Origin of the sequence: Amycolatopsis sp. cmx-11-32 (assembly GCF_047608695.1) — a bacterium.
Classification (GTDB): Bacteria; Actinomycetota; Actinomycetes; order Mycobacteriales; family Pseudonocardiaceae; genus Amycolatopsis.
Genome location: NZ_JADNQN010000016.1, coordinates 1 through 57671 on the forward strand (window position 1 = coordinate 1; position 57671 = coordinate 57671).

The window sequence follows — 57671 nt, forward strand, 5'->3', positions numbered from 1 at the left end:
GTCGCGAAAGCCACTTTCGCGACGTCTGATGTCCCGAAAGTGGCTTTCGCGACACGGCCGCTGGGCATCACGGACCGGAACCGCGGTCAATCGCACCCAAATCCCAGTAGGTACCCGAGGCACCCCGCTTCACGCGAACTAAGACCACCGCAACCAGTCGACTACTCGCGTCTTGACACGGCCACTCAGCCCACTACAGTTCAACCAACACGTTGATCAACTCTCTGGTTGAATACCCTCACAACCTCGTCGCGGAAGAGAATCGATGACCGACCTGACGATCACGCGCCTCCTCGACGCGCCCCGCGAACTCGCCTTCCAGGTGTGGACCGATCCGGACCATCTCGCCCGCTGGTGGGGCCCGGCCGGGTTCACCACCAAGTCCTGCACGGTCAACCTCGCCGAGGGCGGCCGCTGGCGGATCTGCGTCAGCGACGGCGAAACCGACCTGTGGGCCTCGGGGGTCTACCACGAGATCGTCCCGCCGGAGCGGCTCGTCTTCAGTTTCGCCTGGGAGGAACCGGAAGGCGCGCGGGGGCACGACACTCTCGTCACGATCGGCTTCTCCGACCGCGACGGCAAAACCGAAATGACGTTCCACCAAGCCATTTTCGAGACCGTGGTGGAGCGCGACGAGCACGTCGACGGCTGGCAGTCCTGTTTCGGCTGCCTCTCCACCTATCTCGCGGAGCTGCGCTGACCCACGTCCCGCAGCACCTCTCGGGCCCGCGCCACCCCGTCCTCCGCACGCAGCCGCGCTGCGACGAACTGCGCCCCACGACGAAACAGGAGGTTGCCGGACAGCTCCAGCAGCCTAGCGGTCAAGGCGTCCGCGGTGATTTCCCGTAGCGGTAGCGGACGCGGGCCCGCGCCGAGACGGGAGACCCGGTCACCCCAGAAGGGCTGGTCGGAGAAGACCGGGCAGACCAGCGCCGGGACGCCCGCCCGCAACGCCGCCGCGGTCGTGCCCGCGCCGCCGTGATGCACCACCGCCGCGGTGCGCGGGAACAGCCACGCGTGCGGGACGTCCTGGACCGCCAGCAGATCGTCGTCGTCGAGCTCGATATCGGTACCGAGAAGACCGCGCAGCCCGACCCGGCGCAACGCCGTGCGGACAGCGGCGAAGGTCCGCTCAGCCTCCGACGGCCGCATGCTGCCGAAACCGACGTACACCGGCGGCGGCCCCGAAGCGAGGAAGTCGCGCAAGCGTGGGTCCGGCCTCCACGCGGCGGGAGTATCGAGGAACCAGTATCCGGTGACGTGGACCCTGGCGGGCCAATCCTTCGGCCGGGGCACGACGGCGTCGGAAAACCCGCACAGCACCGGGGTCTCCTTTCTCCGGGGTCCACGCACGCCGGCCGCGGGCAGTCCGAGCGAGTGCTCGCGCCAGCGGTCCACTTCGGGGCGCAGCACCTGCCAGGCGACGGTGTCGACGGCGTGGAAGCTCAGCCGCCGCCCACCCGGACCGAGCCTGGAAGACCACGGCAGCAACGGATGCGCGAAGGCTCGGGTCGGCACGCTGGGCTGGTAGTGCAGTTCTACATCGGGTACACCGAGCGAGGCACCCAGGTGCGCGCCGAGGAAACCCAGCGTCGGCGCGAGCACGAGATCCGCTCCGGACGATCCTTTGCGGACATCCGCGAGCAGGCGCTCCAGCACGGGAGCCAAAGCGCCCCGCAGCCCGCGCAGGAACGTCGCGGGATTACGCCCGCCCTCGGTCCATTCGCGTCCGCCGTCCGAACCGAGGACGTCACCGGGATCGGCCGAAAGCGGCGCGAAGTCCAGGCCGCGCTCGGTCACCAGCGCCCGGAACCGCTCCGCCGCCAGCACCCGCACACGATCGCCGTCGAGGGCGAGACCACACCCCAGGGCGATACACGGCTGGACATCGCCGCGCGAACCGGGAGCGACGACCACGACGAGCCGGCTCATCGCTTCGCCGCGGTCAGCCGGTAACGGAGCCGGAACGGCAGGTTCGCCAGTACCGCCGCGATCCGCGCGTCCCGGCCGACCAGATACCGCGGCGCCGGACGGCGAGCGGTCAGCGCGTGGACGACGACCCGAGCGGCCTGTTCCGGCGGTACACCGTTCTTCGCGGAACGTTCCGCGCTGCGCTCGGCCTCTGCCAGTTGCACCGCATACCTTTCCCGCGCTACTTCCGGCAAAGCGGCGCGCACCTCCTCGGCGGCGGCACGGGCGCGTGGCCAGATCGAAGTGGCCACCGCGCCGGGCTCGACGAGGATGACGCCGATCCCGGACGGCGCCAGTTCGGCGCGCAGACTGTCGGTCAACCCGACCAAGGCGAACTTCGACGTGTGATACGGCCCGACCATCGGCCCGGCGATGCGCCCGCCCATCGACCCGACCGTCACCACACGGGCGGCGGGCGCGGCGCGCAGCGCGGGCAACATCGCCTGCGTGACGGCGAGCTGACCGGTGACGTTGACCTCCAGCTGCTGCCGGAAATCCTCCAGCGGGACATGTTCCAGCGGTCCCGGACGGGCCATCCCGGCGTTGTTCACCAGTCCCCGCAACGGTCCCGCCGCCGCGACCTTCTCCCCGCACGCCGCGATCGACGCCGCGTCCCGGAGATCCATCCGCAGCACGGAGACCTCTTCGCCGTACACGCGGACGAGTTCGGTTTCGTCCGCGTCGGTGCGCACACTGGCCCAGACGTGGGCGCCCCGGCGGACGAGTTCGGTCACGCAGGCCCTGCCGATCCCGCTCGAAGCCCCGGTGACCACATAGGAAGGACGAGTCATGACGCCTCCCCCGTCTTCACCGGTGCCGACAGCGCGCGCAGCATCCGCGGCCAGGTCTTGTGCAACTGGTCCTGCCAGTACGCCCAGTGGTGCGTGCCCGGCCCGTAGAAGTCGGTCACGACCGGGACGCCGAGGCGGTTCAGCCGGTCGGCCATCGCGGTGGTCTGGCCGGAGCACAGGAACTCGAGCAGCATCGCTCCGGGCAGCACGTCGATCGGGAGCTTGCCGTCGAACGGTCCCGGCAGGCCGTTGCCCGTCGACAGGTACAGCTCGGTGCCGCGCAGGCGGTCGGCGTTCACCAGCGGATCGTGCGCTTCCCAGCGGGACGCCTGGCGTCGCCGGTCGCCCCAGAGCGCTTCGGGATCCTGCCGGGCCGAGGCGACGATCGCGCTGGTCAGCAACTCGCCGTACGGTCCGGTGGGGTTGAGGTTGCCGCTGAACGACCCGGCGAACCGGAACACCCCCGGCCGCCGGGCGGCGAGCTCCACCGCGCCGTATCCGCCGAGTGAGAGCCCCGCCGCCACCCGCCGCCCGTCGCCGCGAAAGCCACGATCGATCAGCTGCGGGATCTCGACCGCGGTGAACGTCTCCCATTGATTGAGGACGACGTCCTTGCCGTAATTCCACCAGTCGGAAAAGAACCCCGCGGAACCGGAACCCGGCATCACCACCAGCGCGCCGGAATCGTCGGCGAGCTTCCGGATGTCGGTGTTGGCCGTCCAGCCGCGATAGTCCTGCAAGCGCGTCTCCCCGGCGAGCAGGTACACCGCCGGCCACTTCCGGTCCGGTTCGGCGTCCCATCCCGACGGCAGGATCAACCGGACCATCGCGTAGCTCCCGACGCCGACCGAGCGCACGGTGAGGTCCAGCATCCGCGGATCGCCGTCCACAGTGGTCTGGGCGATAACGTGCGATCCGTCGTCGGCACGGGCGTCCGGGACACCGCTCTCGGCCAGCGCCGGGGCGGTGGCGATGCTCGGCAGCAAGCTCGTCACGGCCGCCAGCAGCGCGACGGCCCACAGCCGCCTCGAAGTATTGCGCATACGTAATCCTTTGTCCCGGTCGTTCGACAGAATTCGAAAATGTGACGGCGATTACTCGCTAAGAAATCCGAGGTGTCGACACGTTAAGCGGAAGAAGCCCCTCCGAGCAATTGTCCTGCCCACATTACGGGAGGACAATGTGAATGCCAGGGAAACAAGAAATGTGTCCACCTCCCCCATCCGGGTGACCCGTCGCTTACGGACGGTGAGCGACAGTGGCACGGTGGTACCAGACTGGCTCACGCACCAGGGAAAAGCCTGGAAGCCCCAGGTCACACCCTGTACACGAAAGACATTTACGTTCTCTTGATACCTTCCGGTATTCGATTTCCCGCCGTAGCCTTCGTCGTGCCGCCCAGGTTCGGCGTCCGCTGACGCGACCCTGGCGCTTGCGTCCCACCGAAGGGACCGCGACCCCATCAGGACCCTTCCGAAAGGGCTATTCATGGCTGCCCGAATTCGCGCGCTCGTCGTCTCCGCCGCCGCGGTGGCGACCATTTCCGGCACGCCCGGAGAATCGATTCAGGCGGTCGCGGCGCCGCCCCCTCCCGCCGTTCAGACCGCCGTTCCGCCCGCCGCCCTCCTCCCGCCGGACACCGTCCCGCACGCGTCCGCGCGCGACGGTTTCGACCTGGCCGCGGCACTGTCCACCTCGGACCGAGAGGAGAGCCGGATCGACATCGGCGGCTGCGAGGACGTCGTCCACGGCAGACTGGTCGGCTCCACCGCCACCGGCCAGGGTTTCCAGTCCGCGGTGCCCGGCGGGCAGGTTTCCGAACTCGTCGCGCGTACGACGAACCCGCCCGACCTGACGGCGTGGGCCGCGCAGGCCGCGCGGTGCTCGAAGGTGACGGTCGACGACGCGGCCGGTTCCGCGGTGTCGACCGTCACCGTCCAACCCCCGCCCGCCGTGACGGGCGCGAAAACCCTTTCGTACCAGCAACTCCTGACGCTACCCGGACAGCCCCCCGAGCTGCCGGGACTGCGCCTGCGCACTGTCGCCATCGCCGCCGACGACGTACTGGTCGTGCTTCGTGACGCCGGAACCACCGGCCTCGATCTCGACGCCCTCGCCGTCGCCGCCTGGCAGCACGCCGCCGGACCGCTCGGCCGCTGAACCCCGCACCACCCCGCCGAACCCCTGACCCGCCCGGCCGAAGGCCCCGCTATCGCGGTGGCAGGGCGCCCCGTCCGCAACCGCGACATAGCTGACCAAGCAGCGCCCTGCCGACGTCGATCGCGGTCGCGGTTTCACCACCAGACAATGAGGAGATGCCATGTCTCTGGCCCCCGAAAACCTGCCCGCCACGGCCGGCACCACCCTCCCCGCCTGCCTTCGGCATTGGGCGGACGTCGACGGCGACCGGCCGGCCCTGACCTTCGCCGACTTCGCGACCGATCGCGCCGGGCGACGGAAGACCCTGACCTGGGGGCAACTCCAGGAACGCGTCGACGCCGTCGCGAGCGCGCTCCCCGTCCGTCCCGGCGACCGGGTGGCCGTGCTGTGCCCGCAGAGCGCGGACTACGTCGTCGGTTTCCTCGGCGCGATCACCGCGGGCGCGGTCGCCGTGCCGCTGTTCGACCCCGGACTGCCGGGGCACGCCGGAAGGCTCGCCGCGGTGCTGACCGACTGCTCCCCCACCGCCGTGGTCACCACCGCCGCGTCCGAGGACGCGGTCCGCGAGTTCCTCGCCGGACTGCCCGGCGGCGAACGCGTCGCCGTCGTCGCGGTCGACCAGCCCATCGAAGGCCCGGCCCGCGCGTGGCCCGCCCCGGCCGCGGCACCGGACGACGTGGCGTACCTGCAGTACACCTCCGGTTCGACCCGTACCCCGGCGGGTGTGGTCCTGACCCACGAGAACGTGCTGGCCAACGTCAGCCAGGCCGTGCACGGCCTCGGCATCGCCCCGACGGGGACCACCGTGTCGTGGCTGCCGCTGTTCCACGACATGGGTCTCGTGCTCGGGCTGATCACGCCGCTGGCGATGGGCATGCGGTCGGTGCTGATGGATCCGCTGGCCTTCATCGAACGGCCGGTCCGCTGGCTGGAGTTGCTGAGCGACCACAAGGGAAGCTGGAGTGCCGCGCCGAACTTCGCCTTCCATTACAGCGCGACCCGGGTACGCGAGGAGGACCGCGCCCGGCTCCGCCTCGACCGCGTCGCCGCGATCGTCAACGGCGCCGAACCGATCAACCCCGGGGTACTGGACCGGTTCCACGCCGCGTTCGCCGATTCCGGCTACACGCCGGACAAGACCCGGCCCGCCTACGGCCTCGCCGAGGCGACCGTCTTCGTCACCACCGGGCCCGGTGTACCGCCTCGGGTCACCACCTTCGACCGCGCCGCCCTCGGATCGGGCATCGCGCGGCAGGCCGATGACGGCCTCAAGCTCGTCGCCTGCGGTGTCCCCGTCGGACAGCATGTGGCGCTCGTCGACCCGGAAACCGGGGTGGCGCTGGAAGACGGTTCGGTCGGTGAGATCTGGGTCCACGGCCCCAACGTCGGTACCGGCTACTGGCAGAAACCCCTGGAGAGCACCGAGACCTTCGGCGCCCGGCTGACCGGCGACCACCCGGGAATTCCCGAGTGGCCCTGGCTCCGCACCGGCGACCTCGGCGTCCGGTACGACGGCGAGATCTACATCGCCGGCCGCATCAAGGACCTGCTCATCATCGACGGCCGCAACCACTACCCGCAGGACGTCGAAGCGACGGCGGCCTCTGCCGACCGCGACATCCGCCCCGGCAGTGTCGCCTCGTTCGCTGTCGAGGGCACCGACACCGAAGCCGCGGTCATCGTCGCCGAACACCGTGGCCACAGTGAACTGACGACGGAGGACGAACGAGCCCTCACCGCCTCGATCCGGCGCCTCGTATCCGACGCGCACGGCCTTTCCTTGCGTGACGTCGTGCTCGTCCCGGCGGGCCTGGTCCCGCGCACCTCCAGCGGCAAGATCGCGCGTAGCGCCTGCCGCGACCGTTACCTCGCAGGCGACTACGGAAAGGCCCTGGTGCGATGAGAAACCCGACGCTCGACACCCCCGCACTGCGCCGCTGGCTGCTCGACACGGTCGCCGAGCACATCGGCGTGGACCCCACCCGGCTCGAACCCGACCGTCCGCTCAGCGACTACGGCCTGTCCTCCCGGCAGGCCGTCGGCATCGCCGCGGACCTCGAAGACCTGCTCGGCACCCCGCTCCCGGCAACCCTGCTGTGGGAAAGCCCGACCCTCGACCACCTTGCCCGCTCCCTCACCGGCGGCACCGAACCGGAACCGGAGGTGACCGGCACGGACCGTCGCCGGACCGATCCGATCGCCGTCGTCGGCCTCGGCTGCCGCTGGCCGGGAGCGAACGGTCTCGAAGAGTTCTGGGACCTGTTGAGCAGCGGGCGGGACGCCGTCCGGACCGCGCCGCCCGGACGGTGGACCGCGGACGCGGCACCGGTCGTCGGCGGGTTCCTCGACGACGTCGCCGGTTTCGACGCCGACCACTTCGGCATCACCCCGCGCGAGGCGTCCACCATGGACCCGCAGCAGCGGATGCTCCTGGAGGTCGCCTGGGCGGCACTGGAACACGCCGGGATCGCCCCGGTTTCCCTGCGCGGCAGCCGGACCGGCGTGTTCACCGGGATCTCCACCCACGACTACGGGCACCTCACGATGGCGGGCGGCGGGGTGGACCTGTGGACGGCCACCGGTGCGGCCGGGAGCATCTCGGCCAACCGGCTGTCCTACATCTACGACCTGCGCGGGCCGAGCATGGCGGTGGACACCGCCTGCTCCTCGTCACTGGTCGCGGTGCACCACGCGGTGCGGGCGCTGCGTGACGGCGAGGCCGATCTCGCACTGGCCGGTGGGGTGAACCTCATGCTGCTGCCCGGGCCGACGGCCGCGTTCGCGGCGGCGGGACTGCTCGCCGAGGACGGCCGCTGCAAGACGTTCGCCGCGGGCGCCGACGGCATCGCGCGCGCTGAGGGCTGCGGCGTCGTCGTGCTCAAACGGCTGGCGGACGCCGAGTACGACGGCGACCGGGTGCTCGCGGTGATCCGCTCCACCGCGGTCAACTCCGACGGCCGGTCCCAAGGCCTGGCGGCGCCGAATCCCGTCGCCCAGCAGGACATGCTGCGCACGGCCTACCACGGTGCCCGGCTCGATCCGTCCACTGTGGACTACGTCGAGGCGCACGGCACCGGCACCCTGCTCGGCGACCCGATCGAGGCCCGCTCGCTCGGCGCCGTGCTCGGCAAGGACCGTCCCGCCGACGCCCCGCTGCTGATCGGTTCGGTGAAGACGAACATCGCGCACGCGGAGGCGGCCGCCGGGATCGCCGGGCTGATCAAGGTCGTCCTCGCGATGACCCACGACGAGTTACCGCCCCAGTTGCATTTCTCCGCGCCCAACCCGCACATCCCGTTCGACGATTTGGGACTCCGGGTGGTGACCGAACCGACGCCTTGGCCGCGCCGGTCCGGCCGCGCCACGGCCGGAGTGTCCGCGTTCGGGTTCGGCGGGACCAACGCGCACGTCGTCCTCGAACAGGCCCCGGCACTGGAACCGGCGCCGGACCGCGCCGACGTCCGGATCGGGCTGCTGTCCGCCCGCACCCGCGACCGCCTCACCGAACGGGCGACGCAACTGGCGAACTGGCTGGAATCCTCGGCAACGCCGTCGAATTCCCTCGCCGACGTCACCCACACCCTGTTCCGGCGGGACAACGGCGGACCGCACCGCGCCGCCGTCGTCGCCGGGGACACCGCGGAACTGGCGGTGCTGCTGCGCGCCGTAGGCTCCGGTGCCGATCCGCTGCCCGCGGGCGCGGCCGTCGGTGCCACCCGGACCACCGACGGCCCGGTGTTCGTGTTCTCCGGCCACGGTTCCCAGTGGCCTGGCATGGGCCTCGGCTTGCTCGCGGCCGAGCCCGCCTTCGCCGCGCAGGTCGACAAACTCGGTGATCTGTTCATCGAGCACACCGGCCGATCGCTGCGTTCCCTGCTCACCACCGGGGAGCCGTTGCCGTTGCCCGAAACCCAGGCGGCGATCTTCGGGACGCAGATCGCGCTGGCCGCCCAATGGGAGGCGCTCGGGGTCCGGCCGTCGGCCGTCATCGGGCACTCGCTGGGCTCCGCGGCCGCCGCCGTGGTGAGCGGTGTGCTCACCCCCGACGAGGCCGTCCACCTGGTCGCGACCCGTGCCCGGCTCCTTGGCACGATCGGTCCGGGAGGAGCGATGGCGGCGGTGGAACTCGCGCCGGAGGAACTCGAGCTGTACCCGGACATCGAACTCGCCGTCGAATCCGCGCCGGGTCAGCTGACCGTTGCCGGGGATGCCACCGTCCTCGACCTGCTCGTCGCGGAACTCGAGGCCGCCGGGCTGACCGCGCGGCGGCTGCCGGTCGAGGTCGCCGGGCACTCCGCCCGCGTCGATCCGGTCCTGCCCGCACTCCGGGAGGCGCTCGCCGAACTGGGCGGACGACGTCCGACAGTGCCTTGGTACGACACGGTTTCGGCCGATCCGGCGGATCCGCCGGACTTCGACGCCGGGTACTGGGCCGCGCATCTGCGCCGTCCGGTGCGGTTCCGGCAGGCCGTGGCGGCCGCCGCCGCGGACGGGCACCGTGTCTTCGTCGAGGTGTCACCGCATCCGATCCTGCGGGGATCGGTGGCGCGGACGCTCGCTGCCGAAGGGATCCACGACGCCGTCGTCACCGGAACGCTGCGCCGTGGTCAGGACGAGGTCCGCGCGCTGGGCGCCGCGGCGGCCGAACTCTATTGCGCGGGAACGCGGATCACCCCCGCCGATCCGGACGACGGCGCCCGCCTCGTCGACGTCCCGCCGATGCCGTGGCGGCACGAGCGGCACTGGTACACCTCCGCCGAGGAACCGCCGTCTTTCGCGGCACGCACGACCGAACCCGAACCCGTGCGGAGCACCGGCGGGAACCGGCTGACCGAGATCGTCGCCGCCGTCATGGGGCTGCGGCCCGACCGCATCGACGCCGATGTCCCGCTCGTCGAACTCGGGCTGGATTCCCTGATGGCGAACCGGATCCGCGAAGCCGTCCGCCGGGAGTTCGGCACCGAACCCGACGCGGCCAGCGTGCTCCGGGGCGCCACCCTCGCCGACCTCAGCCGCGACCTCGCGCCGCGCGAAGACGAGGCTCCGCTTCCGGCCGGAGGCCGGGCCTGGGACGCGGCCGACCGGCTGGTGCTGCGCCTGTGGCAGGAGCACACCGGGACCGACGCGGGTGGCACGAACGTCCGGCTGACCGAGACCGGCACCCCGGATCGGCTGGCCGAACTACTAGCCGAGGGCCTCAGCACCGAACTCGCCACCCCGGTCGACGCCGCCGAACTCCGGCGGCACGACTCGCTCGCCGCCATCGCCGACGTCGCTCGCGCCGTCCTCGACACGCGGGAGGAACAGGGACCGGTGCACGTCCTGACGTCCGGTGAGGACGGGATCGCGCCGCTGCTGCTGTTCCACCCCGGCGGCAGCACGTGCACCGTCTACCGGCCGCTGCTGGACCGGCTGCCCACGTCGGTGCCGTGCATCGGCTTCGAACGTGTTCCCGGTGTCGGCATCGAGGAACGCGTCGAACAGCTGCTGCCACTGGTGCGGGCGCAGCGTCGCGACCGGCCGTACCGGCTGGCGGGCTGGTCGTTCGGCGGGGCGCTGGCCTACGGCGTCGCCGCACGGCTCGCGGAGGAAGGCGAGGAGGTCGAATTCGTCGCTCTGATCGACACCATGCTCCCGCTGCCGGAGCCGGACCTCGATCCGCGCGCCTCGTCCGCCCGGCGATTCCTGCGGTTCACCGGCTACGTCGAAGGGACCTATGGTCGCGAAGTCCGGCTCGGCCACGAGGAACTGGCACCGTTGCCCGAAGAGGAACAGATCGAGCTGACCATGCGGAGGGTCGCCGAAGCAGGCTTGCTCAGCCCCGGCGTGCTCCGGCACCAGCGTCAGTCCTTTTTGGACACACTGGCGGCCGAACGCGGGACGCCCCGCCGCTACGACGGCCGGGTTGTGCTCTACCGGGCTGTCGAGCAGTACGCGGCCGGGCTGGCGATGGAACCACGCTATTCCCGGACGGATCTCGCGGCGGGCTGGGCGGACCTGTGCCCCGGCCTGGAGATCGTGCCGGTCGAGGCCCATCACCTGTCGGTCGTCGACCCGCCTCACGTCGACGTCGTGGCGAGGCATCTGGCGGGGCTCCTGTGACCACGGCCCGGGCCGAGCGAGCGGTCATCCGCGCCTGGCCGCTGCTGGCGGTGCTCGGCGCCGGGCTCTTCCTCGTGGCGGTCGACGCGACCGTGCTGCACGTCGCGTTGCCCGACCTCGTCCGTGACCTGCGGCCCGGTGCGGTGGCACAGGTGTGGATCGTGGCGATCTACCCGCTGACCGCCGCACCGCTGCTGCTGCCGTTCGGCACCCTCGGCGACCGGTACGGGCGGCGACGCGTCCTGGTCACCGGGTACGTCGTGTTCGGGATCGCGTCACTCGGCTGCGCGTTCGCGCCGAATGTCCCGGTGTTGCTGGGCTTCCGCGCGGTGCTCGGGGCAGGCGGCGCGATGATCATGCCGGTGACGATGTCGCTGCTCCGGGAGCTCTTCCCGGAGCAGCGACACCGCCGCACGGCGATCGCGGTGTGCAGCGGGATCGCGGGCACCGGCTCGGTGTTCGGGCCGATCCTCGGCGGACTGCTCGTCGAAACGTGGGGCTGGCGCGCCACTTTCCTGCTGAATCCGCCGGTGATTTTGGCGGCCGTGGTGCTGGCGCTGCGGTGGCTGCCCCGCAATCCGCCGGGGCGGCGACCGTGGGACGCGCTCAGCGCCGCCCTCGCGGCGGGCGGTGTCCTCGGCATCGCGTTCGCCGTCGGCCAGCCGGGTTCCTGGCTCCCGGCCGTCGCTTCGGGCTCGGCCGGCTGTGTCCTCGTCGGACTGTTCCTGCGCCGCCAGCGCCGGACCGATCCGCCGTTGCTGGACCTCTCCCTGTTCCGGCTTCCCGGAGTGCGCGCCGCCGTCGGCGGGGTACTGCTGGTGATGAGCACACTGGTCGGACTCGGCCTGCTGTTCGCCCAATACCTGCAGGTGGTGCTCGGCCTCTCCCCGACAGCGGCCGCCGCCCGGCTGCTCTTGGTGCTCGGCGCGTCGGCCGTCGGCAGCGTCGTGACGCCTTCGCTGCTGGAGCGGTTCGGCAACGCTCGCGTCCGTACGGCCGGGTTCGCCGTCGCGGCGGTGTCACTGCTGGTCCCGGCGGCGGGCTCGGCCGCGCTGACGTCGCCAGTGCTCCTCGGTACCGGACTGGCGGGATTGGGGCTGGGGATGGCGCTCGCGCTCACTTCGAGCACCGACACCCTGCTTTCGGCGACGTCGGCGGATCAGGCCGGGGGCGCCGCGGCCGTGGAGAAAACGGGCTACGAACTGGGCGCGGGTTTCGGGACGACCGTGTTCGGTTCACTGGCGGCCGCGGTGTACGCGGGACACCTGGCCGTCCCGCCCGGCGTGCCCGAACCGGTGCGGCAGCTCGCCCTGTCCGGGCCGGCGCAAGCGGAAGCAGCCGCCTCGGGCCTCACGTCGCGTTCGGCCGACGAATTGCTCGAAGCCGCACGAGCCGCGTGCACCACCGGGCTCCAGATATCGGCGGCCGCAGCTTGCGGGTTGTTTGTGCTGGCTGTGCTCGTCAGCGCGTGGTCTGAGATTGCCCGAAGAAACCCTACTGGTGATATACGACCGTAGGGGAGGGAGTGGTGATGCTCGGCGCGACGGGCGGCTCACCGAATCGCCCGGACGCGGGTTCGATCCCAGCCCGTCGACCGGGAAGCCTGGTGAACCGACTGCCCCCGCGGCAACGTGACGTCATCGCTTGGGCACTCGAAGGGAGGCAACACCAGTGACTGACACCCGCGATCTGCCGAACTGGCTGCTCCAGGGCGACAATGCCTTCGACGACTCCCTCCGCAGCGGATCGGACCTCGACAAGACATTGGCGCGAGTCAAAAGCCGCGCGCTGACACGCCAGGTGATCGCCGCAGGCCAGACGACGCGCCGAGGCACCGATGGCTTGGATGAGCCGGTCGCCGCTGCTGTCGAGGGTGATCCTCAAGCGGTCGAGCGGTTGCTGGCGGCCATCCGTCCTTTGGTGGTGCGGTACTGCCGCGCTCGGGTTGGCAGGCAGGAGCGTTCGTTCGCTTCCGCGGACGACGTTGCTCAGGAGGTGTGTCTCGCGGTGCTCACGGCATTGCCTTCGTACCGTGATCAGGGCCGCCCGTTCCTGGCCTTCGTCTACGGGATCGCCCAGCACAAGGTGGCCGACGCGCATCGCGCCGCGGCCCGTAACCGTGCCGAACCGGTCGCCGAGGTCCCCGACGAGATCGAGGGTGACGTCGGCCCCGAGCAGCGCGCCCTGCAAGGCGAGCTGAACGAGCGCATGGCGCAACTCCTGCGTGTCCTTCCCGATAAACAGCGTGAGATCGTGGTCCTGCGTGTCGTCGTGGGATTGTCCGCCGAAGAAACGGCGGAGGCCGTGGGGTCCACCCCTGGCGCCGTCCGGGTGGCTCAGCATCGCGCCCTCGCGCGCCTACGAACGAGGTTGGCGGCGTCCCGGCTCGCCTAGGCGTGCTCGTCAGCGCGGGCGCGCCTCGTCGGTGAACTGCTCGGCGTACTCCCCGGTCGGCGGGATCTGCTGGATCACGTCGATCAGCACGCCGTTCGGGTCGGCGACGATGAAGTGCCGCTGCCCGAATTCCTCGCTACGCAGGGAAAGCGCCTCGGGCAGGCGCGCATCGACGACCAGCCGCCGGTGCTCGGCGTCGACGTCGTCGACCTCGAAGTTCAGCAACAACCCCTGCACCGGTTTGCCGAACCCGCCGGGGATGGTGCCGTGGCCGGGGGCCAGGATCGCGAGCTCCCACTCGCCACGCTTGAGGCTGACGTACCAGTCGGCCTCGAAGGTGGACTCGAAGCCGAAGTGGTCGCGGTAGAAGTCGCGCGTCTCGGCGAGCCGCTCGGTCATGAGGACGGGATAGAAGCTGGTCAGCCGCATGGAGCCGCCTAGTTTTCAGTAACAATACCGACCGTCGGTTTGCTTCTTCGAAATTAGCCAACCGACGGTCGGTATGTCAAGATTCCGGTATGGCCCGCACGAAGCAGCAGCAGCGCGAAGAAACGAGGGAGGCGTTGACCGCCACCGCACGCCGCCTGTTCGCCGAGCACGGCTACGGCAACGTCGGACTGGAGAGCATCGCCCAGACCGCGGGCGTGAGCAAAGGCGCGCTCTACCACCACTTCAGCAGCAAGGCGGACCTGTTCCGGCACGTCCTCGCCGTCGTGCAGCACTCCGTCGGCGAGCAGGTCGCGCTGGCCGCGGATGCCGCGCCGGACTCGTGGGCGGGACTGCTGGCCGGTTGCCGCGCCTTCCTCGCCGCGGCGACCGAGCCGGAGATCCAGCAGATCATGCTGCTGGACGGCCCGTCCGTGCTCGGCTGGCAGGACTGGCGCGAACTCGACGACGAGTACTCCGCACGGCACCTCGCCGAAGCGCTGACCGGGCTGATGGCCGACGGCGTCCTGGCGAAGCGTCCGGTGGAACCGTTGGTACGCCTGCTTTCCGGGGCGATGAACGAGGCCGCCGTCTGGCTCGCCCACTCCCCCGACCCGAAGTCCGACCTCGCCGCGACGATGGACACGCTCACACCGATGCTCGAGTCACTGCGCTGAGGCAAGCGTCCTGCCGGGACGGTGCGCCGAAGAGCCGCCGGTACTCACGGCTGAACCGCGAAGGGCTCTCGTGGCTGGCTTGCGGCGTAGCGACCCGCTTCGTTGTTTCTAAGCGATCTTGCCGCGAGGATGCCTAAGTCGGTTCTAGACGTCGTACGTGCTGTCACCGAGTCGGTCGCCAAGCTGCCCGTAGCCCAGCTCGAGCAGGCCGGACAACGGCTCCGTCAGACGCGCGACGCGTTGATGCAAGCTACTGAAGGCGCATCTGATCTGGACTCGTGGATACCTACTGTCGGCTGGCCGGTGTCGCGAAAGTGGCTTTCGCGACACCGGGGGCGGCCGCGCTTCGGTCGGGGTGGTCGTGAGTGGCAAGTCGGGTTGGAACCGTCCTTACCACTCGCGAGACCCACCACCCGCGCAACGCAAAGACCGACGCACGCAAAAAGCCCCACCCTGACCGGATGGGGCTTTGCTTGCGGTGGGCGATACTGGGATCGAACCAGTGACCTCTTCGGTGTGAACGAAGCGCTCTCCCCCTGAGCTAATCGCCCGCGGTACGAACTCCGGTTCGCCGGGGAAGCGAACCTGGTGCGCGATACTGGGATTGAACCAGTGACCTCTTCCGTGTCAGGGAAGCGCTCTCCCGCTGAGCTAAACGCGCGTGGTGAAGTTGTTCGTACTGAAACCAGTTTAGCGGACTCGTTTCCGGGCCCGCACAGGGGATCCCCCTCTCGATCGAAACCAAGGCGGCTCAGGGTTTCGGCAACCGTGAAGCGACCGAGCCCGCGATCGCCTTGGTCCGGTCGCAGGGGCTCCCGCTCCTCTCCCTGGCGAGCAGCCGGACGGCGACGTGTTCGACCTCGCGGTCCGTCAGCGGACGGTGCGTCCAGGTCACGACGCAGTTCGAGTCCCCGAACTCCCGGAGGTCGCCGGTGACGCCGTCGCCGAGGTCGACCGGTGACCCTTCGGGCGCGTAGGCGCCCCGCTGCAACTCGACGGTCAGCATGTCCCCGCCGCCTTGCCACTCGCAGATACGCAGCGTCCGCGGAACGGGCTGCGCGTTGGGCATGTTCTTGACGAGCACCGCCGGATCGGCGACCGCGCACGGGTCGAGCGGGAGCAGGCTCGCCGGGTCACCGGCGCGGTCGACCTCGTGCGTGCGCAGCCGGGTGAGAGCGGCGGTCAACAGATCATCGGCGGCCTTGCAGGGGTCACCGTCCCTGCTCGAATGGGAGACGACGACACCGAGCCGCCGATCCGTCGGAAGCTGGACCACCGAGTCGCATCCGCCGCTGATCGTGCTGCGCACCAACGGAAGTCCTTCGGCGGTCCGGTCCGTCCGCTCGAGGCTGCTGGCGGTCACGCCTTCGCCGAGCTGGACATCGAAGGAGACGTCGTCGAGGCCGGTGTACTTGCAGCGCGCCGGGTGGATCGGATCCGTTTCCGGCTTCAGGGTCCCGAACTCCTGCACGAACCGGCCGGCGAGCACCTTGCACGGGTCGGCGAGGCGCAGCCGATCCGGGCTGAGCGCTTCGGACGCCGCCAGCGACGTCACTCCGGGATCCTGGGGTTCGGCGTAGTCGGCGATGGAGAGGCCGAGCGCGACGATCCCCGCGACGACGAGCAGGACGACTCCGGCGAGCGCGCCGAAGAGGATCTTCTTCGTCCGCGGTGCCATCTTCTTCGGAGGCGGCCGCCAGACCGGTAACGGCAAGGCCAGCACCGAGCGCACTTCGGCGTCTTGCTGCTGGATCCGAGCGTGCACGGCGGGCGGCCAGGGAGCGGCTGCCGTCGGCACCGGGCCGAGGTAGTCGAGGATCTGTTGCGGGGTCGGGCGGCGGGCCGGATCCTTGGCCAGGCACGGCTCGGCGAGCCGCCGGATCTCTGTCGGGACGTCGGCGAGGTCCGCGGCGGCGTGAACGACGTTATACAGCGTCTGGGGCGCGGTCGGACCGGTGAAAGGGCCGCGGCCGGTCGCGGCCATGACCAGGATCGCGCCGAGGGAGAACACGTCACTCGCCCCGGTGACCTGCCCGCTGCCTGCCTGTTCCGGCGACATGAACGCGGGCGACCCGATGATCGCGCCCGTGCCGGTGAGGTCCTGTGCCTCCTCCGCCACCCGCGCGATGCCGAAGTCGATCACCCTGGGTCCATCACTCGTCAGGATGATGTTGCTGGGCTTGAGATCCCGGTGGATCAGCCCGGCGCGGTGGATCTCGGTCAGCGCGGCGGCGAGCCCGGACGCCAGCAGACGCACCGGCTCGGCGGGCAGCGGCCCGGTGGCGTCCACTGCCTCCTTCAAGGAGGGGCCGGTGACGAAGACCGACGCGAGCCACGGGGTTTCCGCCTCCGCGTCGGCGTCCATGACCGCGGCGGTGTAGGCGCCGGAGACCAGACGCGACGTGGCGACCTCGCGCCGGAACCGTTCACGGAAGCGCGGATCGTGCGCGAACTGGGCGTGCAGCTGTTTGACCGCGACAAGCCTGCCGTCCGGGGCCAGACCCAGCACGACCCGGCCCATGCCACCCGCACCGAGTTCGGCGATGATCCGGTACGGGCCGATCTGTCGGGGTTCGGCGGGGTTCAACGGGTTCACTGATCAGCCCTAGGGTTTCGGAAGTTTTCGCAGCAATGCTTCGGCGAAGCCTTTCGCCTTCTCGCACGCCTCGTGGGCGGTCATCTTCGTCCCGCTGGTGCCGACGGTCAGCTCGACGTTCTCCCCGTCACGGTCGCTGACGGACCGGTGCTGCCAGGTCAGCGAACAGCTGGAGCGAGCGACACCGTCGTCCTTCTTCGCCAGGTACACCTTGGTACCGCCGAGATCCAGGGTGGCGGAACCCGTGTAGTAGGAGTCTTTCGTCTGGACCGGCGGGTAGGACCGTACGAAGCTCACCCGGATGTTGCCCGCCGCGTCGTACCGGCATTGGTGCAGATGCTCGCGGATCGTTTCGACCACCGGCCCGATCAGCCGGTCCGTGGTCGCGGGGCCGACCAGCGCGCACGGGTCCAGCGGCGCGAGGGTGCCTGCCGGAAGCTCGCGATCTTGGCCACCGGCCCGGATCCGTTTGACCGCGTCGGTGAGGGCCGCCTTCACCACCGAGCAGGCCTCGTCCTTTGTGGACATCGAGTTCACGTCGGCGCCGAGTTTGGTGTTCGGCAGCCCCGTGACGGGGACCGCGACCGCGCACGAGTCGTCGGAACCCTTGATTCGCAACGGAAGCCCCTCCAGCTCGCCACCGGATTCGCCCTCGATCAGATCGCCGCCGACCCCCAGCTCCAGCCACTTGCCCGCGGGCGAGGAGTACGTGCACGAATCGAAATGGATGTCGATCGCCGTGCTCAGTTTGCCGAATCCGGGCACGTCGCGCCCTTCGAGCACCTTGCACAGGTTCACCCGTCGCAGGTTGTCCGGGCCGAGCGGATCCTGGTTGACCGGGGTGGCGGCCGGTTCGTCCAGCGGCGGCGACGAACTCGGCGCGGCGACGGCAGGAGGCGGATCCTCCTTGTTCAACGAGACCGCGGTGACGACGCCACCGGCCAGCAGCACGACGGCGGCCGCGGCGAGTCCCGCGTACAAGCCACGCCGGGATCGCTTCGGCGGAGGCGGGTTCAGCAGCCGACGGACCTCGGCCTGCTGTGCCTCGATGAGGTGCGGCACCACCGGCGGCCACGGGCCGGCCATCGGCGGGATCGGGCCCAGTCTCTCCAGCACCCAGGCCGGAGACGGCCGGTCCGCCGGGTTCTTCGCCAGGCACGGCTCGACGAGCTGCCGGAGCTCCGGCGCCAGGTGACGCAGGTCGGGCTGGACGTGCACGACGTTGTACAGAGTGTGCGGAGTGGAGGTTCCGGTGAAAGGGTTCGCCCCGGTCGCGGCCATCACCAGCAGCGCGCCGAACGAGAACAGGTCGCTCGCCGGGGTCAGTGGCTTCCCTTCGGCCTGCTCCGGCGACATGAACCCGGGCGAGCCGATGATCGCGCCGGTGTGCGTGAGCTCCGAATCGCCCTCGACGGCACGGGCGATCCCGAAGTCGATCACCCTGGGACCGTCACCGGTGAGGATGACGTTGCTCGGCTTCAGATCCCGGTGGATCAGCCCGGCGCGATGGATGTCGCCGAGCGCCAGCGCGAGCCCCGCGGCGAGATGCCGGACCGCCATCGGCGGCAGCGGCCCGCCCGCGGTCACCGCCTCGGACAACGACGGTCCCGGCACGAAGACCGAAGCCAGCCATGGTGTCGGCGCGTTCGGATCGGCGTCCATGACCGGGGCGGTGTACGCGCCGGACACCAGACGCGAAGTGTCGACCTCGCGGCGGAACCGCTCGCGGAAGCCGGGATCGTGCGCGAACCCCGGGTGGACCTGCTTGATCGCGACCAGGCGCCCGTCGGAGGAGATCCCGAGCAGCACCCGGCCCATCCCGCCCTCTCCGAGCGCGGCGAACACCCGGTAGCGCCCCACGCCGGTGGGTTCGCCGGTGTTCAACGGCTTCACGAAGGCCCCCTTGTCAGGGGCGATGGTACAAAACCACCCGGAAGTGTCACGCAGCGCGTCGGTCCGCCCGGCCGAAGTCCTGCTTGCTCAGAGGCGGATCTCGCGTGCCCAGACTCCGCACACACGAGATCCGGGTCTGGGCACGCGAGATCCGGGTCCAAGCACGTGAGTCACGTCCGGCATCCGGGCACTAGCGTGGCTTCAGCACGAGATCGAACGTGTTGCCGTCGCCTTGCACGAACGTGCTCAGGTACGGGGTGAACGCGCCGCAGCCGGTCAGCGGCGCCAGCGCATAGGTGCCGGTGAGCGCGCCGCCCGCGGCCATGGTGAAGCCGTCCCCGGTCCGCAGTTCCGCCGTGGACGGGGCCGACGTCTTGCAGCCCGGCCCACTGCTGACCGGCATGCCGACGAGTGTGACCAGCGGGAGGACGGTGGTGAACCGCGGGCGGGCCACGAAACCCGTCCCGGCGAAGTCGCCGCCCTGCGGTCCGTCCGCGACGAACTCGAGATCGGCCGCGCCCGGCAGGAAGCCGAACAGCCGGAAGTCGGCGTGCGCCTTGTCGAACACCGGGCCGCCGGTGAAGGCCGTGGCCGACGTGGCGCTCAGGTCGAACCCTCCGGTCAGCGGCGCGGTCGTGCCCAGCGCCTTGACGCCGGTCTTCCCGGCGACCGTGTACTGGCGCCCGGTCGGCTTGTCACCGAGGTCGAAGGAGAGCAAAACCGCGTCCTGGCCGGGGTCGAGCACGCAGTCCGAGGTGAACGAACCGATCCCGGTGAACGAACCGTCGGCCTTCTTAGGGGTCAAGCGGGTGGTGAAGTCCCCGATGGTCAGGGTGGTCTTACCCGGCTTCGCGATCTTCACCGTCGGCACGGAGCCTGTCGCTACCGTGCTGAACGAGCCGGACGGCGGGAGGCCGGTCTTGGCGACGTTCAGCGGGATCCGTACCGGGAAGGGACTCGCGTCGCCGTTGACCAGCGTCACGCCCGCCGCCGCGGTGCCTTCGATGGTGGTGGCGCCGACGAGGTTGAGCCCGCGCGCCGCTTTGTCCGGCACGTTCACCGTGATCGTCAGCCCGGAGGTGCTGAGCGTGCCGCCGGGCGCGGTCGGGACCTCGAAGTCGGCCTTGATGTTCACGTCGAGCTTCTGCAGCCCGATCAGCGGGAACGGGCAGGTGAACGACAGTTTCTTGTCGACGGGGGTGCCCGCCGCCGCGCTGCGGACGGCGACGAACAGCAGGCTGCCGGCGGTGAGCAGGACGATGAGGCCCGCCGCGAGCAGCATCCGGACGTTGATGCGAAGGGGCATGGTCGCCTTCCCGAAAACGGCACCGGTCCCCGTCGCGGGAGGCGACGGGGACCGGCTACCTGACTACTTCTTGGTGAGGTCCAGATCGAGGGTGTTGCCCTCGCTCTTGGTGAACAGGCTGATCATGTCGTTGAAGGAACCGCAGTTCTGCAGTCCCGACAGCGAGTAGGTACCGGTCAGCTTCCCGCCCTTGAGCAGGTTGAAGTCCGGTGCCGTGGTCATCTCGCTTGTCGACGGAGTGACCGTCCCGCACTTCGGGTCGTTGCTGATCGGGAACCCGAACACCTGCACCTTCGGCAGGAACACGTTGAACTTGACGTTCGCCTTGAACCCGGTGCCGATGAGCTCACCGGACTGCTTGCCGACCTGCTCGACGACGATGTCCGAGCTGCCCTGCACGAACCCGAAGAGCTTGAAGTCGGTCTTCGACGGGTCGAGCTTGAGATCGCCGGTGAACTTCTTCGACGCGAGGTCCACATCCGCGTCGAAACCGCCGCTGATCGGCGCGGAGCTGCCGAGCGCCTTCAGGTCGGTCTTACCCTTGATGCCGAACGCGTACTTGATCCCGCCACCACCGGGGGTGGTCGTGGGGCTCGGCGAGGTCGTGGTCGAACTCGGCGAGGTGGTGGGGCTCGGCGGGGTGGTGGTGGTCGTACCGGTGGGGGTGGGACCGTCGCCGATCTTGATCGTGGCCAGAACGTTGTTCTGACCCGGGTCCTGCTTGCACGGCGCGTCGATCGTGCCGTCCGGGGTGATCTCCGTGACGGAGCCGTCGGCCTTACGCGGAGTGACCTTGAGCTGCAGGTCATTCACGGTGATCTTGGCTTCGCCGGGCGTGTTGAAGGTCAGCGACGGCGTCTTGCCCGCCGCGTTGATGACCATCTCGCCGGTGGGCGGGATGTTCGTCTTGGTCAGCTCGTTCGGCACCTTGACCGGCAGGTTCATCCCGGGAGCGGCCACGACCGCCGAGGCGACCGCCTGGCCTTCCAGCGTCGTCGCGCTGATCAGGTTGAGCCCGCTGACCGTCTCCGCGTTGATCGTCGAGATCGCCTTGATGTCGAACGCGCCGGTCGGCTGACCGGTCTTGACCGACAGCGGGAGATCGGTGTTGATCACCACCTTCAGCGCTTGGGAGCCCACGAGCGGGTAATCGCAGTGGTAGTTGAGCGAGAGCGAAATCGGTTCGGCGACACTGGCCTGTGCGCCGACCACGAGTACCGCGGTGGCAAGCCCCACGGCACCGGCAGCGGCGACGGCGACCGCCTTCTTGGTTCCTCTACGGTGACTCACGATCGTCCTTCCGTGGTATCAACGATGATACGAAACGGCGTACAATTCCCCAGAGCAATGAATATCGGCCCGAGAGAATTCTGCGGGTAGCGACGATGTCTGACGGATCGCAACCAAACAGTAAACTAACGAGACGGCAGCACTGCTATCAAGGGCTTACCGGGAAAAGTTGACGCGTCGCCGGTAAATTGTCACGCTGGCACGGTGCGACCGTCCGCTTCCTAGTAGCGGCACATGGGTTTCCCCAGTACAGAGGCATCAGAGGCGGCACGGGGAACTGCTGACGCGCGTGACAACCACGCCACGCGAAATTATCTCGTGCGTGCCAATCGCTCTTTTCCCACTTCCATGCCGCACGGATCGGCTTGCCTGAGGGAATCTTTCGTGAGTAACCTCGCGGTTCAGCAAACCGGTCATCGCCGACCACCGCGGATTCCCGCGCGTCGTGCCGCGGCCGGCCCTCTTTCGCCGAATTCGACGGGGAAACCATGAAGAGAATGCGCCGCACGGCAGCGCGAATCGCGTTCGCCGCCCTCTCCGCGTCCGCCACGGCAGTCCTGCTGACCGCCTGCGGGTCCGACGAACCCGCCGACTCCGGCAGGCACGCCGACCCCGCCGCGCTCGCCTGGGTGGACAAGGTCTGCTCCGGGGTGGCGGCCGGTTCGGCGAAGCTGTCCCAACCGCCCGCGTTCGACCCCAACAACCCGCAGGGCGCGAAGACCGCGATGGTCGGCTTCCTGAACTCGCTCACCGTGGCGCTCGACGACATGGCGGGCGGGATTCGCAACGCCGGCGTGCCACCGGTCCCGGATGGACAGTCCGCTGTGGACAAGGCCACCACCACGCTGGACGAAACCAAGTCGAAGGTGACCGCCACCTTGACGAAGATGCAGGACGCGAAGGTCACCGACAAGGCGAGCCTGGACAAGGTGATCTCCGACGCCGACAGCACGATGAGCGGGCTGAGTGAACCGGAGGGACCGATCAAACCCCTCCGCGCCAACCCGGAACTGGACCTCGCCTTCGCCGAATCCCAGACCTGCCGCCAGGTCTACGGCAACGCCTGAGCATGGCGCCGCTCCCTCTTCCCACAGACGCCTGAAACCGTCCCGCACCCTGGAGGCCCGGCCGTGCCGATCTCGTTCCCCCGCCCGTCCCGCCGGACGCTCGCCGCCGCGCTGGCGATCGCACTGTCCGCCGGCGTGCTGACCGCACTGAGCGTGAGCCCGGCGAGCTCCGCCGCCCCCGTGGCGTCCGACGACTCGTTCTACACCCCGCCGTCCCCGCTCCCCGCGGGCAAGCCGGGAGACATCATCCGCTCGCGTGTCTCGAAAGCCGGGCCGCGTAAGGATTCCGTCGACGCGTGGCAGGTGATGTACCTGTCGACGGATGCCCTCGGGCGGCCGGACGCGGTGACCGGGACGGTGCTGGTGCCGAAGAACGCCGACCCGGCGAAGGCGCCGATCGTCTCGTTCGGCGCCGGTACGCACGGTCCGGCCTTCGACTGCACGCCATCGAAGATGATCGACATCGGCGCGTTCTACGAGCAGTCCGGTCTCGACGACGCGCTCGACGCCGGATACGCCGTCGCGCTGACCGACTACGAGGGCTACCGCCAGGGTCCGAAGACGACCTACGTGGTCGGGCGTTCGGAAGGCCCGGCGGTGATCGACGCGGTCCGCGCCGCGCAACGCCTGCCGGAAGCGAAACTGTCCGCCGACGCCAAGGTGCTCTTCCGCGGATACTCGCAGGGCGGCGGGGCGGCCGCCTGGGCCGGTGAACTGCAGCCCTCGTACGCCCCGGAACTGAACCTCGTCGGCGTCGCGGCGGGCGGCGTGCCCGCCGACCTCGTCCAGGTCACCCTTCAACTCGACGGGAAGCAAGGCTTCGGCGTCTTCGCCTATGCCCTCCTCGGCCTGGACAAGGCTTACCCCGAGCTGAAGCTGGACTCCTTCCTCAGCGACAACGGCCGCGCGAAATTCGCGGAGATGCAGAAGAGCGCGTGCACGTTCGAACTGCTCACCACCTACGCGAACCAGAGGATCGCCGACTACACGACCAGCGCCGGTTACATCCGACCGGAATGGGTGAAGCGGCTCAACGAGAACAAGCTCGGCGGCACACCCCCCAAGGTCCCGGTGCTCCTCTACCACGCCAAGCAGGATCAGCTCGTCCAGTTCACCCAGGCCGACACGCTCCGCAAGACCTACTGCGCGGCCGGGGTCAAGACGACCTGGAAGACCTTCGACACCGATCACATCACGGCGGTCTACACCGGCAACGCCGACGTGCTCGCCTTCCTCAAGGACCGGGTCGCGGGCACCCCGGCGACGTCGAACTGCTGAGCCCCCGGTGCTCAGAACCGCCCCGGCGTCCTTTGTGGACGGCGCGGCGACCGATGGTGCGCGGACCGGCAAGCGGCGTGAGCTGCTCCGGTTCGCCACCGTCGGCCTCGCCGCGTTCGTCCTCACCCTCGGGACCAACTACGGGCTCAAACTCACCGTCCTGCAGACCAAACCGGTCACGGCGCTGGCGATCGCGACCGTCGTGGCGACGGTTTTCGCGTACCTGCTTTCCCGGCGCTGGGCGTTCCACACCCGCGGCGGCAGGCGCCGTTTCCACGAGGCTGCGTTGTTCTTCGTCGTCAACGCGATTGCCGTGACGATCAACCTGTGCCCACCGCTGATCTCGCGCTATGTCCTGCGTCTCGAGGTCCCCGAGGTCAGCTTCCTCACTCAGGAGATCGCCGACTTCGTCAGCGGGATGCTGCTCGGCACCGCGGCGGGTTCGGTGTTCCGCTGGTGGGGCTACCGCCGCTGGGTGTTCCCGGTGGCGGGTGCCCGTCAGTGCCTGTTGGCGGAGCCGAAGGCGGACCTCGCAAAGCGACCAAACGCGTGAACCCGCCCCGCCGACGTCGGTCGCGGGTTCACCTACGGACTCAGACGTCGGCGGGCCGTAGCCGTTCCGCCCGCAGTGCCAGTTCGATCCGCAGCCGCTGATCCGGATCGTCCAGCCGCTCGCCGAACAACTCCGTGAGCCGCCGCAGGCGGGCCCGCACCGTCTGCGGGTGGACGGCGAGCCGCCGGGCGATCTCCGGCGCGCTCCCCCGCGTCTGCACCTGCGTGAGCAGGGTCGCCGCCAGCTCGTCGTGCTGCCGCGGCGCCAGCCCCGACAACGGTTCCAGCGCCGCTCCGGCCAGCTGGTCCAGCAGGAACTCGTCCGCGAGCAACAGCAACGTGGTGATGTGCTCCTCGCACCACAGCACCGGGCCGACCGTGGTGATCATCCCCCGTTGCGCCAGCTCCGACGCGCGGCGCGCGATCCGGAAGGACTCGGCGGCGTGCGCCATCGGGACGGACACCCCGACCGTCGCCGACCAGCCGGAAGGCAGTTCCTGTAGGCCGCCGAGGTCGGCTTCGGGACAGGCCACCAGCGCGCCTGGCGCGTCGGAGACCAGATCCGCGGGCACCGCCGAAGGCAACAGGCCCGCGGGGAAACCGGGCGCCCCGGGCGCCGAGCTGAAGACGACCGCGGTGATCCGCTGCGGGATCCGCCAGCCGATCGCGACGGCGAGCGCGCCGGCGTCGGCCTGGGTGTACCCCGCGCCGCCGGTCAGCAGCCGGAACAACCTGGCCCGCTGTTCCGCGGGCCCGGTGGCCTCGGCCTGTGCCGCGTTGTAGCCCTCGGTCAGCGCCATCGTCACCTCGACGACGTCGCCGAACAGGCACTCCGCCGCGCCGTAGAGGACGTCGCCCGACAGCTGGAGCTGGCGGCCCGCCGCGGCGATCGAACGCCACAGCACCCGGCTCGAGACCCGGAACGCCGCCTGCGCGGCCTCACGGCTGAGTCCTTGGTGGAACGCGATCCGGCCCTGCGCGCGGAAGTCCGCGAGCAGGTCGTTCTGCAGCAGTTCGGGGACACCGACCCTGTCGATGGCGCGCTCGATGCCGCGCCTGGTCAGCTCGACGGCCGCGGCGCGGGTGTCGTCGTCACTGAACACTTCGGCGCACTCGCCGATTTCGGACACCACGCCTTCGACGCAGTGCCGGGCGATCGCCGGGATCCGCGGCCGGACGGCGTCACCGAGCTCCCTCGGGAGGCGTGCCCACAACGATCCGACGGGCTGCCAGCTCACGTGTGGGATCCCCCGATGTGAAGTATGCCGACGATTACGGGCACCAATTCCCTTTCGTCCGCGCGCCACCGGCGCACTCGAATGCACGGAGCGTAGAACCGGCGCCACATCCGTGTCAAAAGCAGCCACACCGAAACGCCCATCCGTGTCACCGGAGCGGAGTGTCGCGACTTTCCGTCGCCAATTCAACGTCACATTCGTGGTACACGCCGCCGGGCGATCCAGTAGAAACACTCCGGCGCCCGTTCCGTCGATCCGACGCGGTTGTGCAAAGGGATTCATGTTTCCCGTCCCCGGTTCGAAGAAAATCAAAGGTGGTCTTCGTGGTCGAGTACCGCAGTTTCCGCATGCTGGCGACGTTGCCGCGTTCGCTCGGCGAAGAACTGCGTCCGCATACCGGCCACGCCGCGGCGGCCATGATCAGGCAGGTGCAGCGATCGGTCACCGCGTACTCGCTGCCGTTGCGCGGTGTCTTCGGCCGCGTCCTCGTCGTCTCCTGCGAGCGGGCGGTGCGCCACTACGTCGACTGCATCGGCGAGCCGAACCTGTCCCACGACCGCTGGATCGACTTCTACCGTCTGCGCGGACGGATCGAATTCACCGAGGGACGCAGCCTGGAACCGTTGCACGACAGCGTGACGGTCGGCGCGCGGACGGCATGGCGCTCGATGCGGCCCATCGTGCGCGGGCTCGGCGTCGGCCCCGACATCATCGCGCTCGCCGCGGAATCGGTCTTCGTCTACGTCGACGAACTGTGCGCCACCACGATCGAGGGATACCAGGAGGCGGAGGCCAAGGCCGCGGGCGCGATCCCGCTGCGGCGCCGTCGCCTGCTCGAACTGATCTCACAGGCGCCGGAGGGCTCCGCGTGCAGCATCGCGAGCCTGGCGGGCGGCGCTGGATGGCGGGTTCCGGGGACCGCGGCCATGGTCGCGCTTCAGCGCGCTCCGGGCGCGCCCGAGTTCCCCGCCCACCTCTTGGACGACACCGTGCTGCTCGATCTCGACACCACCGAGCCGTACCTGCTCACGGCGGATCCGGACACCGATCTCGCGCCGCTGAAGGACGCGCTGGACGGCTGGCGCGCGGCCATCTCCCCCGTCGTGCCGCTCACCGACGCCCCGGCCGCCCTCCGCACCGCCCGCCGCGCGTTACTACTGAACAGCGAAGACGCGCCCGGCCCGGTCATCTGGTGCCGGGACCACCTCGCCACGCTGTGGCTGCTCGCCGAGGATTTCCTCGGCGCTGAACTGGCGAAGCAGAGCCTCGATCCGTTCAGTTCGCTGGGCGGGAAGCAACAAGAGCGGCTCAGCGAAACCCTGCTGGCGTGGCTGGAATCCCGCGGCGGCGCACCGGAGATCGCGCGACGGCTGGGAGTCCATCCCCAGACCGTGCGGAACCGCCTGCGGCAACTGGAAGAACTGTTCGGCGACCGCCTCAGGGACGCCGACGACCGGCTGGGCATGCAACTCGCGTTGCGCGCCCAGCGGCTCATGCGGGCCCACCACCGCGACGACGGGACATCAGAGAACTGACGCGCCGGACCCGCCGTTCCGGTGGCCGCACGGTGGGGAGCACCCAGCGCAAGCCACGCCGGGCGCGCTTCGCCCTCGGCTGATCGATGTGGAAGTCCGCCCGGCAGGCCATCGTATTTCCCCCCGTGGTGACGGGTGTTTACCGACGCTTTCCTGAATACCGGGACGGCGAGAGAATGTCGATGCGAAACTGCCTCGCCGTCGGGGTTTTAGCATCCGACTCGGGGTCCGTCACGGAATTCTTGTCACCCGAGTCGCAATTACCGGACGTGTCCGGCGACACGCTGACGAACCAGCCGTTCTACCCGTTATTTTGACTCCTGACAACGGAAAGGCGGGACATGGCCCTCCAAACGCGCACGCTGACCCTGCACGGGCAGGAAATCCGGTTGCGGGAATACCTTCCGTCCACAAAGGACGTCGCAGGGGAGCCGCTCGTGCTGCTGCACGGGATCTCCGGCAGCGGCGAGACCTGGGTGCCGTTGCTCGACCACTTCGAGCGGACCGGGTTCGATCGCCGTGTTCTCGTCCCCGACCTTCCGGGCCACGGCGATTCGGGCTCACCGCGGGCCGACTACGGCCTCGGCGCGATGGCCAGCGTGGTCCGCGACGTCCTCGTGCTCACCGGGCACCGGCACGCGACCGTCGCCGGACACTCCCTCGGCGGCGGGATCGCGATGCAGTTCGCGTACCAGTTCCCGGAGATGTGCGCCCGGCTGGTGCTCGTGGGCAGCGCCGGACTCGGGCCGCAGGTGACCCCGGTGCTGCGCGCGACGGCGCTGCCTGGCGCCAACGCGACGCTCTGGGCCACCGTCAACCCGGTCACCGTCGCGATCGCCCGTGGCCTCGCCGCCGCCTGCCGCGGTCTCGGTGGAAAGCTCTCGCCCGAGACACGGGAGCTGACCCGGCATCTTTCGTCCCTCGCCGACCCCGGCCGACGGCGGGCGTTCCTGTTCATCGCCCGCAGCCTGATCGACCTCCGCGGCCAGCGCGCGAGCGCCATCGACAAGCTCTACCTCGCCAAAGAGGTCCCGACGCTCGTCGTCTGGGGCGCGCACGACCCGCTCATCCCGGTCGTCCACGGCCGGAAGACCGCCGAACTGCTGCCAGACAGCCGCTTGACGGTGTTCGAAAATGCGAAACACTTTCCACATGTGGCCGACCCGGCCCGGTTCGGCGGCGAGATCGAACGCTTCCTCGCCGAGACCGCGCCCGCCCGGCTGAGCCTGGACGAGGTCATCGCGGTCCTCGTTCGAGCGAGCGAGGCCGCGGACCGGCCGGAGGCGCCCCGAAAGGCCCCGGAAAAGTTGTCACCCGGACCCCATCTCAGGCGTGCCTAAATGTCACTTGCCGCTGGATCGGACCACCCGTTCGGGTGTAGTCCATCCAGGTGGCCGATCAAGGCCCCGCCAGCCGTTGACAGTCCTCTCGGCCGGATTTTATGTTGCGTGAGCCACAAAATCTGGATCGGCTTCACCGTTGAAGAGGCTGATTTTGTTGCTAACAAGGATAAAAACATGACCGACTTGGATACCGGGTTCTCGCGGCACGATCTGCGGACCGCACGGCCTGACCCCGACGTGCGTCACCCCGCCACCCCGCACCGCCAGCCACCGGGTCCGGTTCAACGACCGCGCGCCTTCACGCCGGCACCGAGAACCCCAGTGGAGAACCGACCCGTGCGCAGCACCGGCGCGAATGGACTGTGGGCGTCACTGCCGAGGGAACTGGGCGAGCGGTTCCGGCCGCGGGCCGACCCCTTGGCACGAGCCATCCTTCAGGAGGTGCAACGAGCCGTCCCCGAGTACGCGCAGCCGTTGGAAGGCGCGTTCGGACAGATCATCACGCAGGGTATCCGGCAAGCCATCCTGCACTGCCTCGATACCATCGGTCAGGGGACGACCCCACTCGACAAATGGACCGCGGTCTTCCGCAATCTCGGGAAGGTCGAGTTCAGCGAAGGGCGCAGTCTCGACTGCCTGCAGACGGCCTACCGCGTCGGCGGTCGCGTCGCCTGGCGGCACGTCTCGGAATTCGGGCAGGCGATCGGAGCGGACGCCGATCTCCTGTGCACCACGGCCGAGGCGATCTTCGCTTACGTGGACGAGATTTCCGCGCTGTCCATCGAGGGCTACACGGCCGCGCAGGAACGGGCAGCGGGCACCAAGGCCAGGCGCAGGCGCAGGCTGCTCGAACTGATGCTCTCCGATCCACCGTCCTCACCGCAGTCGATCGCGTCCCACGCCGCCAACGCCCAGTGGGCGCTGCCCGTCGAGGTCACGGTCGTCGCGCTGGAACGACGGCAGGGCCCACTCGACCCCGACAGCGCCGACCTGGACACCGACGTCCTTGTCGACTTCGAGGGCCCCAAGCCCTGCCTGGTCACCGGCGACCCCGACAAGCACCTGAAGGACCTCGCCGAACGGCTTCCCGGCTGGCGGGCGGTGATCGGCCCGGCCGTGCGGCTCACCGAAGCGCCGCGCTCCCTGCTGTGGGCCCGCCGCACGCTGCGGCTGGTCCAGCGCGGGGTGCTGCCGGACAATCCGGTCACCCGGTACAGCGATCACCTGTCCACCCTGTGGCTGCTCGCCGACGAGTTCCTGGTTCGCGAGCTGTGCACACGCAGCCTCGCCCCGTTCGACGACCTCACCCCCAAACAGCGGGCGCGGCTCGGGGAGACGTTGCTGATCTGGCTGCAGTCCCGGGGCAGCGCTCCGGAGATCGCGAAGAAACTCAAGGTCCACCCCCAGACCGTCCGGTACCGCATGCACCAGCTCATCGATCTCTTCGGCGACCGGTTGAACAACGCCGACGACCGGCTCGACATGGAGATCGCCCTGCGTGCGGAGGCCTTGCTCGCCGAGGACTGACCAGCGTTTCCCACTCACAACGAGGTGACGAGGTGACCCGACCGCAGGATGGTCGCAGCGGGGTCGAAGCGACGTACGGCCCGCTCCTCACGCCCGCTCGGCCGGGCGGGGCGAGCGGGCGTCCCGTCCAGCTCTGGGCGCTGCTGCCAAGAGAGCTGGCGACCGTGTTCCGGCCGGTGCTGGCCGACGTGGCCGGGGAGGTGGTCCGCGAGATCCAGCGGACCATCCCCGACTACGCGCGACCGCTGGACGGCGCGTTCGGGAAGTCGCTCAAGACCGGCGTCCAGATGGCGTTCCTGCAGTTCCTGGAGCGGATCGGGAACCCGGAGGCGCCGTCTGAAGACCGCCGGAGCGTGTTCCTGAGCCTGGGCATCCAGGAGTTCCACCAGGGCCGCAACGTCGACGTCCTCCAGGCCGCGTATCGGGTCGGGGCCAGGGTGACCTGGCGCCGGGTGGCCGACGCCGGCCGTCGCGCGGGCGTGCCTTCGGCGACGCTGTGCCTGCTCGCGGAAGCCATCTTCGCCTACATCGACGAGCTGTCGGCGCTGTCGGTCGAGGGCCACGCGGAGGCACGGGAAAAGGCCGCCGGTGCACTGGAACGCCGTCGGCACCGGCTGATGGAACTCCTGCTCGCCGACCCGCCGTCCCCGCCAGAACTGGTCAAGAACGCCGCCGACCTCGCCCGATGGCAGTTGCCGGACCTGCTCGTCGCCGTCGCCGTCGACCAGCCGTCGGACGAAGTTCCGGCGGCCGCGTCGAACGCGCTGGCCGACTTCGAGAGCACTTCTCCCTGTCTGCTGCTGCCCGCCCCCGAACCGGACGAACGGGAACAATTCGCCGAAGACCTGGCGGGCTGGCGAGCCGCGATCGGCCCCGCCGTCCCACCCACCTTCGCGGCGCGCTCCCTGCGGGCCGCGCGAGAGGCCCTGCGACTCGTCGACTCCGGCGCGCTCGCGGACGAACCCGTGACGTGGTGCGCCGACCATCTTTCGCGCCTGTGGCTGCTCAAGGAACCGTTCTTGGCCGCCGAGCTGCTCCGTGAACGCCTCGGGCCGCTCGCCGGGCTGACCGGGAAGCAGCATTCGCGGCTGGCAGGGACGCTGCTGGCATGGCTGGAGACGTGCGGAAACGTCCGCGAGGTGGCGGAGCGGCTCGCGGTGCACCCGCAGACGGTGCGATCACGCGCTCAGGAGTTGGAGGCGCTGTTCTCGGACGGGCTGCGGGATCCGGAGCGGCGGTTCGAGATGATCCTGGCCTTGCGGGCCGCTCCTTCCTGAAGACTGCTGGCGCGGCCGAGGGTTGCGCCACCTGCCACCGCAAGGCCGTGAAGGACTCCTTGAGGGACCCAGAGTCCCTCAAGGAGTCCTTCACGGACCCAGGTCTTGTCACGTCTGCCTCAGCGACACCACCAGCCACAACGGCGCCGCGTGAAGGCTCCCTTCCCCTACCCTGAGAGTAGGGAAGAAGGCCTTCACGGACCCGACGGCTCGAGGCGCGAACGGCTAAGCTGCGGCGAGGGCGGTGACTCGCCAACGGCCCTCGGAGCGTTCGGCGGTCACGCTCAACTGAGCCGCACCGGTGCTCCGCTGCCCGTCCCCCCGCACCCCGGTCTGGTCCAGGAACACCAGCAGTGACGCCCGGTCTCCGTCGAGGATCTTGACACCCGACACCACCGGAGTCGAGGTCACCACCAGCTTCTGTTCCGCGGCGAGGCTCCGGACCTGCGCGAACAGCTGGTCGTACTGCCCCAGCGCGGGCCCGGTCAGGACCTCTTTCGCGGCCTGCCCGCTCTTGGCGGGATCGTCGTAGCGGTAGGAGAAGACAGTGCCGAGCGCCTTGCCGACCTGGTCGCTCACTTCGGCGGTCGTGGCGACATCGGTCAGGGCGGTGTTGTGCGTCAGAACCGCCGTGGCGTCCCGCGCCTCGATCGCGAACCACCCCGCGAGGCCCGCCATCACCAGTGCGACCGCGCCGAACACCAGCGGGAGACGACGCTTCCGCACGGGCTCGACAACCTCATCGGCGGGCTCCAGGACCTCGTCCTCGACTTCAGGAGGAGGCTCGAGGACGCTCGTCCGGGCGCTCCCGCCCATTTTCCCGGCCACCTTCACGCTGCGCCGCACGGGTTTGACGGCTCGTTTCGTGGTCATTCCGTCCTCCCTCAAGGCTTTCCGGTGTCGGTCACCGGCACCTGGCCGAGCGACGTCACGCGCCACCCGTCCGGCGTCCGGTTCAGGCCGGCGCGGAACCGGTTGTGCTTGGTCACGGCTTCCCCGCCGTCGGGCTTGACCTCGAGTTCGACCGAGGCGATCACCTCGGCGGTTCCGCCGCCACTGTCCACTTCGGTCACCGCGGCGTCGACGACCCGGCCGGTGGTGACGGTCTTCGCCTGGCCGATCCGGCCGAGGCCGCCGTCCCGATCCCTCGCCAGCTCGTCGTGGAGTGCGCCGCCGGTGAGGTTCAGCCAGTTCTGGTAGCCCTGTTCCGCCTGTCGATAGTCCAAAGTGGTCAGAGCGGCGACCGCTTGCCTGCCCACCTGCAAAGCATCCTCGCGGACCGTGGCCCGCGCGACGCTGTCGTCTCTCCCGGCGTCCCACCAGGAGTAGCCGAACCAGGCGGCGAAAGCGGTGGCCACCACCGCGAGCAAGGCAGCGAAACGAGTCATGACCTTCACCTTCCCGGCACGTTCTGCGAGCCGCGCACGTTCGTCGGGTTGCCCTTCGGCAAGGCACAACGCGCCGCGGTGTTCAACGGACGTGGCGACGTATCGAGCCCGTCCCGGTAACCGGTGCCGTAGCCGGTGACGCAGGGCGGCGGGTCGAAGAACGTCAGCGACAGGCCGACGTGCGCGCCGTCCGGTCCCATGATCGCGTGGCCCGCGGCGACCGCCTTCGGCGCGGTGACCAGCAATTGCTCGAGGCCGTCCTGCCGTGCTTCCAGCACGTCCGCGGTGGTCAGCAGGTTCGCCAGCAGGATGCCGAGGCTCGGGCCGGTCTCCCGCAGCAGCGTGCTGACCTCGTTCGCCGCCGCCGGCACGGCCGGGATCAGCCGACGAAGATCACCGTCGGAACTCTTCAGCGTCGCGGCGAGCAGTCTCGCGTTCACACCGAACGAGCGGATCGCGTCCGCCTGAGAGACCTGGGTGTCGAGCACGGTCCGCGCGTCGGTCACAAGCCTGGTCAGCGGGCCGACATGCGCGCTGGCCTCCCGCACGAACTCGATCCCCCGCCCGACGAGCTGATCCAGCGCCGGGCCCGCGTCGGACGTCGCGTTGTACAGCTCGTCGACCACGGTCCGCAGTGCGGGTTTCGGCACCGAGTTGGCGAAGGAGTCCACACTGGACAGGACGACGTCCACCGGCAGCGGGATCTTCGTGTCCGCCTGGCTGATCACCGAACCGTCCCGCAACATGGCACCGTCGCCGCGACGCGGCCGCAGGTCGACGAACTGCTCGCCGACGGCGGACCGGTTGGCGACGACCGCTTCGGTGTCCGCGGGTACCTCCGGGCTGTCAGGCTCGATTTCGAGATCCACCTCCATCCCGGAGGCGGTCAGTCGCAGTTCGCCGACCCGGCCGATCGGCACGCCCCGGTAGGTGACCTCGGCGTTGTTGAAGATGCCGCCACCGGTGGCGAGCCGCACTTTGACGGTGTAACCGCGATCGAGCACCAGCTTGTCCAGCCCCGCGTATGTCGCGCCGACGTACGCGACGCCGAGGACGGCGACGACCACGAAGACCACCAGCTGGGCACGGACGAACTTGGTCAGCATCAGCGGCCACCACTGTTCTTGAAGGTCAGGAAGGTGTTCAGGTAGTCACCGCGGATGGCCTCCAGCGCGGCGTCGGGGAACGGGAAGGTGAAGATCATCTCCATCGCCTTCGGCAGTTTGTCCCCGGAGTCGGCCAGCTTGCGCAGGAAGGGTTCGAGCGCTTTCAGGTCCGCGACGAGGTCGTCCTTGCTGCGGTTCACCGTGTCGACCGCGACCGACGTGAGACCGTCCAGCGACTTCAGCATCCCGACCAGCGCCTGACGTTGCTCGTTCAGCACCTCGATCCCGGGGGTGAGCCCGTTCAGCGTCGCCTTGATCTCCTCGGTGTTCGCGTTCAGCGTCGCCGCGAGCTTGTTGACGCTCTCGATGGCGCGGGTGATCTCCGCCTTGTGCTCGTCGAGACCGCGCACGAAGGTGTCCAAATTGGCCAGCAGGCTGCGGGCGGCGCTTTCCTTGCCGCCGAGCGCGTCGTTGAGTTCGCGGGTGATGTTCTGCACCTGCGCGACGCCTCCGCCGTTGAGCAGCAGGGAAAGCGCACCGAAGACCTCCTCGATCTCCGGGGTCAGCGACGAACTGGCCAGCGGGATGACCGCACCGTCGGTGAGCCGCCCGCTCGGGGTCCCTTCATCCGGCGGCGCGAGCTCGACGAACTTCTCGCCGAGGATGCTCGCCTGCCGCAGCCGCGCGACGGAGTTGGCAGGCAGGTTCACGTCCCCGTTGAGCAGCAGCCCGACCACCGCGCTGCGCCCGTCCGGCGCGAGTTCGACCGTCCGCACCTGCCCGACCGGGACGTCGTTGACCTTCACCCCGGACTGCGGCACGAGATCCAGCACGTTGCTGAAACTCGCCGTGACGTGGATCGGACGGTCGCCCAGCGCGGCGCCACCCGGCAACGGGATGTCGTAGACGTCGACACCACCGCTGCACCCGGTGGCCGCCAGGGTGAGGACCAGTACGGCCGCGCACTTGAGCCGGGACTTCATTTCGCCCCCGAGAATTCGGTGAGGTTCCCTCGTCCGTCCAGCGTGCCCGCGCCCTGGTTGTACGCGCCGAGCACGTTCGCCAGCGCGTTCGGCGCGGCGTCGAGTGCCTCGCTCAGTGACGCCTTCTGCTGGCTGAGCACCTTGGTGATCTCAGCGAGTTTGTCCACATCGGACTTCACTTTGCTCCGATTGTCCTTGATGAAGCCCTGCACCACGCTGAGCGCCTCGGTGAGTTCGGTCATCGCGCCGGAGAACTGGTCCCGCTGATCGGCCAGGATCTTGCTGATCGAGGAGATCTGCTGGATCGCCTCCTTCACCCGGCCGTCGTTCGAAGCGAGCATCGCGGTGAACTTGCTGATGTTGTCGACTGAGTTGAACAGGTCGTCCTTGGAATCGCTCGCCGTCCTGGCGAATTCGCCGAGGTTCTTGATCGCCTCGCCGAGTTTGCCGCCGTTGCCGTCGAGGTAGGTCGCGGCCTTGGTCAGCACATCGCTGACCGCGCCGTCCTTGTTGGCGCCCTTCGGCCCCAGCGCGGTCATCAGCTGGTTCAGGCTGCCGAGGAGTTCGTCGACCTCGACCGGGGTCACGGTGCGCTCGGGCGGGATCCGGGCGTCGCCGCCCAGTTCCGGCCCGCCCGCGTACACCGGCGTGAGCTGCACGTACCGGTCGGCGACCAGGCTCGGCGTGATCACGACGGCGCCGACGTCGGCGGGCAGTTTGACGTCCGGACGGACCGTCATGGTCACCTCGACGGTCGTGCCGCGCGGCTCGACCTTGGTCACCGAACCGATCGGGACCCCGAGCACGCGCACCTCGGTGTTCGCGTAGACCCCGACGGTCGCGGTGAAGTACCCGGTCAGGACGCGGTCGGCCCGCTTGGTCAGCAACGGCCAGGCCGCCGTCACGACCAGCCCCGCGACGACGGCGAGCGCGAACCGCCGCATCCAGGCCCGGCGACGGGCGTGCGCCCCGAGATCGGACAACGTGAAGTGGCGCCCCATCAGCGTCCCCCGTTCCTCGAAGGCATACAGCTGCCCGGAGTGCTTCCGGTCGGGACGAGCCCGCAAATGTAGGTGTCGATCCAGCGGCCGTTGCCGACCGCGTTGCCGAGCAGCCGGTAGAAGGGCCCGGCCAGCCTCAGGCTCTCGCTGAGCTTGTCCTGGTTGCGTTGCAGCACGGTGGCGACGCGGTCCAGCTGGTCGAGCGCGGGACCGAGCGTCTTCTGGTTGTCCGCCACGAGTCCCTTCAGCTGCACCGAGAGGTTCTTCACGCCGCTGAACAGCTTCGCGATGGCGTCCTTGCGTGCGTTCAGCTCCGTGAGCAGGGTGTTGCCGTCGCGGATCAGCGCCTCGATCTGCTGCGACCGGTCGCCGAGCGTCTGGGACACCTTGTTCGTGTTCTCGAACAGCTTCACCAGCTCCTGGTCACGAGAAGCGAGCGTCTTGGACAGGGCGGTGATGCCGTCGAAGGCGGTTCGGACGTCCTGTGGCGTGGAAGCACCGAGCGTTTCCGACAACGTCCCGAACGCCTTCGCCAGCTGATCGGTGTCGATCGCGCCGACGGTGTTCGCGAGGTCGTTGAACACCGTGGTGACGTCGTAGGGGGAACTCGTGCGTTGCACCGGGATCGGCTCGTCCGGGTCGAGTTCCGCGTTGCCGACCGGGTCGATGACCAGGTTCTTCTGCCCCAGCAAGGTCTTGATCTTGATCGCGGCGGTGGTGCGGTTGCCGACCCAGGTGTCCTTGACCCGGAACAGGACCTTGACGCGGCCACCGTCCAGCAGGACATCGGAGACCTCGCCGACCTTCACCCCGGCGACCCGGACTTCGTCGTTGCGCTTGAGCCCGGCGGCTTCGGTGAACTCGGCCGCGTAGGTGACGCCGCCGCCGACCAACGGGAGGTCGTCGGAGAAGAACACCGCCGAGCCGGCCGCGGCCATCAGCACCGCCGTGACGGTGCCGACGACGATCGGGTTGCGGCTGCGGAAGGGTTTGATCCTTGGCGCTTTCACCGGCACCGTCCTTGGGTCAGCGGGATGCCGACCGGCGGGCCGCCCGGGGCGGGCGGCGCGTCCGATTTGACCGAGCACAGGTAGAAGTTGAACCACGAGCCGTACGAGACCATCGCGCCCATGCGGTCCAGCTTCTTCGGCAGGTTCGCCAGGAACTGCTCGAACACCGGGGTGTTGTCGGCGAGGTTCTTCGAAAGATCGCCGAGCGTGGTGATGCTGGCCTTCAGCGGCGCGCGGCCGTCCTGGAGCAGGTCCGCGGTGGCGGTGGTGAGCTCACCGAGCCCGCCGATCGCCTGCCCGATGGGTTTCGCGTCACCGGCGAGCCCGGAGACCAGTTGCGCGGTGACATCGACGAGTTTGTCGAACTGGTCGCCCTGGGAGTTCAGCGTGTCGAGCACGGTGTTGAGGTTCCCGACCACCTCGCCGATCACCTTGTCCTTGCCCGCCAACGTGTTCGTCAACGACGCGGTGTGCCCGAGCAGGCTGTCGATGGTGCTCCCCTCCCCCTGCAGCACCTGGACGATCTCGAACGACAACTGGTTGACGTCGTTCGGCGACAGCGCCTGGAACAGCGGTTTGAACCCGTTGAACAACGCGGTGAGATCCAGTGCAGGCCGCGTCCGCTCGGGTGGGATCAGCGCGCCCTCGGTGAGCACGGCCGGACCGTCCGGGCCGGGGTCGATCGAGAGGTACCGCTGGCCGACGAGGTTGCGGTATCTGATGGTGACCGTGGCTCCCGAGGTGAGCCGGCGCTTGTTCTCGACCGAAAACCGCACGTCCGCGAGGCGCCGATCGACCACTCCGATCGAGTCCACCTGGCCGATCCGGACGCCGGACATCCGGACCTCGTCGCCGGGGTTGACCGACGTCGCGTCGGTGAACCTGGCGGTGTAGCCGACCGTCGTGCCGACCCCGGAGTTGGCGATGGTGATGGCCAGGATCCCGGTCGCCACCGCGGTGATCACGAAGAAGATCAGGCCCTTGATCGCCGGGCTTGCGACACCCCTCATCGGACGGTCACCTCCGTTCCACGCAACGCCGGGCCCACGAGCACACTGCTCCAGTCCGGGACCTCGGCCGGTTTCATCCCGAGCGACGGCGCCATGATCTCGGCGACCAGCCCTCGCTCCCCCTTCGAATTGGCCGGGCCGAGGTCCCCATCGGCGGCGAAAGACACCGTCGCCGAAGTCGCGCCCCCGCCGTAGCAGCGCGGGCCGCCCTTTTGGTCGAACCGCGGATCGTCCCGGCCCGGCACGTACTTGTCGCGTGGATCGTGGACGGACAGCGTCACGTGCAGGCCGGGCTCACCGGTGCCCTTGCCCAAGGCCTTCTCCATCACCGGCTTGAGCCGGTTCACCGCGTCGAACAGGCACGGGAACTCGGGCGAATAGCGGGACAGCAGTTCCAGGGTCGGCCTGCTCTTCACGCTGACGCCGATGATGTTGTCCTTGTTCTGCACCAGGAACTTGTTCAGGTCGCCGCTCGCGGTGGTGACGCTGGTGTACAGCTTGTCGAGATCCGCGCGAGTGTCCACAATGGTCTTCGCGGTCGTGGAGAGATCCGAGAGTGCCTTGAGGATGTCCGGCGCCGCGCCGGTGTAGAGGTCGGCCACGTCGGCGAGGCTGCTGACGTCCGCCTTGAACTGCGGCATCAACGGGTTCACCTGGCCGAGGAGGTCGTTGAGCTGGACGATGCTGTCCCCCAGGGATTTCCCGCGGTTGTCGAGGGCGAGTGAGATCGCGCCGAGCGAGCTGTTGAGCTTCTGCGGCTGCACCGCCCGCAGCAGTGGCAGCAGGTCACCGAGGACGCGTTCCAGTTCGATCGCGTTGGACGATCGGTCCTGGGTGATGACGTCGCCGTCCCGCAGCGAACCGCCGACGGGCCGGTCCGGCAGCACGAGGTTGACATACCGCTCGCCGAAAACCGTCTTCGGCAGCAGCCGGGCCGAGACGTTGCGCGGCAACTGATCGATCTTCGCCGGGTCGATGGCGAGATCGACCTCGACCCCGTCTTCGCTGCCGCGGACCGCCCTGACCTCGCCGAACGGGACGCCGCGGACCTTGACCTCGGCGGGCGGGGCGAGCTGGTTGCCGACCCGGTCGGTCTTGAGCGTGACCAGTTCCGCGCGGTCGAAGTCCTTGTTGAAGATGGCGACGGCGAGCCAGCCCAGCAGCACCAGGATGACGAGGAAGATCACCCCGGCGGCCTGCGTCCGTGCCCGCGCGGTCATCCGGAGACCTTCACCGTCGTGGTGGCGCCCCAGATGGCCAGGCTGAGGAACAGGTCGAGCACGCTGATCAGCACGATCGACGTCCGCACGGCGCGGCCGACGGCGACCCCGACACCCGCCGGGCCGCCCGCGGCGCGATAGCCGTAGAAGCAGTGCGTGAGGATGACGCCGACGCTGAACACCAGGACCTTGCCGAACGACCACAGGACGTCTTCAGGCGGCAAGAACAAGGAGAAGTAGTGGTCGTAGGTTCCGCCGGACTGTCCGAAGAAGACGACCGTGGTCACCCGCGAACCGAGGTAGGAGATCAGCAGCCCGATCACGTAGAGCGGGATGATCGCGATGAACCCGGCCACGATCCGGGTGGTGACGAGGTACGGCATGCTGCGCACGGCCATCACTTCGAGCGCGTCGATCTCTTCGGAGATCCGCATGGCGCCCAGTTGCGCGGTGAACCCGGCGCCGACCGTCGCGGACAACGCGAGCCCCGCCGAGAGCGGCGCGATCTCGCGGGTGTTGAAGTACGCGGTGAGGAAGCCGGTCATCGCGGAGATGTTGATCTGGTTCAGCGCGCTGAAACCCTGCAGTCCCACCGTGATGCCGGTGAACACGCATAGGCCGACCATCACGCCGACGGTGCCGCCGATCACCGCGAGGGCGCCACTGCCGAAGGTCACCTCGGCGAGCAGGCGCACCACTTCGCGGAAGTAGCGGGTGACGGTCATCGGGATCGCGGCGAGCGCGCGGATGTAGAACAGCAGCTGGTCACCCAGCGCGAAAAGACTGTTACCGGGGCGCTTGAACGCTTCGCGGGCCCGTTCGGGGACGCTGGTCACGGGATCAGGTTCCCTTCGCGGGGACGAGCTGCAGATACAGCGCGGTCAGGATGGTGTTGACGAAGAACAGGAGCAGGAACGTGATCACCACCGACTGATTGACGACGTCGCCGACGCCTTTGGGGCCGCCTCTGGGGTTCAGTCCCCGGTAGGCCGCGACGACACCGGCGAGGAAGCCGAAAATGAAGGCCTTGATCGAGCTGATGACGAGGTCGGGAAGCTGGGCCAGCGCGTTGAAGCTGGCGAGGTACGCGCCCGGCGTCCCGCCCTGCACGATGACGTTGAAGAAGTAGCCGCCGAGCACACCGACGACGCTGACCAAACCGTTGAGCAGCACCGAAACCCCGATAGCGGCCTGCACCCGCGGGACGATCAGCCGGTGGATCGGTGAGACGCCGAGCACCTCCATCGCGTCGATCTCCTCGCGGATGGAGCGAGCACCGAGGTCCGCGCAGATCGCCGAACCACCGGCACCGGCGATGATCAGCGTCGTCACGATCGGGCTGGCCTGCTGCACGACGGCCAGGACACTCGCGGCACCGTTGAACTGCTGCGCGCCGATCTGGCTCGTGAGCGAGCCGAGTTGCAGCGAGATGACCGCGCCGAACGGGATCGACACGAGGATCGCCGGCGTGATCGACACACTGGCGATGAACCAGAACTGCTGGATGAACTCGCGGACCTGCACCGGGCGGCGGAACATCGCGAGGATGACGTCGAGTCCCATGGCGCACATGCGGCCGAACTCGCGCACTCCCGCGGCGGCCTTCTCCGGGGCTCGGGCGAGGAAGGTGACGGGATTTGCCATCGTCAGGCTCCGCATCCATTGGGGGGCGCACCCGAGCCGACACACCGCAGCTTGAGGTTGGTGACCAGGGTGTTGCCCGGCCCGGCCACCAGACCGGTGAGCAACGGGCTCAGATCTTCACGGACCCCGCACCCGGTGAAGCCCGGAGTGGAGAAGGTGCTGGTGATCTTTACCGACGAAGCGGGGAACGCGAGCGGCACCAGCGCCTTGATGTTCACCGCGGCGGATTGCGCCGTCCGGCAGTTCGGGCCGACGTCGAGCACCTTGCCGTCCACTTTGACGTTCGACAGCTTGATGAACACCTTCGACGTGACATCGGTGTGCGCGCAGATGATGGTGCCCACTTCCTTGCAGTCGCCCGTGGCGCCGGTGTCCACATCGACGACCCCGGTCGAGTCGCCGTCCGGGATGAGTTCGACGGTGCCGGTGGCGGGCATGAACCGGAAGGAGACGAAGTAACTCGACGTCGCCGGGATGGCGAGCTTGCCGGAGATCGGCGACTTGTCGGTGAAACCGAGGATCATGCCGTCGAACAGGCCCTGCGGGAACGTGATGTCCGAACCGAGTTTCGCGACGCGGCTCGTCGTGGGCTGCTGTTCGTCGCCGACGTAGAAACTGAACTTCAGCCCGGCTTGCGCGGCGGACGGCGGCTGCTCGAGGTCGGCCTGCCGGACCTGACCTGGATCGGCGGCGGAGGCGGAAGCCAGCGAAAGCGCCCCCAGCCCCAGCACCGCCGGGAGCAGGAAGGCGCGCAGAACGCGCCCGGTCATCACTGACATTCGGGCTTCCTCACTTCGACTTCTCCGGCCGAACGGCCAACTTGTCCAGCACGCTACTGGCGGAAGATCAGGGAAACAAGTAATTCGGGAATGGCGGGGCGGCGACGGTGAAAGGTTGTAATGAGGGTAACTGTTTTGGAGTGGGACTCGTGGGTGGTAATGACGGTTCCCACCGTCATTACCACCCACGAGACTTGACCTACTTCTTGGTGAGGTTCACTTCCAGGCTGTTCCCGTCACCCGAAGCCATCGCGCTGATCATCGGGGTGAGCAGGCCACAACCGCGGAACTGCGGCAGCCTGTACTCAGCCGTCAGCTTGCCGCCCTTCATCGGGTTGAAGCCGTGCGACGAAACCAACGGGATGTCGGCGGGCTGAGCCGTCTTGCACGTCGAACTCGCCAGGATCGGGAAGCCGAACAACCGCACCGTGAGCAGCTTGACGTCGGCCTTCGCGTCGGCCTTGACCGCACCGGCGTTGACGGTGCCCGTCACGTCGCCGACCTGGTTGATCTTCACCGTCGCCGAGGCGGGGAAGAAGCCGAGGAAGCGGAACTGCACCGAAGACGGCGGCAGCGAAAGCTGCCCGGTGAATTTGCCCGACTGCGCGTTCAGCTTCGCGGTGAACTCACCGGGGCCCAGCGGCAGCTTGGCGTTCAGCCCCGCGATGGTGGTCTTGCCCTTGACGCCGTAGACGATCTTCGTGTCACCCGGCGGCTGCGTCGTGGTCGGCGCGGTGGTCGGGCTCGTCGGCTGGGTCGTCGGCGTCGGCTCCGAGGTGGGCGTCGTCGGCGTGGTCGGAGTGGGCGAGGTGGTGGGAGTCGGTTCCGTGGTCGGAGTCGGCGTGGGTTCGGAGGTCGGGGTCGGTTCGCTCGTCGGAGTGGTCGGCGTCGTCGAAGTCGGAGTCGGCGTCGGCTCGCTCGTCGGGGTGGGCGTCGGCTCCGAGGTCGGAGTCGGCGTGGGTTCGGAGGTCGGAGTCGGCGTGGGTTCAGAGGTCGGAGTCGGTTCGCTCGTCGGAGTGGTCGGCGTCGTCGAAGTCGGCGTCGGCTCGCTCGTCGGAGTAGTCGGCGTCGTCGAAGTCGGAGTCGGAGTCGGCTCGCTCGTCGGGGTGGGCGTCGGCTCCGAGGTCGGAGTCGGAGAAGTGGGCGTCGTCGTACCACCGCCCGCGGGCTTGATCTCGAACGTCCCCAGCTGCTGGTTCTGTCCAGGCTGGACGACGCAGTCCGAGGTGAACGTGCCGAGGTCGGTCGGCTGCCCCTGCGCGTTCTTCGGCGTCATGGTCGTGCTGAAGTTCCCGACCGTCACCGAGGCGGTGCCGGCGCTCGGGAACGTGACCGCGGGCGCCTTGCCGCTGGTCTTGACGTGGAAATCACCCGACTCCGGCACCGGCGTGACCGGGATGACCAGCGGCAGGCCGAGGTTCAGTGTCTTGTCGACCGGATACTTCAGCACCGCGCCTGCCTTCGCGCTGCCCTCGACGGTGGTGGCGCCGACCAGCCCGAGCCCGGCGGTCGCGTCCGCCGGAACGGTGACGTCGACGTCGAACGTGATCGGGGTGGACGTCTTGCCCGCGACGGCGTCGTCCGGCAGGACGGTGTCGATCTTCACGACCAGGATCTGGTTACCGATCAGCGGAAACGGACAGGTGTACTTCAACGTCAGCGACGCGGGCGCCGCCTCGCTCATGCCCGCGCCGGCAATGCCCAGGGTGGCCGCGACGGCGGCCACCGTACCGGCGGCCAAGGCCTGCACGGATCTTTTCGACTTCAGTGGGGGGAACTTCACAACGGTCACTCCCGGGGAATCGGAGAAATTGCGTGACACGGCCGAAACGGCACCGTCACGAAAGCGGTAAATTACCTCTGCCAACCCGCACCGGCAAGGACATCGAATCCGGCGTCTTTTCTTTGTCATCCACATGCGGTCAGGTGCATAATTCACTGGCATCGAGGTCCGCCCGAAATCACTTTTGTCACTTTCGTCTGCGAACGGGAACGAGAAACTGTCACCTGCGCGTTCTTGTGACGTGCGTGCGGGAGACGACGGCCGGGATTGTCACGCGCGTCCGGAGTCCGCGACCGTTCATTGCGGCCGTACCGAAACCACCGCTACGTTCGGCGAATGGAGCAGGCTGCCATCGAGGTGACCGGCCTCGCCAAGCACTACGGTGAGGTGACCGCCCTCGCCGGCGTCAGTCTTCGTGTCGACCGTGGCACCGTGCTCGCGGTGCTCGGCCACAACGGCGCCGGTAAGACGACGCTGATCGACATCCTCAGCACCCGGGTGAAACCGAGCGGCGGAAGCGCCAAGGTCTGCGGTTTCGACGTCGTCCGCGCCGGGCATGACGTCCGGCGGCGGATCGGGGTCACCGGCCAGTTCGCGGCGGTCGACGACGCGCTCTCCGGCCGCGGCAATCTCGAGCTCGTCGCGCGGTTGCTGGGCGCGAACCGGCGCCAGGCCAGTGCCCGTGCGGCCGAACTGCTCGCCATGTTCGGCCTCGACGACGCCGCGGACCGGCCCGCGCGCACGTACTCCGGCGGGATGCGGCGACGGCTCGATCTCGCCGCCGGTCTCGTCGGCTCCCCCGAGGTCCTCTTCCTGGACGAACCGACGACCGGACTCGACCCGCTCAGCCGCGCGGGGCTCTGGGACGGCGTCGAACTGCTCGCCGCCCGGGGCACCACCGTCGTGCTCACCACGCAGTACCTCGAGGAGGCGGACAGGCTGGCGGATCACGTCATCGTGCTGGGGCTGGGGCACGTCACGGTTTCCGGGCGGCCGTCGGAACTGAAGGCCCGGCTCGGGGAACGGACCGCGACCCTGACCTTCGGCACCGGACTCGCCGCCCACCGGGCGCTGGGCGCACTGCACCGGCTCGGCATGAGCTGCACGACGTCGGCCTCCGGGCTGGTGATCGGCGTCGCGCTGTCCGGGCCCTCGGACATCACGGTGCTGGTCCGCGCGCTGGACGCGGCGGGCGCGCCGATGAAGGACCTCACCGTCGCCGAGCCGACGCTCGACGACGTCTACCTTTCCCTGCACCGGATTCCGGCGGTCCCGTCATGACCGAGGCACGGCACCGCGCACCTTCGCCGGTTGTCCTCTCCGATCCGGCTTCGTGGCAGCCGAGTACTTTCGCCACCCAGGTCCGTGTCCTCGCCGGGCGCTCGCTGAAGACCGCGTTCGGCGACCGGCGGCTGGTGTTCTTCGGTCTCCTGCAACCGATCGTGCTGCTCCTGCTGTTCAGCCAGGTCTTCAACGGCGTCAGCACGCTGCCCGGTGTCGCGGCCTACCAGGGCTACGTGAACTTCCTCGTCCCGGCGACACTGGTGAACATCGCGATGACCACGGCGATGAGTTCGGGCGCCGGCCTGCTCGCGGAGATCTACAGTGGCTTCACCGGACGCCTTCGATGCATGCCCATCAGCCTTTCGGCCGTCCTGGTGGCCCGCACCATCTCCGATTCCGCCCGGCTCGCGGTGCAGCTACTCGTGACGGCGCTCACCAGTGTGGTGCTGCTCGGTTTCCGGCCGACCGGCGGGGTTTTCGGTGTCACCGCGGCGCTTCTGCTCACGCTCGTCGTCGGCTGGTGCCTGAGCTGGATCTTCGTCGCCATCACGACCTGGCTGCGCAAGGCCGAAACCCTGCAGATGGCGTCCTTCGTGGTCATGTTCCCGCTGATGTTCTCCTCCAGCGCCTACATGCCGCTCGAGACCATGCCGACCTGGCTGCGGGTGGCCTCGGCGATCAACCCGCTGACCTACGCGATCGACGCGACCAGGGCGCTCGCGCTGGGACGGCCGTCGGGCTGGTCGATCCCCGTGTCGCTCGCGATCGCGGCCGTCGCGGCGCTGGCGGGCGGTTGGATCGCGGCAAGGACGTTCCGGTCACCCGGGGAGGTCGCGCCACGGTGAGGTGGTGGCCCGCGCATGTCCGTGAAGGACTCCTTAAGGGACTCTGGGTCTCTCAAGGAGTCCTTCACGGACTTCGGCGGTGCGGGGAGCGCAGTGTGTGTGGCCGGTGCAGCGCCGCCTAACGCGGCAAGGACTCCAGGTGGTCCGCGGCGGCCACCACTCCCCCGGCCGCCGCGAACGATGCCCGCACCCGCGCGGCCGCCGCGGCGTAGGCGGGCTCGGTCAGCACTTCGGTGAGCGTGCCGCGGATGTCCGGTGCCTTCACGCGGTCGAAGCGCAGCCGCAGCCCCACGCCCGCGGCCTCGACCTGTTGAGCCAGCATCGACTGGTCGTCCCGGATCGGCGCGATCACCAGCGGCAGCCCGGACGCGAGGGTCTCGCTGACGGTGTTGTGCCCACCGTGACAAATCACCGCCGCCGCCTTCCGCACCACTTCCGCCTGCGGGATCCGCCTGGCCATCAGCACTTCCTCGCTGAGCAGTTCGCCGGTGGGGTCGACGACCAGACCCTGGACGTCGGGCATCCCGGCGAGGGCGTCGACGCATTCGGACAGGAAGCGGCGGCCGAGAGCGGCGTTGGCGGTGCCGAGGGTGGCGAGGACGAGCGGGCGGCCGTCGAGCCGGTCCCACGAGAAGCCCACCGGGGGCGCGGGAGCCAGCGCCGGACCGACGAACCGGACCGCGTGCGCGTCGGCGATCGGCCCGGTCAGTGACACGGTGGTGAAAGCGAGGACGAGGTCCGGGGAAAAGCGCAGGTCGCCACAGGACACCTTGTGCCGCGTCCGGAGGTCTTCCTGCAGCCTGTCGACCCAGGCGGCGATCTTCGGCATGGTGCCGAGCGGGTCGCCGAGTTCGGTCGACGTCGACGCCGAGGTCACCCACGGCAGACCTCGGCGGCTCGCCACGAGAGCGCCCGCGAAAGCCTGCTGGTCGGCGAGCACGACGTCGGGCCGGAAAGCGGCCACCGCCCTCTCGACCCCGGGGACCATCGCGTCCGCGAGCGGGACAAGATACTGCTCCCACAAAAACTTCAGTGCCGCGAAGCCGCGCAGGCCCTCGGGACGCCGCTCCACGGCGAACTCCAGCGCGTCCCCGGCCGCGTACACCCGGCCCGCCCTTGTCAACTCCGAAGTCGTGGGTTCCGGACCGCACCAGGCGACGTCGTGGCCACGGCCCAGGAGTTCGGCGGCCACCGCGCGCAACGGCGCCACATGTCCGGTGAGCGGCGGGACGACCAGCAGGAACCGGCTCATCCGCGCGGCCCCCCGTGCCGGGCGATCCAGTTCAGCAGCAGCTCCCGCACCTCACGGTGCTGCTCGACGAGCACCGAATGCCCCTGACCCTCGAACACGTGCAACTCGCCTCTGGGCAACAAGGACGTCAGCGCGTTGAGGTCGTCGGCCTGATAGCCGTGACTGCCCAAAATGGACAGTACGGGGCAGTCGATCCCCGCCACCTGGTCCAGGGTCAGCAACGGGCCGAGCGGCACCTCCTCGGCCATCGTCGTGGACATGATCCGCTCGGCCGCCATTCTCGCCAGCCGCCGGTGATGGGCGCTGTAGTTGGCTTCGATCCAGTCGAAGCTCTCCTCGACCTTCAAGAACCGCACGGTGTGCTCGAGGATCTGCGCCATCTTGTCCGCCCACAGTTCGGTGGCGGGCTCCGACTCGATGCACACGATGCTGCGCACGCGCTCCGGATTCGCGACGGCGTAGCTGTACGCGAGGGTGCCGCCGAAACTGTTGCCCACCAGGTGCACCGGCCGGTCGAGGTCGAGCTGGGCGAGCAGGTCGTCGAGGTCGGCGATGAAGTCCGCGATCGTGTACCCGCGCTCGGGACGTTCGGTCTTGCCGTGCCCGCGCAGGTCGTAGCTGATCACGTCCACCCCGGCGGCGGCGACCGGCGGGGCCAGTGTGAGGTAGAAGCTCGCCAGGCTGTCGGTGCCCATGCCGTGCAGGAACACCACGGTCTCGGTACCCCCGCCGGGCACGAGGTGCACGTTCGTGCGCAGCCCGTTGACGGTCATCGTCGGCACCGTCTCAGCCCCGTTCGCCGAGGCGGGCGGCCACGTAGTCGGCGATGTCGCCGACCCGCAGTTCGATCACGTCGTCGAGATCCTTCTCCGCCAGGAACTCCGCGAGATTGACGTCCGCACCGAAGAACTCGGCGAGGATGCTCGCGAACGTCACCAGGTCGATGCTCTCCAGCTGGAGATCCTCGTGGAAAGTGGTCTGCGGGGTGATCTCGATGCCGAGGACGTCGACGTCCCCCACCAGTTCTCTCAGCAATTCGGCCACGGTGCCGAAGACCGACGCCGGGCTCTGCTGTTCGATCGTCATGTCTGCTCCTGTTCCTCAATGTTTGCGGTGAACCCGCGGCCGCGATCGACGTCGGCAGGGCGCGGCCAGGGAGACCACGTCCGGCGGGCGGGCAGGGCGGGTCCACGCGTCTGGTCCTTTGCCCAAGGACATCTCAGCTCCGCCCACCGTTCCTACCCGCGGTTCCAGGCCACCACGTGCCCCGGTATCCCGGCGAACTCCATCCCCGCGCCGATCTCCTCGGCCAGCCCGGCCGAATCACCCTCGGCCCGGATCGCGATCCGGGGCGGCGTCGCGCCCCGTTCCCGGACGAGGGCGACCGCCACGTCTTTGATCGTCGCGACGGCCACCGCCAGGTCCGGCAGTTCCCGGCCGTGAAGACCGGTCACCGTGGTCCCGTCGGCGCTGACCCGGATTTCGGCCGGGTAAACGCCGTCCAGCCCGAGTTTCGCGCGCACGGCGTCCTTGATCGCGATCCGTTCCAGCAGCCAGCCGCGCTGCCGTCGGGGCGCGCAGGCGGCGAATTCGGCGCGTTCCGCCGAACCGAGGTGGACGCCGGCGTAGATGTCGCGCGCGGCCGGGCTCGGCCACCGGTCGGTGACCAGCGTCCAGCCACCGGGGTGGTCCTCGGAAAGCCGGTACCGGTCAGGGAAGGCGTAGACCCGGTGAGCGGGCCGGTCGCACGGGAACCGGATGTCCCGCCATTGTTCGATCCGGGCCAGTACGGCGCCGTCGCGCACCAGTTCGGCGTCCATCTCCAGCACGTCCGGCCGCGGCAGCCGGACCCGGACGACGCACTGGAGCGACGTGCCCGGCGCCGGTTCCGGGCCGTACCAGGTGATCCGGCCCATCGACGTCGGGAACGCCAGCAGCGCGTCCGCCTTGGTGGCCATCAGCCAGCAGCCCAGCAGCTGTCCGACGTTGTCCAGCAGCGCGCCGGGCGCCGTCGGCACGACGAGGTCGCCGCGGATGTGCCGTTCGCCGAGCCCGGTGAGCCTGGCGAGCCCTCGGTACGCGGGGCCGTGGAACATCTCACGGCGCGAGTAGATCTCGGCGGCGCTCAGCGGGGGCGCGGTTTCCGGTCCAGGCAGCGGGGACGGCCGGGGAGCCGTGGGATACCGCGATGTCAGCTGGACGTCCATACTGGCGTGCGGTCCGATTTGGACACTGATCCGGTCGCCCTCACGGGTCATCGAAAGCGGCACGCGCCGCGCGGGGGCGGCGATCAGCCACCGGGAGAAGGCCGCGTTGCGCACGCCGGTCGCGATCATCCCCGGCCAGGCCCGTTCCGCCGCCCGGCAGGCGAGGTCGACCAGCGTCGTGGCGGGGACGGTGGGGCGGAAGTCCGCTTCATCGGGCCAGTCCCCGCGTTGACGGAAGAAGCGGTGATCCGCCAAGTACGGCATCGCCGCGAGCGAGACGTCCACAGTGGACTCGTCGGTGCGCCGGGCGGCCGCGTTGACGACACTCGCGGCGGCCTGCCTGGTCTCGGCGAGCAGCGCGGTGAACTCGGCGACGATCGCGTCCGGCACGCCGTCGGCCAGTTCGGGAACCGTGTCGTCGAACATGCCCTTGGCGTCGCCGTCGACCGAGAGCAGGCCGCCCGCCGTGTCGATCCGGGTGCGGCGCGGCTCCAGTACGTCGAACGCGGGCCGCCCACCCTCCACCCAGACCGCGGTGGCCACCCGGCGCAGCTGGGCGAGACCGGGCTTCGTGCCGGACGACGCCGCGATGACCAGATGCGGCCGCTCCCCCAGCGTGTCGGCCACGAACGAACCGACCTGACCGGCACCCGCCTGCACGAAAACGCGGGCGCCGTCGGCGTGGAGCGCGTCGATGAGTTCCCGGAACCGGACCTTGCGCACCAGGTGGGCCAGGTACAGCTCGCGGACCTCCACCGGGTCCTCGGGATACGGCCGGGCCGTGGTCGCCGACCAGACCGGGATCCGCGGTGTCTTCAAGTCCAGTTCCGCCGCGAGCAGGGTGAACGGTCCGAGCCGGGAGCGCATCAGCGGGGTGTGGAACCCGGACCGGAACGGCAGCGTCCGTGCGACGACGCCGTGCTGGGTGCACAGGCGGGCGAGCCGGGCCGCGGCCGCCGGGTCACCGCATACGATCGTCTGCCGTGGCGCGTTCTCGTGGGAGATCATCAATTCCGGCTCGGCGGCGAGCAGCGCGGACGCTCGTTCCGCGGAACAGCCGAGTACCAGGAATTCGGCGTCGGGCAGGGTGAATCCCCGCGGCCAGTACCGGCTCAACATGTCTTCTGTGGACCGACTCGGGTACATCCCGGCGGCCTGCATCGCGGTCCACTCGCCGACGCTGTGCCCGGCGAGCAGGTCCGGGGTGATGGCGAGCCGCCGTAGCGCGGTGTCGAGCAGCAGCCCGACCTGGGACACACTCGACGCTCGGGACAGGACACTCGTCGTCGACCACTCGGGCCGCTCCAGGCCGAAGTGCCGGGCGACGTCGGCGCAGCGCGGTTCCGCGTCCGCCTCCAGCCCCGGGTAGACGAACGCGGTCTTCGCGCCGTCCTGCTCCAGCAAAGGCGCCGTACTGCACCAGATGTCGTTGGGTCCGTGCCAGGACTTGCCCTCCGCCGCGACCTTGGCGAGCACCCTTCGCGCGACTTCGAGCCGCTTTTCGGTCGGTCCGACGATCCCGATGCGGCACGGGCCCCGTCCGCCGGATTCCGGGTCCGGGCCGTCCAGCAGCGCGCGCAGTTCGTCCGGAGTGGACGCCGCGAGCAACAGGATCCGCTCCGGCTCCTCGGTCACCTTCGCCCGGCGCGGACGCGTGGGCGCCGGGTCGGCCTCTTCCAGCACCACATGCGCGTTGACGCCGCCGAAACCGAAGGCGTTGACCGCCGCCCGGCGTGGCACGTCACCGGCGAACCATCGCTCGGCCGTCGCCAAGGTCCGGAACCGGGTCTTGTCCAGCAGCGGACTCGGATCGGCGCAGTTCAGGGTGGGCGGCAGGACGGCGTGGTGCAGCGCGAGCGCCGCCTTGATCAGGCCGGCGGCACCGGCGGTGGGCATGGTGTGCCCGATCATCGCCTTCACCGCGCCGATCGCCGCACGCGGTCCATCCGGCGGGCCGAACACCTCGGCGAGCGTGGCCAGTTCGGCCGCGTCCCCGATCGGCGTCGCGGTCCCGTGTGCTTCCAGCAGGCCGAGTGCGCCGGGTGCGGTGGGATCGAGGCCCGCCGACGCCCACGCGCGGCGCAGTGCCAGGGTCTGGCCCGCCACGGCCGGGCTGAGCAGGCTAGCGCCCTTGCCGTCGCTGGACGTCCCGGACCCGCGCAGCACCGCGTAGACCCGGTCGCCGTCGCGGCGCGCGTCGTAGAACCGTTTCAGCACGACGATCGCCGTGCCCTCGCCGATCAGCAAACCGTCCGCCTCCCGCGAGAACGGGCTGATCCGCTGGCTCGGGGACAGAGCGCCGAGCTGGGTGAACATCGACCAGAGCGTGTCGTCATGGCAATGGTGCACCCCACCCGCCAGCACGACGTCGCAGCGGCGCCGGACGAGTTCACCGATCGCCTGATCCACGGCGAGCAGCGAAGAAGCGCAGGCGGCGTCCACCGTGTACGCGGGGCCGCCGAGGTCCAAGCGGTTGGCCACCCGTGACGCGGCGAGGTTCGGCACCAGCCCGATCGCGGTGTCGGGCCGGAACTCGCCGAGCGGTTCCAGCAACGCGTCCCGCAGCTTGTCGAGCATCTCCGGCCGCGCCGACGGGAGCAGTTCCCGGACGGCGCCGGTGATCTGCCGGACCGACCGGACCCGCTGGTCGAACCGCTGGAGCCCGGGCGACAGATAGCCGCCCCTGCCGAGGATCACGCCCACGCGTTCGAGATCGCCCAGCCGCCGCAGGCCGCCCGCGTCGTCGACCGCGGAAGCGGCGACGGCCAGCGCGACCAGCTGGTCGGGCTCCATCCCGGCGACCGAACTGGGGGCGATGCCGAGACCCGTCGCGTCGAAGTCCAGGCTGTCGGCGACGAACCCGCCGCGCCGCCCGTAGGTGCGGTCGGGGGTGCGACCGTCACCGTCGTGGAAGCTCGGGTCCCAGCGGTGCGGCGGGATCTCGGTGATCGCGTCGGTACCGGAGACGATGTTCCGCCAGTACTCGTCCACAGTGGACGATCCGGGGAGGAACACGCCCATGCCGACGATCGCGACCGGCTCCTGATTCACCACAGCGATGCCGTGTACAGCACCGAGCGGACATCGGCCGGGCCGTAGGCCAGTTCACGCAAGAGGGCGGCGGTGCCTTCGTCCGGGTCGATCAGCGCGACCTCCCGGCGTTCGTACTCGCGCGCCAGTTCCGGTGACACCATGCCGGCGTGGTCGTCCGACGGCGCCCACGGTCCCCAATGGACGGTCAGCGCCCGGCAGCCGGTGCGGTCCGCCCACTGCTCACCAAGGGTCTCCAGTGCGTCGTTCGCCGCCGCGTAGTCGGTCTGGCCCCGGTTGCCCAGTACGGCGGCGATACTGCCGAAGAAGGCCACGAACCCGGGCCGCACGCCGAAGTGCTCCAAAGCGTCGAGCAACGCGCGGGCACCGTCCACTTTGGTCCCGTAAACCGTACGGAACGAGTGCTCGTCCTTGTCCGCCATCAGCTTGTCGTCGATCACCCCGGCCGCGTGGACGACACCGTCGATGCGCCCGTAGCGGGTGTGCAGGTCTTTGACCACCTGCCGGACCGCGGCGCCGTCCCGCACGTCGAGCGACCGGTAGGCCGCGGTACCACCGGCCGCGGTGATCTGGTCGAGCGTCCTGGCGATCTCACGCTGGGCCAGCACGGTACGCACCCGGCGTTCGATGTCCACCAGCGAACCGCCGCGCGCGGCCAAGGCCGACCGCATTCCCGGCGCGTCGCCGGGCAAGTCCTCGTCGCCGGGTTCGGCGGGCCACGGGGTGCGCCCGGCCAGTTCGATCCGGCAGCCGCTCGCCGCCAGCGCGACCGCCGCCCGCGCGGTGATCCCGCGAGCACCACCGATCAGCAGCAACACCGAATCCGGCCCGAGCCCGAGTGCGGTGGTCTCGCCACCGCCGGGACCCGCGCCCGCGTAGGCGACCGAACCGAGAGAGCCCGCGGACGGCTCGAAAGCGGCGCGACCGGCGGTGTCGTACCGAACGGCGGCGGGCCCTTCGGCGATCGCCTCCTCCAGCGCTATCCGCGCGAGGTCCACCGTGGACTCCAGTTCGACCAGTCTCGTCGGCTCGCTCCGTTCCCGCGCCGCGGCGCGGACAAGGCCACGCAGCCCGGCGGTGTGCCCGGCCCCCGGCCTCGCGACCACGATCACCGCGCCCTTGGCACCTTTGAGCAAGGAGAAGACCTGCGTCGCGGCCGGTTCTTCGTTTTCCGACAACGGATTCAGCACGAGCAGGATGTCCGTGTCGTCCAGCGCTCCCGGTACGGCGCCCGCCTCGGCGAACACCGCGCGGACCGACTCGGCCAACTCCTCCTGACCGGGTTCGAAACTCACCGCGATGCTCTTGCCGCCCACCCGGGCGAGGTCGGGTGTCCCGAGCGGCGCGGCTACCCGGCTGAGCAGGTACCGGCCGGGCGCGCGGCCTGCCGGAGCCTCGGCGGGGGCCGGTGTCACGGCGACCGGAGCCGCCGGTTCGAGCCACTTCCGCAGCCGTGCGGCGAGCGCGCTCGCCGTCCGGTCGCGGCTGAGCTGGTCCTGGGCGTCGTCGTGCACCCGTCCGGAGAGGCCGAGTTTCGCCAGCAGCGAGCCCGCGATTTCGGTGCGTTTGATCGAGTCGATGGAAAGATCCGCTTCGAGGTCGAGATCGTCGTCGATCATCTCGGCCGGGTAGCCGGTGCGTTCGCTGATCGCGCCGATGACGGTGGCCAGGACGTCCGTGACGGCGGTCTCGGCGACGGGCTCCGGCGCGATGACGGGCACGATCACCGCCGGGGCCTCGACCGGGGGAAGCAGCACCGGTGCGACCGGGGCCGGTGCCGGTGCGGCGGCGAGGGGCGCGGTGCCGAGGTACCCCAGCATCACGTCCCGCTGCGCGGCCAGCAGTTCGCGGCTGGTGCGGAGGAATTCGACGACGGCCTGGTCACGACCGGGCGCGGGCTGGTTCATGGTCGTCCTCGGGATTCGTCGGGCGGGCACGAGCCCATGGGCGGGGACCTCGCCACCGGGCGCGCGGACGGTCTGGCCGTCCACGGTCCAAGCCGGCGTGGGAAGCGGGCCGACGCGAACTCGGCCACGGAAGAGCCGTTCGGTGCGCACGTCGACGCCCGTGAGCGCCAAACGCGCGAGCGCGGTGAGGAACCCTCGCAGGCCTGGGCCACCGGGATCACAGGCGATCACGGTGTGCGGCCGGTCGCCGAGGATGTCCTCGGCGAGCCGGGAAAGCACCTGCCCTGGGCCCGCCTCGACGAACGTGCGCGCGCCCGCCGCGTACATGTCCTCGATCAGATCGACGAAGCGCACCGGCGATCCGATCTGATCGGCCAGTTCGGCGCGCACCTTCCCGGGCTCGTAGGGCCGGGCGGTGCGGTTCGACCACACCGGCAAGCCCGGCTCGTCGATCTCGGCGTTGTCGAGGTCGACGGCGAACACGTCACTCGCCCCGGCCACCAGCGGGCTGTGGAAGGCGCAGGCGACGGGGATCCGCTTGGCCCCGATCCCCTGCTCCCGCAGCGCGCGGACGGCGTCTTCGATGGCCGCGGTCGGTCCGGAAAGGACGGTCTGCCCGGGTGCGTTGTGGTTGGCCAGCACGACGTCGGACCGGTCGAGGGCGGCGGCCAGTTCCTCGCGGGACGCCTTCACCGCGGCCATCGCCCCCGGGTCGCTGCCCGCGACCTCGGCGATCGAGCGGGCCCTGGCCCGGCTGAGTGCCACCAGGGTCGGGGTGTCGAAGGCACCGGCGACCGACAGCGCGGCCAGTTCGCCGTAGCTGTGGCCCGCCAACAGATCCGGCCGGACGCCGAGGTCGGCGAGCAACCGGCACACGGCCGACTCGACGAGCCCGAGCGCGGGCTGCGCGACCCGCGTGTCCTTGAGCGCCTCATCCCGCGCCGCGCGTGTTTCCTCGGCGAAGGCACGCGACGGGAACGTGGTCGCGGCGACGTCGGGGGCGAGCCGCAGGACGTCGGCCAGTTCCGGGAAGTGCACGAACAGGTCCGTCAGCATGCCGGTCCGTTGACTGCCCTGCCCGGGAAACAGGAACGCGACCGCACCGGAGTCGGTGTTCCCCGCGGTGAGCCCGCCCCCGTTCTCGGCGGCCTCGCACAGTTCCGCGAGATCACTCGCGACGACCGCGAGCCGCACTGGCTCCGGCCTGCCCCGCTCGGCGGCGAGAGCGGCGATTTCCCGCAGCGGACGACCTTTGTTCATCGACAGGAGCTCGCGCAACGCGGCGCGGGCACCGTCCACATCGGAACCGCGGACCATGACCAGCTCGGCGTCCCAGTCGCGCGGCCCGTGCCGCCGGGCGGGCGGCACTCCCGGTGCGGCCAGCACCGCGTGGAAATTGGTCCCACCGAACCCGAACGCGCTCACGCCCGCGAACTCACGTCCGGGTGGAACCGGCGACGGCCGGGCACCGGTGGAGAAGGTGAAGGGACTGCTCTGGGCGTCCCAGGCGGGGTTCGGCCTGCTCAGGTGCAGCGTGGGCGGCACGACCTCGTGCCACAGCGCCAGCGCCGCCTTCATCAGGCCCGCCAGTCCCGCGGCGCATTTCGTGTGCCCGATCTGGCTTTTCACCGAACCCAGCGCGCACGTGCCTGCCTCGGCTCCCGCGTCGAGGAAGAACTCGGTGAGCGTGGTCAGTTCGGTGGCGTCGCCGACGACCGTGCCGGTGCCGTGCGCCTCCACCAGCGAGACGTCCGCCGGGGACACCCCGGCGTCGCGGTAGGCCCGTTCGAGCGCTCGCCGTTGTCCCTCGGGCCGGGGCGCGGTGAGGCCGAGCGCCTTGCCGTCGCTGGCGGCGCCGACACCCTTGACCACGGCGTAGACCCGGTCGCCGTCACGTTCGGCGTCGGCCCGCCGCTTGAGCACGAGGCACGCCACGCCCTCGCCGAGCGCGATCCCGTCCGCCGCCGCGTCGAACGGACGACACCGGCCGGTCGGCGACAGCGCGCCCGCGGAGGTGAACATGAGGTAGTCGTTGACGCCGTTGTGCAGGTCGACCGCACCGCACAGGACCATCGCGCTCGTGCCCGCCCGCAGTTCCTTCACCGCGAGGTCCAGCGCCGCCAGTGAGGAGCCGCACGCGGCGTCCACGGTGTAGTTGGTGCCGCCGAGGTCGAGCCGGTTGGCGATCCGGCCGGAGATGACGTTGGCGAGTGTACCGGGGAACGAGTCCTCGGTCAGTTCCGGCAACTGCGCGAGCAGTTCTTCCGGGACGTCTTCGAGATAGCTGGGCAGCAGCGCGCGCAGGACCCCGGCGTTCGCCAGGTCACCCCCGGCTTCGGCGCCGAAGATGACGCTGGTGCGCTCACGGTCGAAACCGCCGTCGCCGTAGCCCGCGTCTTCCAGCGCGCGCCGCGCGGTCTGCAACGACACCAGCTGGGCGGGGTCGATACTGCCCATCGACTTCGGGGGAATGCCGTACGCGAGCGGATCGAAGTCCACCGGTGGCAGGAAACCGCCCCACTTGGACGTCGACTGATCCGCGTAGACCTGCTTGTCCCAGCGCTGATCCGGCACCTCGGTGACGGCGTCCGCGCCGCGCAGGACGTTGGACCAGAAGGCCGGGAGGTCGGGGGCCCCGGGAAACACACAAGCCATGCCGACAATGGCGACGTCACCGTCCACAACGGATTCTTCGGGTAGCGCGCGGGAGGCGAGCAGTTCAGCCGCACCCTCGGTGACTTCGCGGTGCAACGTGGCGATATCGGTGCCCTGTTCCCGCAGAACCGTCACCTGTCCAGCCATGTACATACCCTCGGCGAGCTGACCATCGGCGTCCACCTCGACGAGAGCGTCTCCGTCGCGCCGGATCCCCTTGCTCGCGATCCGCAGCCGTCCGGTGTTCAGCTCCTCCAGCCGTTGCCAGCTCTCCTGCGGCGGGACACCGTCCGCGTGGAGCCCGGCCTTCAGCGCGGCGAACTCGTCGGTGTACGGGCTGGGCAGGCAGCGGGTGAGATGTCCGGGCGCGGTCTCCAGGGTGACCGTGGACCCGGCGCCGAGCACCCGGTCCTGGAAGACCTCGGTGATGGCGCCGTGGGCCACGGCTTCCTCGGTGAACAGGTACGCGGTGCCCATCAGGACACCGATCCCGCCGCCCTCCAGTGTCTCCGCCATCGCGGCGACCATGGCGGCGGACCGGGCGTCGTGCACACCGCCCGCGAACAACACTTCGACGTCCTTGGCGCCGTGTTCACCCAAGACGTCCAGTTGCTGCTCCCACAGCACGAAACTCGACCGCGGGCCGACGTGTCCACCGCATTCGGCGCCCTCGAAGACGAACCGGCGGATCCCGGCGTCGAGGAACTGCCGCAGCAGGATCGGCGACGGCACATGCAGGAAGGTCGCGATCCCGTCGGCTTCGAGTGCCTTGGCCTGCGCGGGCTTCCCGCCCGCGATCAGCACGCAGCGCGGGCGCGCGGCCCGGACCGCCGCGAGTTGTTCGGCGCGCAGGGCCTCCGGGACGAAGCCGAGGATGCCCGCGCCCCATGGCCGTTCGCCGAGCGCTTCGGCGGTGCGGCCGAGCAGTTCGGCGGTCTTGGCGCCGTTCGCGGTGGCCACCGCGACGAACGGGAACCCGTCGTGCGCGGCGACGGCGGCGGCGAAACCGGGTTGGTCACTCACCCGCGTCATCGGTCCCTGCACGACCGGGAGGCGGGTCCCCAACGTCCGGCACAGCCGGGCGCCTTGGTCAAGGGGACTCGCCGACGGCGGCGTGGCGAGT

The 57671-nt window shown here is 69.7% G+C and carries 42 protein-coding genes and 2 tRNA genes (1 of these 44 running past the window's edge); 16 read left to right on the top strand and 28 right to left on the bottom strand.

Features of this window, described 5'->3' with window-relative positions:
- The first annotated feature begins 265 nt into the window (after positions 1-265).
- Entirely contained in the window at positions 266-700 is a 435-nt protein-coding gene (locus ACM6LR_RS34140) for an SRPBCC family protein (RefSeq protein ID WP_414940305.1), read from the top strand.
- Here the strand turns inward: ACM6LR_RS34140 and ACM6LR_RS34145 are convergent.
- From ACM6LR_RS34145 to ACM6LR_RS34155, 3 genes are read right to left on the bottom strand one after another with little or no spacing between them, the layout of a single operon-like run.
- Positions 679-1932: a glycosyltransferase gene (locus ACM6LR_RS34145; protein ID WP_414945261.1), complete on the bottom strand. Its 1254-nt coding sequence runs from the start codon at positions 1930-1932 to the stop codon at positions 679-681. The two genes, ACM6LR_RS34140 and ACM6LR_RS34145, sit on opposite strands and share 22 nt — an antisense overlap.
- Complete coding sequence (locus ACM6LR_RS34150) at positions 1929-2762, bottom strand: SDR family NAD(P)-dependent oxidoreductase (RefSeq protein WP_414940303.1); 834 nt, start codon at positions 2760-2762, stop codon at positions 1929-1931. The genes ACM6LR_RS34145 and ACM6LR_RS34150 overlap by 4 nt, the downstream gene beginning before the upstream one ends.
- Positions 2759-3805, bottom strand: coding sequence for an alpha/beta hydrolase (locus tag ACM6LR_RS34155; protein WP_414940302.1), 1047 nt, complete (start codon positions 3803-3805; stop codon positions 2759-2761). Before ACM6LR_RS34155 ends, ACM6LR_RS34150 begins: the two co-directional genes overlap by 4 nt.
- Before the next feature lie 445 nt (positions 3806-4250).
- On the opposite strand from ACM6LR_RS34155, the gene ACM6LR_RS34160 reads away from it, so the two are divergent.
- From ACM6LR_RS34160 to shbA, 5 genes are all read left to right on the top strand, one after another.
- A complete protein-coding gene (locus tag ACM6LR_RS34160) occupies positions 4251-4922 on the top strand; it encodes a hypothetical protein (RefSeq protein ID WP_414940301.1) in 672 nt (223 codons plus the stop codon).
- Between the two features lie 160 nt (positions 4923-5082).
- Positions 5083-6825: a fatty acyl-AMP ligase gene (locus ACM6LR_RS34165; protein WP_414940300.1), complete on the top strand. Its 1743-nt coding sequence runs from the start codon at positions 5083-5085 to the stop codon at positions 6823-6825.
- Complete coding sequence (locus ACM6LR_RS34170; protein ID WP_414945262.1) at positions 6822-11024, top strand: beta-ketoacyl synthase N-terminal-like domain-containing protein; 4203 nt, start codon at positions 6822-6824, stop codon at positions 11022-11024. Before ACM6LR_RS34165 ends, ACM6LR_RS34170 begins: the two co-directional genes overlap by 4 nt.
- Entirely contained in the window at positions 11021-12541 is a 1521-nt protein-coding gene (locus ACM6LR_RS34175; protein ID WP_414945263.1) for an MFS transporter, read from the top strand. The genes ACM6LR_RS34170 and ACM6LR_RS34175 overlap by 4 nt, the downstream gene beginning before the upstream one ends.
- Before the next feature lie 286 nt (positions 12542-12827).
- A complete protein-coding gene (shbA, locus tag ACM6LR_RS34180) occupies positions 12828-13418 on the top strand; it encodes an RNA polymerase sigma factor ShbA (protein ID WP_414945302.1) in 591 nt (196 codons plus the stop codon).
- A gap of 9 nt (positions 13419-13427) precedes the next feature.
- On the opposite strand, the gene ACM6LR_RS34185 is transcribed toward shbA, so the two are convergent.
- A complete protein-coding gene (locus tag ACM6LR_RS34185; RefSeq protein WP_414940297.1) occupies positions 13428-13847 on the bottom strand; it encodes a VOC family protein in 420 nt (139 codons plus the stop codon).
- A gap of 89 nt (positions 13848-13936) precedes the next feature.
- Here ACM6LR_RS34185 and ACM6LR_RS34190 point away from each other — a divergent pair, with 89 nt between their 5' ends.
- A complete protein-coding gene (locus ACM6LR_RS34190) occupies positions 13937-14521 on the top strand; it encodes a TetR/AcrR family transcriptional regulator (protein WP_414940296.1) in 585 nt (194 codons plus the stop codon).
- Between the two features lie 479 nt (positions 14522-15000).
- On the opposite strand, the gene ACM6LR_RS34195 is transcribed toward ACM6LR_RS34190, so the two are convergent.
- The 6 genes from ACM6LR_RS34195 to ACM6LR_RS34220 form a co-directional block, all read right to left on the bottom strand.
- Positions 15001-15072, bottom strand: a tRNA-Val gene (locus ACM6LR_RS34195).
- A gap of 35 nt (positions 15073-15107) precedes the next feature.
- Positions 15108-15182, bottom strand: a tRNA-Val gene (locus ACM6LR_RS34200).
- Between the two features lie 90 nt (positions 15183-15272).
- The gene (locus ACM6LR_RS34205) at positions 15273-17117 is read right to left on the bottom strand and encodes a protein kinase domain-containing protein (protein WP_414945264.1); all 1845 of its coding nucleotides are present in this window, start codon (positions 17115-17117) and stop codon (positions 15273-15275) included.
- A gap of 9 nt (positions 17118-17126) precedes the next feature.
- Positions 17127-19010, bottom strand: a complete 1884-nt coding sequence (locus tag ACM6LR_RS34210) for a serine/threonine-protein kinase (RefSeq protein ID WP_414940293.1) — start codon at positions 19008-19010, stop codon at positions 17127-17129.
- Positions 19011-19200: 190 nt separating this feature from the next.
- A complete protein-coding gene (locus tag ACM6LR_RS34215; RefSeq protein WP_414940292.1) occupies positions 19201-20316 on the bottom strand; it encodes a DUF6801 domain-containing protein in 1116 nt (371 codons plus the stop codon).
- A 63-nt stretch (positions 20317-20379) separates the two neighbouring features.
- Positions 20380-21606: a DUF6801 domain-containing protein gene (locus ACM6LR_RS34220; protein WP_414940291.1), complete on the bottom strand. Its 1227-nt coding sequence runs from the start codon at positions 21604-21606 to the stop codon at positions 20380-20382.
- A 497-nt stretch (positions 21607-22103) separates the two neighbouring features.
- Between ACM6LR_RS34220 and ACM6LR_RS34225 the strand changes: the two genes are divergently transcribed.
- The 3 genes from ACM6LR_RS34225 (at position 22104) to ACM6LR_RS34235 (ending at position 24504) form a co-directional block, all read left to right on the top strand.
- Positions 22104-22673 (top strand): hypothetical protein, encoded by a 570-nt coding sequence (locus ACM6LR_RS34225; RefSeq protein WP_414940290.1) that lies wholly within the window; start codon positions 22104-22106, stop codon positions 22671-22673.
- A 63-nt stretch (positions 22674-22736) separates the two neighbouring features.
- Positions 22737-23951, top strand: a complete 1215-nt coding sequence (locus ACM6LR_RS34230) for a lipase family protein (protein ID WP_414945265.1) — start codon at positions 22737-22739, stop codon at positions 23949-23951.
- Between the two features lie 7 nt (positions 23952-23958).
- Positions 23959-24504, top strand: coding sequence for a GtrA family protein (locus ACM6LR_RS34235; RefSeq protein WP_414940288.1), 546 nt, complete (start codon positions 23959-23961; stop codon positions 24502-24504).
- Between the two features lie 40 nt (positions 24505-24544).
- On the opposite strand, the gene ACM6LR_RS34240 is transcribed toward ACM6LR_RS34235, so the two are convergent.
- Complete coding sequence (locus ACM6LR_RS34240; protein WP_414945266.1) at positions 24545-25741, bottom strand: helix-turn-helix domain-containing protein; 1197 nt, start codon at positions 25739-25741, stop codon at positions 24545-24547.
- A gap of 314 nt (positions 25742-26055) precedes the next feature.
- On the opposite strand from ACM6LR_RS34240, the gene ACM6LR_RS34245 reads away from it, so the two are divergent.
- From ACM6LR_RS34245 to ACM6LR_RS34260, 4 genes are all read left to right on the top strand, one after another.
- Positions 26056-27276 (top strand): helix-turn-helix domain-containing protein, encoded by a 1221-nt coding sequence (locus ACM6LR_RS34245; RefSeq protein WP_414940286.1) that lies wholly within the window; start codon positions 26056-26058, stop codon positions 27274-27276.
- Between the two features lie 341 nt (positions 27277-27617).
- The gene (locus tag ACM6LR_RS34250) at positions 27618-28616 is read left to right on the top strand and encodes an alpha/beta fold hydrolase (protein ID WP_414940285.1); all 999 of its coding nucleotides are present in this window, start codon (positions 27618-27620) and stop codon (positions 28614-28616) included.
- Positions 28617-28955: 339 nt separating this feature from the next.
- Positions 28956-30146, top strand: a complete 1191-nt coding sequence (locus ACM6LR_RS34255; RefSeq protein ID WP_414940284.1) for a helix-turn-helix domain-containing protein — start codon at positions 28956-28958, stop codon at positions 30144-30146.
- Between the two features lie 32 nt (positions 30147-30178).
- The gene (locus tag ACM6LR_RS34260; protein WP_414940283.1) at positions 30179-31423 is read left to right on the top strand and encodes a PucR family transcriptional regulator; all 1245 of its coding nucleotides are present in this window, start codon (positions 30179-30181) and stop codon (positions 31421-31423) included.
- 225 nt (positions 31424-31648) lie between these two features.
- On the opposite strand, the gene ACM6LR_RS34265 is transcribed toward ACM6LR_RS34260, so the two are convergent.
- The 12 genes from ACM6LR_RS34265 to ACM6LR_RS34320 form a co-directional block, all read right to left on the bottom strand.
- Positions 31649-32296, bottom strand: a complete 648-nt coding sequence (locus tag ACM6LR_RS34265) for a hypothetical protein (RefSeq protein WP_414940282.1) — start codon at positions 32294-32296, stop codon at positions 31649-31651.
- Between the two features lie 11 nt (positions 32297-32307).
- Positions 32308-32811: a hypothetical protein gene (locus tag ACM6LR_RS34270; RefSeq protein ID WP_414940281.1), complete on the bottom strand. Its 504-nt coding sequence runs from the start codon at positions 32809-32811 to the stop codon at positions 32308-32310.
- A gap of 5 nt (positions 32812-32816) precedes the next feature.
- Complete coding sequence (locus tag ACM6LR_RS34275) at positions 32817-33917, bottom strand: MCE family protein (protein WP_414940280.1); 1101 nt, start codon at positions 33915-33917, stop codon at positions 32817-32819.
- Positions 33917-34900 (bottom strand): MCE family protein, encoded by a 984-nt coding sequence (locus ACM6LR_RS34280; RefSeq protein ID WP_414940279.1) that lies wholly within the window; start codon positions 34898-34900, stop codon positions 33917-33919. Before ACM6LR_RS34280 ends, ACM6LR_RS34275 begins: the two co-directional genes overlap by 1 nt.
- Positions 34897-35901, bottom strand: a complete 1005-nt coding sequence (locus ACM6LR_RS34285; RefSeq protein WP_414940278.1) for an MCE family protein — start codon at positions 35899-35901, stop codon at positions 34897-34899. Before ACM6LR_RS34285 ends, ACM6LR_RS34280 begins: the two co-directional genes overlap by 4 nt.
- Complete coding sequence (locus tag ACM6LR_RS34290) at positions 35901-36917, bottom strand: MCE family protein (RefSeq protein ID WP_414940277.1); 1017 nt, start codon at positions 36915-36917, stop codon at positions 35901-35903. Before ACM6LR_RS34290 ends, ACM6LR_RS34285 begins: the two co-directional genes overlap by 1 nt.
- Positions 36908-37921, bottom strand: coding sequence for an MCE family protein (locus ACM6LR_RS34295; protein WP_414940276.1), 1014 nt, complete (start codon positions 37919-37921; stop codon positions 36908-36910). Before ACM6LR_RS34295 ends, ACM6LR_RS34290 begins: the two co-directional genes overlap by 10 nt.
- Positions 37918-39141: an MCE family protein gene (locus tag ACM6LR_RS34300; RefSeq protein ID WP_414940275.1), complete on the bottom strand. Its 1224-nt coding sequence runs from the start codon at positions 39139-39141 to the stop codon at positions 37918-37920. Before ACM6LR_RS34300 ends, ACM6LR_RS34295 begins: the two co-directional genes overlap by 4 nt.
- Positions 39138-39977: an MlaE family ABC transporter permease gene (locus ACM6LR_RS34305; RefSeq protein ID WP_414940274.1), complete on the bottom strand. Its 840-nt coding sequence runs from the start codon at positions 39975-39977 to the stop codon at positions 39138-39140. The genes ACM6LR_RS34300 and ACM6LR_RS34305 overlap by 4 nt, the downstream gene beginning before the upstream one ends.
- A 4-nt stretch (positions 39978-39981) precedes the next feature.
- On the bottom strand, positions 39982-40785 hold the full coding sequence (locus tag ACM6LR_RS34310; protein WP_414940273.1) for an MlaE family ABC transporter permease: 804 nt from the start codon (positions 40783-40785) through the stop codon (positions 39982-39984).
- Between the two features lie 2 nt (positions 40786-40787).
- Positions 40788-41564, bottom strand: coding sequence for a hypothetical protein (locus ACM6LR_RS34315; RefSeq protein ID WP_414940272.1), 777 nt, complete (start codon positions 41562-41564; stop codon positions 40788-40790).
- A gap of 199 nt (positions 41565-41763) precedes the next feature.
- The gene (locus tag ACM6LR_RS34320; protein WP_414940271.1) at positions 41764-43347 is read right to left on the bottom strand and encodes a DUF6801 domain-containing protein; all 1584 of its coding nucleotides are present in this window, start codon (positions 43345-43347) and stop codon (positions 41764-41766) included.
- 336 nt (positions 43348-43683) lie between these two features.
- Between ACM6LR_RS34320 and ACM6LR_RS34325 the strand changes: the two genes are divergently transcribed.
- Both ACM6LR_RS34325 and ACM6LR_RS34330 read left to right on the top strand, forming a co-directional pair.
- A complete protein-coding gene (locus ACM6LR_RS34325) occupies positions 43684-44628 on the top strand; it encodes an ATP-binding cassette domain-containing protein (protein WP_414940270.1) in 945 nt (314 codons plus the stop codon).
- Positions 44625-45476, top strand: a complete 852-nt coding sequence (locus ACM6LR_RS34330) for an ABC transporter permease (RefSeq protein WP_414940269.1) — start codon at positions 44625-44627, stop codon at positions 45474-45476. The genes ACM6LR_RS34325 and ACM6LR_RS34330 overlap by 4 nt, the downstream gene beginning before the upstream one ends.
- Positions 45477-45594: 118 nt before the next feature.
- On the opposite strand, the gene ACM6LR_RS34335 is transcribed toward ACM6LR_RS34330, so the two are convergent.
- From ACM6LR_RS34335 to ACM6LR_RS34355, 5 genes are all read right to left on the bottom strand, one after another.
- Entirely contained in the window at positions 45595-46728 is a 1134-nt protein-coding gene (locus ACM6LR_RS34335) for a glycosyltransferase (RefSeq protein ID WP_414940268.1), read from the bottom strand.
- Complete coding sequence (locus tag ACM6LR_RS34340; protein ID WP_414940267.1) at positions 46725-47510, bottom strand: alpha/beta fold hydrolase; 786 nt, start codon at positions 47508-47510, stop codon at positions 46725-46727. The genes ACM6LR_RS34335 and ACM6LR_RS34340 overlap by 4 nt, the downstream gene beginning before the upstream one ends.
- 4 nt (positions 47511-47514) lie before the next feature.
- A complete protein-coding gene (locus tag ACM6LR_RS34345) occupies positions 47515-47814 on the bottom strand; it encodes a phosphopantetheine-binding protein (RefSeq protein WP_414940266.1) in 300 nt (99 codons plus the stop codon).
- 152 nt (positions 47815-47966) lie between these two features.
- The gene (locus ACM6LR_RS34350) at positions 47967-51989 is read right to left on the bottom strand and encodes a beta-ketoacyl synthase N-terminal-like domain-containing protein (protein ID WP_414945268.1); all 4023 of its coding nucleotides are present in this window, start codon (positions 51987-51989) and stop codon (positions 47967-47969) included.
- Positions 51983-57671: the 3' portion of an SDR family NAD(P)-dependent oxidoreductase gene (locus tag ACM6LR_RS34355; protein WP_414945269.1), read on the bottom strand. It continues 638 nt past the right edge of the window; only the last 5689 of its 6327 coding nucleotides appear in the window; its start codon lies beyond the right edge, outside the window; it ends in the stop codon at positions 51983-51985. Before ACM6LR_RS34355 ends, ACM6LR_RS34350 begins: the two co-directional genes overlap by 7 nt.

What these genes read in the sequence shown, in the direction of transcription:
- ACM6LR_RS34140 (WP_414940305.1), top strand. Translation starts at nt 266, where the DNA reads ATGACCGACCTGACGATCACGCGCCTCCTCGACGCGCCCCGCGAACTC.
- ACM6LR_RS34145 (WP_414945261.1), bottom strand. Translation starts at nt 1,932, where the DNA reads ATGAGCCGGCTCGTCGTGGTCGTCGCTCCCGGTTCGCGCGGCGATGTC.
- ACM6LR_RS34150 (WP_414940303.1), bottom strand. Translation starts at nt 2,762, where the DNA reads ATGACTCGTCCTTCCTATGTGGTCACCGGGGCTTCGAGCGGGATCGGC.
- ACM6LR_RS34155 (WP_414940302.1), bottom strand. Translation starts at nt 3,805, where the DNA reads ATGCGCAATACTTCGAGGCGGCTGTGGGCCGTCGCGCTGCTGGCGGCC.
- ACM6LR_RS34160 (WP_414940301.1), top strand. Translation starts at nt 4,251, where the DNA reads ATGGCTGCCCGAATTCGCGCGCTCGTCGTCTCCGCCGCCGCGGTGGCG.
- ACM6LR_RS34165 (WP_414940300.1), top strand. Translation starts at nt 5,083, where the DNA reads ATGTCTCTGGCCCCCGAAAACCTGCCCGCCACGGCCGGCACCACCCTC.
- ACM6LR_RS34170 (WP_414945262.1), top strand. Translation starts at nt 6,822, where the DNA reads ATGAGAAACCCGACGCTCGACACCCCCGCACTGCGCCGCTGGCTGCTC.
- ACM6LR_RS34185 (WP_414940297.1), bottom strand. Translation starts at nt 13,847, where the DNA reads ATGCGGCTGACCAGCTTCTATCCCGTCCTCATGACCGAGCGGCTCGCC.
- ACM6LR_RS34190 (WP_414940296.1), top strand. Translation starts at nt 13,937, where the DNA reads ATGGCCCGCACGAAGCAGCAGCAGCGCGAAGAAACGAGGGAGGCGTTG.
- ACM6LR_RS34215 (WP_414940292.1), bottom strand. Translation starts at nt 20,316, where the DNA reads ATGCCCCTTCGCATCAACGTCCGGATGCTGCTCGCGGCGGGCCTCATC.
- ACM6LR_RS34225 (WP_414940290.1), top strand. Translation starts at nt 22,104, where the DNA reads ATGCGCCGCACGGCAGCGCGAATCGCGTTCGCCGCCCTCTCCGCGTCC.
- ACM6LR_RS34250 (WP_414940285.1), top strand. Translation starts at nt 27,618, where the DNA reads ATGGCCCTCCAAACGCGCACGCTGACCCTGCACGGGCAGGAAATCCGG.
- ACM6LR_RS34265 (WP_414940282.1), bottom strand. Translation starts at nt 32,296, where the DNA reads ATGACCACGAAACGAGCCGTCAAACCCGTGCGGCGCAGCGTGAAGGTG.
- ACM6LR_RS34270 (WP_414940281.1), bottom strand. Translation starts at nt 32,811, where the DNA reads ATGACTCGTTTCGCTGCCTTGCTCGCGGTGGTGGCCACCGCTTTCGCC.
- ACM6LR_RS34275 (WP_414940280.1), bottom strand. Translation starts at nt 33,917, where the DNA reads ATGCTGACCAAGTTCGTCCGTGCCCAGCTGGTGGTCTTCGTGGTCGTC.
- ACM6LR_RS34280 (WP_414940279.1), bottom strand. Translation starts at nt 34,900, where the DNA reads ATGAAGTCCCGGCTCAAGTGCGCGGCCGTACTGGTCCTCACCCTGGCG.
- ACM6LR_RS34285 (WP_414940278.1), bottom strand. Translation starts at nt 35,901, where the DNA reads ATGGGGCGCCACTTCACGTTGTCCGATCTCGGGGCGCACGCCCGTCGC.
- ACM6LR_RS34295 (WP_414940276.1), bottom strand. Translation starts at nt 37,921, where the DNA reads ATGAGGGGTGTCGCAAGCCCGGCGATCAAGGGCCTGATCTTCTTCGTG.
- ACM6LR_RS34300 (WP_414940275.1), bottom strand. Translation starts at nt 39,141, where the DNA reads ATGACCGCGCGGGCACGGACGCAGGCCGCCGGGGTGATCTTCCTCGTC.
- ACM6LR_RS34310 (WP_414940273.1), bottom strand. Translation starts at nt 40,785, where the DNA reads ATGGCAAATCCCGTCACCTTCCTCGCCCGAGCCCCGGAGAAGGCCGCC.
- ACM6LR_RS34315 (WP_414940272.1), bottom strand. Translation starts at nt 41,564, where the DNA reads ATGTCAGTGATGACCGGGCGCGTTCTGCGCGCCTTCCTGCTCCCGGCG.
- ACM6LR_RS34325 (WP_414940270.1), top strand. Translation starts at nt 43,684, where the DNA reads ATGGAGCAGGCTGCCATCGAGGTGACCGGCCTCGCCAAGCACTACGGT.
- ACM6LR_RS34330 (WP_414940269.1), top strand. Translation starts at nt 44,625, where the DNA reads ATGACCGAGGCACGGCACCGCGCACCTTCGCCGGTTGTCCTCTCCGAT.
- ACM6LR_RS34335 (WP_414940268.1), bottom strand. Translation starts at nt 46,728, where the DNA reads ATGAGCCGGTTCCTGCTGGTCGTCCCGCCGCTCACCGGACATGTGGCG.
- ACM6LR_RS34345 (WP_414940266.1), bottom strand. Translation starts at nt 47,814, where the DNA reads ATGACGATCGAACAGCAGAGCCCGGCGTCGGTCTTCGGCACCGTGGCC.